A 55,144-nucleotide genomic window follows, 5' to 3' on the forward strand; every position below is an offset into this window, starting at 1 on the left:
CGCGCTCAAGCTCGTGGCCGCGGCGCAGGATCAGCCCGGTGGCCGAGATCACGCTGTACATGCCCTGCTTGCGTGCGAGACGCGGATCCTTCTCGATGCGGTAGATCGGCACCTCGGACGCCCGGCGAAACACGGAGAAGACGGCCCGGTCACGCAGGAAGTCGATCGAATAGTCGCGCCACTCACCGTCGGCGACCATGCGACCGTAGAGGTTCAGGATGCGGTTCAGCTCCAGGCGGTCGAACGTCACCCGGTTCGGCGCTGCGGCCGCACTGCGCGCCGCCGCGCGGTTCTCGCTGGGGTCGGCGTCCTCCGGCGTGAGGTTCATTGGCGTCCTCCTGTCATCTGTGTGACATGATCGCGCCATCCGGCAGAAGCCGCAAGGGGCCGTTTTCGTTGTTGAAGTTCGACCGAGCCTGCGAGGTCATCAGTTCCGCGAACACGCAAGCGTCACGGGATCGTTAGCGGAATCATAATCGCGCCGTCTTTCCGCCCACCGACCGCCCCCGACCTTCGGCATAAGATTCGTGTGCGTTGGCCCGGTCCTTTCGGTTCCGGATTCCTCAGCCCCCAGCCCCCCGGGGTCGTCAGGATCGGGTCTATTCACAAGTAAGGCAAAGGGCCAACGCAAGTTGGTCCTTTTGCTTTTCTGGCGTGAGCTGCCGGAAGATGTCGCGGCGCGCCGTCGCACGGACGTGACGCGCCTCACGCAGGTCAGCGAAAACGAAGATCGGGACGACGGAAAATCAGCGCTCGGGACCACGCGCCGTTGCTGAAGCCCGTCCGCCCAACGGCAACTCGGAAAAGGCGGCGCCGAGCATCGGCCCAGGGCGGTCGCGACTGCCGTCCTGCACATAGACGACGGTGCCATCGACGCCCTCGCGGGCGATCTTCTCCAGCGGCACGCTCCAGCTGACCGGCGACCCGGTCCAGTCACCCAGCTTCTGGAGACCGCGAACGACGTTGTAATAGGTCAGGTCGCGGCCGCTGTTCTCGCCGCGCCCGACCGAGATCGGGACCACACGCGAGATCGAGCAGACCCAGACCTCGCCGTGCCGGCGCGGCGCATGCTCGCTGGCCGCGGCGACCGAGACGGAGAGCTCCTGGCCGTCGACCGACAGCCTCACCGGCACCGACATCACCGCGCCGCCCTGGACGGTTTCCTCGATCGCGCCTTCGATCGCCTCGCGGTCGCTGCCGATCACATGCACAGAGCCGTTGATCACCGCCTGCGGCGTATAGACCTCGCGGTCCCCGCGCGCACGAGAATAGGCCCGCTGCCGGGCCGTGAAGCGGGAGTCGGCCAGCGTGTCCTTCCAGCCGAGATAGTCCCAGTAGTCGATCGGCAGCGACAACGCGATGACCGAAGGATCTCTGGCGAGCTCGCCGAGGATCTTGTCAGCCGGCGGGCAGGACGAACAGCCTTGAGAGGTGAAGAGTTCGATCACCGCACGGGGATCGGATGCGGCTGGCCGGACGAAAGCGATGACCGCACAGACACTCAGCGCTGCGCGCGACCACCACGACATCTGTCCACTCATCGCCACTGTCCCGTCTGGACCACCGTCCGCTGCGCCCTGCGCATCACTGCATCTGCGATGCCGTCCTCGTAGTTAACAAACCGAAAATGCAAAGGAGGCGGCCTTTGTCATAGGCCGCCTCCTTCATCACCCGCTACTCACTTCAGAGTGAGCCAAACTGTCGCATCGCGCTTTGGTTAAGCGGCGAGCTTGCGCAGCACGTAGTGCAGGATGCCGCCGTTGCGGTAGTAGTCGAGCTCGTCGAGCGTATCGATCCGGCAGAGCAGCGGCACCTGCTGCGCCGCACCGTCGGCCGAGACGATCTCGGCGGTCAGGGTTTGGCGCGGCTTCAGGTCGCCCTGCAGGCCCTTGATGGTAACCTTCTCGTCGCCCTTGAGGCCGAGCGAGGACCAGGACGTGCCTTCCTGGAAGGTGAGCGGCAGCACGCCCATACCGACCAGGTTGGAGCGATGGATGCGCTCGAAGCTCTGGCAGATCACGGCGCGGACGCCGAGCAGCCGGGTACCTTTGGCGGCCCAGTCGCGCGATGAGCCGTTGCCGTATTCGGCGCCGGCGAACACCACCAGCGGCACGCCCTCTTCCTGATACTTCATCGCGGCGTCGTAGATCGACATCTGCTCGCCGTCTGGCCAGTGCTTGGTCAGGCCGCCCTCGGGAATGTTGCCGTCGGCACCCTTGAGCATGAAGTTCTTGATGCGGATGTTGGCGAAGGTGCCGCGCATCATGATCTCGTGATTGCCGCGGCGGGTGCCGTACTGGTTGAAGTCGGCCGGGCGGACCTGGTGCTCGCTGAGGAACTTGCCGGCGGGCGAGGTCAGCTTGATCGAACCGGCCGGCGAGATGTGGTCGGTGGTGATCTTGTCGCCGAACAGCGCCAGCACACGGGCCTCGACGATGTCCTTGATCGGCTCCGGCTCCTTCTTCATGCCCTCGAAATACGGCGGGTTCTGCACGTAGGTCGACGACATGTTCCAGCGATAGGTCTCGCTCTCGACGGTCTTGATCTTGCGCCAGTTGGTGTCGCCCTTGAACACGTCGGCGTAGCGCTTCTTGAAGATCGAGGCCTTGACGAACTTCTTGACGAAGTCGTTGACCTCCTTGGTCGTCGGCCAGATGTCCTTCAGGTAGACCGGCTTCTTGTCCTTGCCGATGCCGATCGGCTCGACGGCGAGGTCCTTGGTCACGGTGCCGGCGAGCGCGTAGGCGACGACCAGCGGCGGCGAGGCCAGGTAGTTGGCCTGCACGTCCGGCGAGACGCGGCCTTCGAAGTTGCGGTTGCCCGACAGCACCGCCGCCGCGACGACGCCGTTGTCGTTGATCGACTTCGAGATCTCCTCCGGCAGCGGACCCGAATTGCCGATGCAGGTGGTGCAGCCGAAGCCGACCAGGTTGAAGCCGACCTTGTCGAGGTCCTTCTGCAGGCCCGAATTAGCAAGGTATTCGGCAACCACCTGGCTGCCCGGGGCGAGCGAGGTCTTCACCCACGGCTTGGCCTTGAGGCCCTTGGCGGCGGCGTTGCGGGCCAAGAGGCCGGCGCCGATCAGCACGCTCGGGTTCGAGGTGTTGGTGCAGGAGGTGATGGCGGCGATGACGACGTCGCCATGGCCGATGTCGAAGTCCTTGCCTTCGACCGGGAAGCGCTGCTCGGCGGCATCGGGCTTCTTGTACTCGCCGGCCAGCGCGGTCGCGAAGCCTTCGGCCACTGCGGGGAGCGCGATGCGGCCCTCGGGACGCTTCGGACCGGCCATCGACGGCACGACGTCGGCGAGATCGAGGGTCAGCGTCTGCGTGAACACCGGATCGGGCGACTTGGCGGTGCGGAACAGGCCCTGCGCCTTGGCATAGGCCTCGACCAGCGCAACGCGCGGGGCCTTGCGGCCGGAGGTCTTGAGATAGTCGATGGTGGCGGCGTCGACCGGGAAGAAGCCGCAGGTCGCGCCATACTCAGGAGCCATGTTGGCGATGGTCGACTTGTCGGCGACTGAGAGATGGTCGAGGCCGGGGCCGAAGAACTCGACGAACTTGCCGACAACGCCGAGCTTGCGCAGCATCTGGGTGACGGTCAGCACCAGGTCGGTCGCGGTGACGCCTTCCTTCAGCGCGCCGGTCAGCTTGAAGCCGACGACGTCGGGCAGCAGCATCGACAGCGGCTGGCCCAGCATGCAGGCCTCGGCCTCGATGCCGCCGACGCCCCAGCCGAGCACGGCGAGACCATTGACCATGGTGGTGTGCGAATCGGTGCCGACCAGCGAATCCGGATAGGCGACCTCGAAGGTGCCCTTGGTGCGGCCGATCGTCATCTTCTCCTTCTTGGTCCAGACGGTCTGCGCCAGGTATTCGAGATTGACCTGGTGGCAGATGCCGGTGCCGGGCGGCACCACGGAGAAGTTCGAAAACGCCTTCTGGCCCCACTTCAGGAATTCATAGCGCTCCTGGTTCTGCTTGTACTCCTCGGCGACGTTCTTGCCGAACGCCTTGTTGTCACCGAAGTAGTTCACGATCACCGAATGGTCGATGACGAGATCGACCGGCACCAGCGGGTTGATCTTCTCGGCATCGCCGCCGAGCGCCTGCATCGCGTTGCGCATCGCCGCGAGGTCGACCACGGCCGGAACGCCGGTGAAATCCTGCATCAAGACGCGCGCCGGGCGGAAGGCGATCTCGTGCTCAAGCGACTTCTTGCGCAGCCATTTCGACACCGCGACGATGTCGTCCTTGGTGACGGTGCGGCCATCCTCGTTACGCAGCAGATTCTCGAGCAGCACCTTCATCGAGTACGGCAGCTTCGAGATGTCCTTGAGACCGTTCTTCTCGGCCGTGGGCAAGCTGTAATAAATGTAGCTCTTCGTTCCGACCTTGAGGGTCTTGCGACACTTGAAGCTGTCGAGCGAGGTCATGCGTGGAAATCCCAATTGATCTGTATACCCGGAGGGGGTATTTAAGAACCGTCAGCGCGAGGCGCCGGATGGCTTGCAGCGGGCGATTGTGTGCTGCATCAAGGTCGGGCTTATAGAAGCTTTCCAACTGCGCCGCCACAGAGACAAGCAAGTCCCGACGTGGCATCACCCACAAATTCTCACACGCTAGCCATCAATTTCGTAAGGGCTACGACGGGCCATGCAGGCGACTTCAACACTGCCTCCGAAGCTGTTCGGCCGCGACGTCAGATGCGTGCGTGGCGGCCGCGAGGTGTTCGCAGGACTGGCCTTCGAAGCCGTCGCGGGCGAGGCGCTGGCAGTGACCGGACACAATGGTGCGGGCAAGACATCACTGCTGCGGCTGATTGCCGGCCTGCTGCTGCCGGCGGGCGGCTCCATCGCCATCGAGGGCGGTGAGAGCGAGCTGACGGTGCCCGAGCAGGCGCATTATCTCGGCCACCGCGACGCGCTGAAGCCGGCGCTCAGCGTGCGCGAAAACCTGACCTTCTGGGCCGACTTCCTCGGCGGCGGGGTCACGCGGCCGATCTCCGACTGCCTCGCGGCCGTCGGCATCGCCCACGCCATCGACCTGCCCGCCGCCTATCTGTCGGCCGGCCAGCGCCGCCGTCTGTCGCTGGCCCGCCTGCTCGCGGTGCCCCGCCTGCTGTGGCTGCTCGACGAGCCGACCGCCGCGCTCGACGTCGCCGGACAGGCGATGTTCGCCGGGCTGATGCGGGAGCATCTCGCCGGGGGTGGGCTGATCGTCGCGGCGACGCACGGCCCGCTCGGCATCGACACGCGCGAGTTGCGGATCGGAACGATCGGATGATGCCCCCCTTCTTCACGACGCCCGCCGGCCCCTCCATTCCCTCCCTCCTTGTGGGGGAGGGTCAGGGAGGGCGGTGCCATACGACGTGGCCTATCGAACTGAGCGCAACCCCATCGCTCCACCCATCCTATCGATGCGCGCCCTCCTCCCCCTTGCGGGCAGGGGTCGGGGGTAGGAGTCCCCACCGGCGGTCTCGCCCGGAGCCACCCCCCTCCCCAGCCCTCCCCCACAAGGGGGGAGGGAACGAAGTGTGCCAGCGGTCGGAGCACGGCTCACTCCCGCGCAATGCGCCATCAGCCCAGGCCCTCCCCGCATGACCGCCCTCGGTGCCCTCATCCGCCGCGACATCAAGATCGCGCTGCGCATCGGCGGCGGCGCGTTGATCGGCGTGCTGTTCTTTCTCACCGTCGTGGTGCTGATGCCGTTCGCGGTAGGGCCCGACCTGGCGCTGCTGACCCGGCTCGGCCCCGCCATCCTCTGGCTCGGCGCCCTGCTCTCCAGCCTGCTCACCCTGGACCGGCTGTTCACCGCCGACCACGAGGACGGCTCGCTCGACCTGGTCGTGATGAGCCGGACACCGCTGGAGCTGGCCTGCGCCGCCAAGGCGCTGGCGCACTGGCTCGCCGCCGGCCTGCCGCTGGTGATCGCGACGCCCGTGCTCGGCCTGCTGCTCAACCTCGACGCCACGGCGACTGGCGCCGTCGCGCTGACGTTATTGGCGGGCACGCCTGCCCTGACCTTCATCGGCATGATCGGTGCCGCGCTGGCGGTGACCATGCACCGCGGCGGGCTGCTGCTGGCGGTCTTGGTGCTGCCACTTTCGATCCCCGTGCTGATCTTCGGCGTCGCGGCGTCGCAGGCGGCCATCGTCGGCCCGCTGCCGTTCGGGGCGCCGTTCTCGATCCTGTGCGCATTGTCGCTGGTGAGTTTCGTGATCGGCCCGTTCGCCGCTGCGACAAGCTTGCGGAACGGGCTGGATTGACCCACCGCCCGCCGGGGTTTGACCATGATCAACTCTTACCTAGCGACGCCGTGCTGATTGCCTGCAACCGCGTCCGCCTTTAACAAGGGTCTCATGTCGCTGATCGACCTCGCCAATCCCACTCGGTTCCTTGCGCTGGCGGCGCGGCTGCTGCCGTGGCTGGCGCTGGTCACGGCCGCGCTGCTGGGTGCCGGCCTGTACCTCTCCGCAGTGGCGCCCGACGACTATCAGCAGGGCGCGACCGTCAAGATCATGTTCATCCACGTGCCCAATGCGTGGCTGTCGATGTTCGTCTGGAGCATCATGAGCATCGCCTCGCTCGGCACCCTGGTGTGGCGGCATCCCCTGGCCGACGTCGCCGCCAAGGCCGCCGCCCCGATCGGCGCCAGCTTCACGTTCCTCGCGCTCCTCACCGGGTCGCTGTGGGGCCGGCCGATGTGGGGCACCTATTGGGAATGGGACGCGCGGCTGACCTCGGTGCTGATCCTGTTCTTGATGTATCTCGGCCTGATGGCGCTGTGGCGCGCGGTCGAGGATCCCACGCGCGCGGCACGCGCCGCCGCGGTGCTGACGCTGGTCGGCGCGATCAATCTGCCGATCATCAAGTTCTCGGTCGACTGGTGGAACACGCTGCATCAACCGGCGTCGGTGATGCGGATGGGCGGTCCGGCGCTCGACAAGGCCTTCCTGATCCCGCTGCTGGTGATGGCCGTCGGCTTCACCTTCCTGTTCGTGACGCTGCACGTCGCCGCGATGCGCAACGAGATCCTGCGCCGGCGTGTCCGCAGCCTGCAGATGATGCAGGCCCGCGCCTACACGGCGGCTGCGCCGGCCGCCGATGCCGCAGGCCGGATCGCGGGAGCGGCTTGACATGGACCTTGGCCCCTATACCTCCTTCATCGCCACCTCCTATCTTGCCGCGGCGCTGGTCGTGATGCTGCTGATCGGCTGGATCGTCATCGACTACCGCACCCAGAAGGCGCGCTTGCGCGCGCTCGAGGACAGCGGCATCAGCCGCCGTTCCGGCCGCGCCGCGACGGATATCCAATGACCGAACAGGCTGCGACAGAGCCGGCGCCGCGGCGCCGCTCATTTCTCATGCTGCTGCCGCTGGTGGTGTTCCTCGGGCTGGCGGCGCTGTTCTGGTCGCGCCTCGGCAATGGCGATCCGTCGCAGATTCCCTCCGCGCTGATCGGCCGCCCTGCGCCGGCCACACCGCTGCCGGCGCTGCCAGAGCTGGCGAGGGACGGCACGCCGGTGCCCGGCCTCGACCCGGCTGCGCTCAAGGGCAAGGTCAGCATCGTCAATGTCTGGGCATCGTGGTGCGTGCCCTGCCACGACGAGGCGCCGCTGCTGGTCGAGCTCGGCCGCGACAAGCGCTTCCAGATCATCGGCATCAACTACAAGGACGGCGCCGACAACGCCCGCCGCTTCCTCGGCCGCTACGGAAACCCTTACGACGTCGTCGGCGTCGACGGCAACGGCCGCGCCGGCATCGAATGGGGCGTCTACGGCGTGCCCGAGACCTTTGTCGTCGGCCGCGAAGGCACCATCGTCTACAAGCTGGTCGGCCCGATCACGGCGCAGAACATCGACGCCGTGCTGAAGCCGGAAATCGAGAAGGCGCTGAAGGCAGGGAGTTAGTTCGCGGTCGGCAAGTCGTTAGTTTCTCGTCGTTGCAAGTGGACGTGACTGCCGAGCTCGCGCAACGACCCACGGTGTCGTCCCGGCCTTGAGCCGGGACCCATACTCCGCGGCCGTCGTGGTGGGCAAGATGTTAACGACGCGCCTGCCCCAAACTCAAGCCTGTGGTTCTGGGTCCCGGCTCAAGGCCGGGACGACAGCAGAGTTTGCCGCAACTACCCCTTGCTCACATCCCCTTCCGCGGCGTCGCTGGCTTCCAACGAGGCCGGGTCGAGGTGGTAGCGCTTGATCAGCGGCATCTGGGCGATGGCGAAGATCATGGTCAGCGGCACGACACCGAACGCCTTGAAGCCGACCCAGAAATCGGTGCTCTGCGTGCGCCAGACGATCTCGTTCAGCACCGCCATCGCGGCGAAGAACAGCGCCCAGCGAAACGTCAGGATGCGCCAGCCCGCGGGCGTCAGATTGAACATCTGATCGAACATGATCGCGATGAAGGAGCGATTGAACAAGAGCCCGCCACCGAGCACGGCCGCGAACAGCCCGTAGATGATGGTGGGCTTGACCTTGATGAAGGTCTCGTCGTGCAGCACCAGGGTCAGCGTGCCGAACACGATGACGACGACGGCGGTCACCAGCGCCATCAGCGGGACGTGCCGCGTCACCACGTAGGACGCGATCAGCGCCGCAATGATCGCGACCATGAACGCGCCGGTCGCCGCGAACAGGTTGAACTTGGCATTGACCACGAAGAAGATGATCAGCGGACCGAACTCGGTCGCGAGCTTGAACAGCGGGTGCGGCTGGGTCTTGTCCATTCCATATCCTGTTGGCTGCAGCCACGGCAGCGGTTGATCCGGTCGTCTCGATCTGGCGGTGGGCCGGAGCCCGGGCGTGGCGACGTCAATCCTCGATGCCGGCGATCGCCCGCGCAAAATCTCTCGCGGCGAACGGTGAGAGATCCTCGACCCCCTCGCCGACGCCGATGAAGTGCACCGGCAGCTTGAACTTCTCCGACAGCGCCACGAGGATGCCGCCGCGCGCCGTGCCGTCGAGCTTGGTCATCACGAGGCCGGTGACGCCTGCCGTACGATGAAACGCCTCGACCTGCGACAGCGCATTTTGTCCCACCGTCGCGTCGAGCACGAGCAGCACCGCATGCGGCGCCGAGGTGTCGACCTTGCGAATGACACGCACCACCTTCTCGAGCTCGTTCATCAGCTCGGCCTTGTTCTGCAGCCGGCCGGCGGTGTCGATCAGCAGGATGTCGCGGCCCTGCTCCTTGGCCGCGGTGATGGCGTTGAACGCCAGGCTCGCGGAATCAGAGCCTTGCGCGCCGGCGACGACCGGCGCCCTGGTGCGCTCGCCCCACACCTTGAGCTGCTCGATCGCGGCGGCGCGGAAGGTATCGCCCGCGGCCAGCATCACCTGCTTGCCTTCGGAGGCAAATTTCTGCGCCAGCTTGCCGATCGTGGTCGTCTTGCCGGAGCCGTTGACGCCGACGACGAGAATGACGAACGGCTTGTGGCCAGCGTCGATCGTGAGCGGCTTCGCCACCGGCGACAGCACCTTCTCGACCTCGGTCGCGACCACCGCCTTGACCTCGTCGGCACTGATCGCCTTGTCGTAGCGGCCGGTCCCGACGGCTTCGGCGATCCGCGCCGCCACCTGGGTGCCGAGATCGGCGCGCAGCAGCACGTCCTCGATGTCGTCGAGCATCGCGCGGTCGAGCTTGCGCTTGGTGACGAGATCGGCGACGGCGGTGCCGAGCGCGCCGGAGGTGCGCTTCAGGCCGGCCGACAGACGCCGCCACCACGACAGCTTGGGTGTTTCGGAGGTGGTATCGTTCATGGCGTGGTGTTAGCCCTTTCCATTCGCAAACGAAAGCTCACACCCGCGTTACGGTTTCCATGGACATTAACCAACCCACCGACGAGGAGATGCTCGCCCGCGTGCTCCACCGCGACGGGCTGATGCTGGTGATCGACAAGCCGGCCGGCATTCCCGTGCACAAGGGGCCGAAGGGCGGGCCGAACCTCGAAGCCTCGTTCGACGCGCTGCGCTTCGGCCTGCCGCGCCCGCCGGTGCTCGCGCATCGGCTCGACAAGGAAACCTCCGGATGTCTGGTGCTCGGCCGTCATCGCAAGGCAACGGCGTCGCTCGGGCTTTTGTTCAAGCATGGCAAGATTTCGAAAACCTATTGGGCTGTCGTCGAAGGCGGGCCCGACGCTGACGAGGGCGTGATCGAGCTCCCGCTCGGCAAGCTCAACGCCGAACGCGGCTGGTGGCAGAAACCGGATCCGCAGGGGCAGCCGGCGGTGACGAAATGGCGGGTGTTGGGGAGGTCGTATTCTCTCACTCCCCCACCTCAGATCTCGATCTCGACTTGCGACACCGACTCCCCACCCCCTCGCGGGGAGGGGTCGGGGGCGGGGGTCCCCACGGGCAGTGTCGCCCGGAGCCACCCCCCTCCCCAACCCTCCCCCACAAGGGGGGAGGGAGCGCAGGGTGCCGGGGGAGAGAGCGAACCTCAATCCACCAAGACACCCAAGCTCACTTGGCTCGCCATGGAACCGGTCACCGGCCGCACGCATCAACTGCGCGTGCACTCCGCCGCATCCGGCTGGCCGATCGTCGGCGACAACATCTACGGCAACGGGCCGCGCTTCGGCGAGCCGCGGCTGCATCTGCATGCGCGGGAGATTTCGATCCCGCTGTCGAAGAACAAGCCCCCGGTGCAGGTCGTCGCACCGGCGCCGCTGCACATGCATGAGCGGCTGCGACTGTGCGGGTGGAACGGGGAGTGAGCCCGTCTCTCTCCACTCGTCGTGGCCGGGCTTGTCCCGGCCATCCACGTCTCAGTTGCCCAAGGCGGCGTGGATGTTCGGGCCTTCGCCGCCCCGAAGCGGCTACGGCCGCGCAGGCGGGTCAAGCCCGGGCATGACGGAGTCCTGAACTAACAGCCTCGCGCCATCATGCGCGGCGATCATCAACCGCTGCACCGTCCCCGGCACAGCGCCGCGGACGGCCGCCGGCAGATAGTGCTCCGTCCGCCCCTGCGTCTCGCTCTCGATCAGCACCTCGCGCTCGCTGCCGATCTCGGCATCCAGACGCCGCAGCAACGCCGCCTCTCCCGCGGCCCGCAGCCTCTTGGCGCGATCGCGGATGACGGCGCCATCCACCTGCGGCATGCGCGCCGCCGGCGTGCCCGGGCGCAGCGAATACGGAAACACGTGCAGAAACGTCAGGCCGCATTCCTCGACCAGGTCGATCGAGCGCGAGAACATCTCCTCGGTCTCGGTCGGAAATCCCGCAATCAGATCGGCGCCGAGCGAGATATCCGGACGCAGCCGCCGCACTTGGTCACAGAACGCTATCGCGTCGGCGCGCGAATGTCGCCGCTTCATGCGCTTCAGGAGCAGATCGTCGCCAGCCTGCAGCGACAGATGCAGATGCGGCATCAGCCTGGCATCATCCGCGAGCGCATCGAGCAGGTCGGCATCGGCCTCGATCGAATCGATCGAGGAGATGCGTAGACGCTGCAGCTCGGGCACGTGGCGCAAGATCTGCTTGACCAATCTGCCGAGCTTCGGCGTCGCCGGCAGATCCGCGCCGTAGCTCGTCAGGTCGACGCCGGTGAGCACGATCTCGGCATGGCCGCGCTCGACAAGCGTCCGCACCTGATCCACCACGGCGCCCATCGGCACCGAGCGCGAATTGCCGCGGCCGAACGGGATGATGCAGAAGGTGCAGCGATGGTCGCAGCCGTTCTGCACCTGGACGAACACCCGCGGCAGGCCGCGCTGGAAGCCGTCGACCAGATGCGGCGCCATCTCCGTCACCGCCATGATGTCGGAGACAGCGACCTTCTCGAAAGCCTCGGTGCCGAATCGTGGCGAGGCCAGCGCCTGCGCCGTCGCGCGCCACGCATCGGGCCGCAGCTTGTCGTCATTGCCGATGACGCGGTCGACCTCGGGCATGGCAGCGAACATGCCAGCCTGCGTCTGCGCGGCGCAGCCGGTCACGACGATGCGCGCCGCGGGGCGCTCGCGCTTCAATTTGCGGATCGACTGCCGCGCCTGCGCCACCGCCTCGTTGGTGACGGCGCAGCTGTTGACGACGATGGTGTCGTCGGCGCCGGCCGCTTCGGCATGCTTCGCGATCAGCTCGGATTCGAACGCGTTGAGCCGGCAGCCGAAGGTGACGACATCGACGCTCATGCGACGCTGGCGAACAGCTCTGGCTCGAACCGCCCCTCATATTCGAAGGTCGCGGTCCCGGTCATCAGCACGTGATCGTCGCGCTCGCGCCACTCGATCGTCAGCTCGCCGCCGGGCAGCGTCATCTGCACGATCCGGTTGGCGCGCTTCAGACGGGCCGCCGCGACCGCGGTCGCGCACGCCGCCGAGCCGCAGGCCCTGGTCAGCCCGGCGCCACGCTCCCAGGTCCGCATCGTGATGTGGTCGCGGTCGACGATGTGGGCCAGCGTGATGTTGGCCCGCTCGGGGAAGATCGGGTGGTTTTCCAGCAGCGGCCCGAAGCGCTCCAGATCATAGGCGTTTATGTCCTCGACCCAGAACACCGCGTGCGGGTTGCCCATGTTGACGACCGACGGCGAATGCAGGATCGGGGCGTCGATCGGGCCGATCTGCAGCTCGATGTAGCGGGTGTCGCGGAATTCCTCGGCGAGAGGAATCTCCTGCCAGCCGAACTTCGGCACGCCCATGTCGACGGTGTAGAGGTCGGGCGCCGGGCCCTGCCAGCAGTTCAGCAGTCCGGCGCGGGTCTCGAACGTCGCGCTGGTCTGGCCGGTCTTGCCGAACACCTGGCGCACCACGCAGCGCATGCCGTTGCCGCAGGCGCCAGACTCCGAGCCGTCATTGTTGTAGATGCGGATGAACGCTTCGGTGCCTTCGAGCCGCGGCGGCTGCAGCACCATCAGCTGATCGTACGGCACCCGGGATGCCACCGCCCGCGCCTCGTCCGGCGTGACGACATGCTTCACGTCGCGAAGATCGACCACGACGATCTCGTTGCCGATCCCGTTCATCTTGACGAAGCTGTGGTTGGCCAGCGCGCTCATGAAAATATCCAAATTGTGTCCGCCTTATATGGCGAATGGCGCGGCATTGACCAGCCTGCAGAGCGACATGACGCATCTGTCATGGGACGCCGCGCCGCCGAGCATGTTAGGACCGGTTCATTCGCCGGCACGAACCGGGCAAAGCAGCACGGCCACTGGAGAATAGTCGAATGAATCTCAGCACTTTCCGCCTCGTTCTGGCCGTGAGCTCGGTCGCGCTCCTGCTCGGCGGCACGCCCGCCCGGGCCCAGGCGCCGTCGGCCTCGCCGGCTCCGGCGGCATCGGCCACGCCTGCGCCAGCCCCGAGCGTGCTACCGGCTCCCTCGGCACCGGCCTCTCCTGCACCTGCCGCGTCGGCCAGTCCCGCGCCCGCGACCAGCCCAACGCCGGCCGCCAGCGCGAGCCCCGCGCCGTCGTCATCTCCGACCGCGGCCCAGTCCCCCGCCACGCCGCCGCCGGCCGCGGCGCCGGCCCAGGCGGGCGACGCCTTCGGTGACGAGATCAAGCTCGAGGCGAAGAAGGTTGTCCTCGTCAAGGGCACCGCCAATTGGGACAACGCATTCGATACGCTGATCGACTCCTTCAAGTCGCTGTCGGCCACGCTGGACAAGCAGGGCATCAAGCCCGCCGGCAACGGCATGATCGTCTACACCTCGACCGACGACACCGGCTTCACCTTCCTGGCCGAGATGCCGATCGAGCAGGAGCCGAAGACGCTCGGCAAGGGCATGAGCATCGGCCAGTCGCCCGAGGGCAAGGCGCTGAAGTTCGTCCATCGCGGCTCCTACGACAACATGGACAACACCTACGAGGCGATCACCAACCACCTTGATGAGCGCCGGCTGGAGGCCAAGGACACCTTCATCGAGGAGTATTTGACCGACCCCTTGAAGACGGCCGAGGACAAGCTCGTCATCAACGTCTACGTGCCGCTGAAGTGAGCACCATGATGATCAGATCGATGTTTGTTGCCACACTGGCGGCCGCTACGACACTGCCGGCGCTGGCGGACGACATCGCGCGCCAGGACACCCCGGCAATCACCGTCAGCGGCGAGGCCAGCGTGACGGCGCCGCCGGATCTGGCGCAGATCGACGCCGGGGTGGCGTCGGATGCGAAGACGGCGCGCGAGGCCGCCGAGGCCAACAATGCCGCGATGGCCAAGGTGCTCCAGGCGCTGAAGAGCGCGGGGATCGCCGACAAGGACTATCAGACGTCGCGGCTGTCGATTCAGCCGCAATATGCGCAGAACCGGCCGGGCCAGCCGGCCGTGACCGGCTATCGCGCCTCGAACCGCGTCACCATCAAGGTGCACGATGTCGGCAAGGTCGCCAGCGTCATCGACACGCTGGTCGGCGCCGGCGCCAACGACGTCGGCAACATCTATTTCAGCGTCGCCGAGCCGTCCAAGCTGCTCGACCAGGCGCGCGAGAAGGCCGTCGCCGACGCGCGCCGCAAGGCCGAGATCTACGCCAAGGCCGCTGGCGTGACGCTCGGCCAGCCGCTCAACATCGCCGAGGACGGCGCTCCGGCGCCGGTGTTCCGCGCCAAGACCTTCGCCGCGCCGATGGCCGCGACGCCGACACCGGTGGCACAGGGCGAGGAGACGCTGTCGATCACGGTCAACGTGACCTGGGCGATCAAGCCGGCGCAGTAGGTATAAGTCTGTCTCATACTGTGAGACGCGACGCGGCCACGACAAACTCAGTGTCGTCCCGGCCTTGAGCCGGGACCCATACGCCGCGGCGGATGTTATCGCGCGAGATGGAGCTGCCGGCCTTCGCAAAACTTGATTCGGTGGTTATGGGTCCCGGCTCAAGGCCGGGACGACACCATTGTTGTTGCGGCAGCGGACTAAATCTCCACCACTTGCCCCGGCTTCAACACGCCAAAACGCTCGCGTGGGATGCCGGCCTGGTCGAGCGCCGTGTGCAGCGCGTGCACCGGCGCATCGATCGCCTCATCGGTCAGCTGGAACGTGCCGTGGTGATGCGCCAGCGCGGCTTCCGCGCCGCAATCCTGCAGCGCCTGCACGGCATCCTCCGGGTTCATGTGCTGGTCGCGCATGAACCAGCGCGGCTCGTAGGCGCCGATCGGCAGGATCGCCAGCCTGATCGGCGCGTGCTGCTCCGCAACGCGTCGGAAATGCTTGCCCGTGCCGTAACCGGAATCGCAGACGATGTAGAGCCGGCCGCGCGGCGTCTCCAGCACGAAGCTTGCCCACAATGCCTTGTTGCGGTCGAACAGGCCGCGCGCCGTCCAGTGCCGCGTCGGCACCAGCGTCACCGCGACCTCCTCGTTCAAGGTCACGCGATCGTGCCAGTCATAGGCCTCGGCGCGGATCTTGGAGTCGGCGTCGATCATCGTGAGGTCGTTGCCGAGCGGTGTGACCACCCGCGGCGAAAATCGCGCGGTCAGCTTCGACAAGGTCCGGATATCGAGATGGTCGTAGTGCCCGTGCGAGACCAGCACGACATCGATGTGCGGCAACGCCTCGAAGGCGATGCCGGGATCATTGTGGCGTCGCGGGCCGGCGAAGGACAACGGCGAGACCCGCTCCGACCAGACAGGATCGACCAGGATGTTGAGCCCGCCCGTCTGGACCAGCCAGCTGGCATGGCCGATGAAGGACAGCCGCACCGCCTCGCCGTCGATCCGGTGCGGCGGCGCGTCGGCATGCGGGCTCGGCGCCCAGGCCGGCCAGCGGGAACGCTTGCCGTTGCGGTCGAACTGCCAACGCAGCACCTGGGAGAGGGATTTGGGCGGAACGCCGTCGGGATCGTAGAAGCGCTTGCCGTCGAAATGGTCGGTGACGGGGCCGGAATAGGTCCTGGAACGGCGCAACAAGGTCGTCCTCGCGAAGGCAAAGCTGAACTGGCTGAAGAGGTAAGCGGCCGCACAGGGTCCGGCAACGGGACGGCGCGAAGCAAGTTTCCTTGACTTTTGCGGCTGCGGAGGGTTTAACCCGGCCGAATTTCGGAAAGTTTCGTCTTTTCGAGCCACCGCCCGGCCCTGGAGGCCGGAGGTCACCGCCCGACAGCGCTGTGCGCCCTCGGGCGCAAACGTGTTTGGACTGACGGTTTCGGCCGATCTGCCGAGGCCTATATGGTCGTCATGGGCCGCAGCACGCGGCGATGACGGGCGGCAATGAAGCGAGCGCCCGACAAGGGCAAAGGATACGGCATTGTTCGACAATCTGTCGGAAAGGCTTGGCGGCATTCTCGATCGGCTGACGGGGCGTGGTTCGCTCTCGGAAGCCGATGTCGACGCCGCGATGCGCGAGGTCCGCCGGGCGCTGCTCGAGGCCGACGTCGCACTGGAGGTTGTCCGCAGCTTCACCGAGCGCGTGCGCGAGCAGGCGATCGGCGCCACCGTGGTCAAGTCGGTCACCCCCGGCCAGATGGTCGTGAAGATCGTCCATGACGAGTTGGTCAAGACGCTCGGCGACGACGGCCAGACCATCGACCTCAATGCCGTGCCGCCGGTGCCGATCATGATGGTCGGCCTGCAGGGCTCGGGCAAGACCACCACCACTGCCAAGCTCGCCCGGCGCATGGTTCAGCGCGACAAGCGCAAGGTGCTGATGGCCTCGCTCGACGTCTACCGTCCGGCCGCCATGGAGCAGCTCGCGGTGCTCGGCCGCGACTTGGACATTCCGACCCTGCCGATCGTCGCCGGCCAGATGCCGCCGCAGATCGCACGCCGCGCCATCGAGGCGGCCAAGCTCGGCGGCTATGACGTGGTGCTGCTCGACACCGCCGGCCGCACCACGCTCGACGAGGACATGATGAAGGAGGCCGCCGAGATCAAGGCGGTCGCCAACCCGCACGAGATCCTGCTGGTCGCGGATTCGCTGACCGGCCAGGACGCCGTCAATCTCGCCCGCTCGTTCGACCAGCGCGTCGGCCTCACCGGCATCGCGCTGACCCGTATCGACGGCGACGGCCGCGGCGGCGCCGCGCTGTCGATGCGCGCGGTCACCGGCAAGCCGATCAAGCTGCTCGGCACCGGCGAGAAGACCGACGCGCTGGAGGACTTCTATCCCTCGCGCATCGCCGGCCGCATCCTCGGCATGGGCGACATCGTCTCGCTGGTCGAGAAAGCCGCGGCGAACATCGACGCCGAGAAGGCCGCGCGCGCCGCCGAGAAGATGCGCAAGGGTCAGTTCGACCTCAACGACATGCGCGAGCAGCTCTTGCAGATGTCGCAGATGGGCGGCATCAGCGGGCTCATGGGCATGATGCCCGGCATCTCCAAGATGAAGAACCAGATCGCGGCCGCCGGGATCGACGACAAGATTCTCAAGCGCCAGGTCGCGATCATCGATTCGATGACCCGCGAGGAGCGCAAGCATCCCGACCTGCTGAAGGCGAGCCGCAAGAAGCGCATCGCCGCGGGCTCCGGCCAGAGCGTCGAGCACGTCAACAAGCTCTTGAAGATGCACCGGAACATGGCCGACGTGATGAAGGCTATGGGCTCCGGCAAGCGCGGCCCGCTCGCCGGCATCGCCCAGGCGATGGGTTTTGGCGGCGGTGGCGGCATGCCCTCGCCGGAGCAGCTCAAGGCGATGGCCGAGAAGATGCCGGGCGGCATGCCCGGCGGCTTGCCGAATTTGCCGAAGGATCTTCCCGCTGGCCTGCGCGGCGGCTTGCCCAATCTTCCGGGCCTCACCGGTCTCAGCGGCAAGCCGACCCTGCCGGGTCTCGGCCTGCCTCCGGGGAAGAAGAAATGACCTCACTCCCGTCATTGCGAGGAGCGAAGCGACGAAGCAATACAGAGTCGCGCACGCCGCTCTGGATTGCTTCGCTTCGCTCGCAATGACGACCCATCCAACTTCGTATCAAGACATCGACACCTAAGGAGAACTTTCATGTCCGTCGTCATTCGTCTCGCCCGTGCCGGCACCAAGAAGCGCCCGGTCTATCACGTCGTCGTCGCCGACTCGCGCTTCCCGCGTGACGGCCGTTTCATCGAGCGCCTCGGCTACTTCAATCCGCTGATGCCGAAGGACAACGAGGCGCGCCTCAAGCTCGACATGGAGAAGGTGAAGGGCTGGCTCGCCAAGGGCGCGCAGCCGTCCGACCGCGTCGCCCGCTTCCTCGATGCCGCCGGCGTCAAGAAGCGCGAAGCCCGCCAGAACCCGATCAAGGCCGTGCCGCGCAAGGAGCGCAAGGCCCAGGCCGAAGCCGCCGCAAAGGGCTAAGCCTCTTGCTGCGCGAGGCCTCATGCTTCGAGACGCACGGCTTTCGCCGTGCTCTTCAGCATGAGGTGATCGCTCCTCGTCCTGAGGAGCGCGCCGTTGCGCGCGTCTCGAAGGACGAGGCCCGCTGATGTCCAAGCTCATCTGCGTCGCCAGGATCGGCGCCGCGCACGGCGTGCGCGGCGAGGTCCGCTTATGGACCTTCACCGAGGATCCGCTGGCCGTGCTGCATTTCGGTCCGCTCACGACCAAGGACGGCAGCCGATCGTTCGAGGTCGCGAAGGCGCGCGAGACCAAGGATCATCTGGTCGCCGCGATCAAGGGCGTCACGGACCGCAATGCGGCCGAACGGCTCAACGGGCTCGAGCTCTATGTGCCGCGCGAGCGCCTGCCCGAGACCGATGACGACGAATACTACCACGCCGACCTGATCGGCTTGGCCGCCGAGACCACCTCAGGCGCCCCGCTCGGCCGCGTGCTCGCCATCCATAATTTCGGCGCCGGCGACATCATCGAGATCGCTCCGCCCTCCGGGAGCACGCTGATGCTGCCGTTCACCAATGCTGTGGTGCCGACGGTGGACCTCGCCGGTGGGCGGGTGATCATCGAATTGCCAGGTGAGATTGAGGGCGAGGACAAAGACTCGTCCGATGATTCGGCTTCACAAGAGAGCGACGCTGCCGCCTCAAACTCAGCCCGTCGTCCCCGCGAAAGCGGGGACCCATAGCCACCGCAGCTGATTGGCTTGCGCGGGACTGGCCGCTTGCCTGCTTCGAAAATCACGCGGTATGGGTCCCGGATCGGCGCCGCGACGCGCTGGTGCGCGTCACGGCTTGTCCGGGACGACAGCGGTGTGTGGAGCCGCACCAGCATACATCGCCGATGCAGGGGCTCGATCTCATCGCGCTGGTGCCGTAACAGAACGCCATGACCGCTTCGCCTCCGCCCTCTGCCCCGCTCTGGCAGGCCACCGTGCTGACGCTGTTTCCCGAGATGTTTCCCGGGCCGCTCGGCGTGAGCCTGGCCGGCCGAGCCTTGGCTGGCGGCATTTGGGCGCTGGAGGCGCGCGACATCCGGGCCTCGGCGACCGACAAGCACCGGAGTGTCGATGATACGCCGGCTGGAGGCGGCCCGGGAATGGTGCTGCGCGCGGACGTGCTGGCCGCCGCGATCGATGCCGCCGCCGTTGCACCCGAACGGCCGAAGCTGCTGATGAGCCCGCGCGGTCGGCCCTTGACCCAGGCCTTCGTCCGCGAGCTTGCCGACGGTCCCGGCCCGCTGATCGTTTGCGGCCGTTTCGAAGGCATCGACCAGCGCGTCATCGACGCGCGCGAGCTGATCGAGGTCTCGATCGGAGATTATGTGCTGTCGGGCGGCGAGATCGCCGCGCTGGTGCTGATCGACGCCTGCGTGCGACTGCTGCCCGGTGTGATGGGCAAGCTCGAATCCGGCACTGACGAGAGCTTCTCCGACGGCCTACTGGAGTACCCGCAATACACTCGCCCGCAGCTGTTCGAGGGCCGTCCGATTCCGGATGTGCTCACCTCGGGCGATCACGCCAAGGTCGCGGCGTGGCGCCGCGCGCAGGCCGAGGCGCTCACGCAAGCGCGGCGGCCGGATCTGTGGACCGAATGGCAGGTGCGCCAGACCCTGGAACAAAGCAGGACCAGCCAAAAAGCGCCAAAAAGCACGACAGACGGGTGACAAGCCTCGCGCTTTGGCTTATAGGAGCGCCCAATTCCGCAAGTGACGGCAGGAACAAGCGCAGCCCCCGCGTGACCCGGCTGGGCGCGCCGCCGATGGAGATTTACCCGTGAACCTGATTCAGCAGCTCGAAAAAGAGCAGTTCGACAAGCTGTCCGCCAACAAGACCATTCCGGAGTTCGGCCCGGGCGACACCGTGATCGTCAACGTGAAGGTGGTCGAAGGCGAGCGCACGCGCGTGCAGGCCTATGAAGGCGTCTGCATCGGCCGTTCCGGCGGCGGCATCAACGAGAGCTTCACCGTCCGCAAGATCTCCTACGGCGAAGGCGTGGAGCGCGTGTTCCCGATCCTGTCCCCGATGATCGACTCGATCAAGGTCGTGCGCCGCGGCAAGGTGCGTCGCGCCAAGCTGTATTACCTGCGCCAGCTGCGCGGCAAGTCGGCCCGCATCGTCGAGAAGCAGGACCGCCAGCAGGCCGCGGTGAACGAGTAATCGTTGCTTCCCATGGATTGACGAAAAGCGCGGGCTGGTCCCGCGCTTTTTTGTTTTGGGCACCGTCATTGCGAGGAGCGGAGCGACGAAGCAATCCCGAGTCCTCGCTCAGCCCTGGATTGCTTCGCTTCGCTCGCAATGACGGCGGGCGCAAACGCATCTCGCACTCCCTTGCCCGCGTGCTATATATCGCCCTGAAATGGTTCTAGATCGCACCAGCATGGCCTGCCGCCGCGTCGTCATCGACGATCATAGCCGGCTGCCCGGGCGGTTCTTCGGAAGGTTCGCGACGTCTGCGACGTCCGAGCTTAGGCGCGCGCTGTAAGCCGCAGCGCCTCTTCCTGATTGTTCGCGCGTGCCCGTCACGCGTCGTGTCTCAAACCTTAAATTCCCGGGAGCATTCGCTCATGTCGAAGCCGACCACCCTGTACGACAAGATCTGGAACGACCATCTGGTGCACGAAGCCGAGGACGGTACCTGCCTGCTCTACATCGACCGCCACCTGGTGCACGAGGTGACGTCGCCGCAAGCGTTCGAAGGCCTGCGCGCCACCGGGCGCAAGGTGCATGCGCCGGAGAAGACGCTGGCCGTGGTTGATCACAACGTGCCGACCACCGACCGTTCCAAGCCGAATCCGGATCCGGAGAGCATCGAGCAGATCAAGGCGCTGGCGGAGAACGCCAAGGAATTCGGCATCGAATATTACAACGAATTCGACCGCCGCCAGGGCATCGTCCACGTCATCGGCCCCGAGCAGGGTTTTACGCTGCCCGGCACCACGATCGTCTGCGGTGACAGCCACACCTCGACGCATGGCGCGTTCGGCGCGCTGGCGCACGGCATCGGCACCTCCGAGGTCGAGCACGTGCTGGCGACACAGACGCTGATCCAGAAGAAGGCGAAGAACATGCGCGTCACGGTCGACGGCGTGCTGCCGGACGGCGTGACGGGCAAGGACATCATCCTCGCCATCATCGGCGAGATCGGCACCGCGGGAGGTACCGGCTACGTGCTGGAATACGCTGGCGAGGCGATCCGCGCGCTGTCGATGGAAGGCCGCATGACCGTCTGCAACATGTCGATCGAGGGCGGCGCGCGCGCCGGTCTGGTCGCGCCCGACCAGAAGGCGTTCGACTTCCTGCGCGGCCGTCCCAAGGCGCCGCAGGGCGCCGCCTGGGACGCAGCGATGCGCTACTGGGAGACCCTGCGCTCCGACGACGGCGCGCATTTCGACCACGAGCTCCGGCTCGACGCCGCCAAGCTGCCGCCGATCGTGACCTGGGGCACCTCGCCCGAGGACGTGATCTCGGTGACCGGCGTGGTGCCCGATCCGGACAAGATCGCAGACGAGGCCAAGCGCATCTCCAAGCATCGCGCGCTGAAGTACATGGGCCTGACCGCGGGCACGAAGATCACCGACATCAAGCTCGACCGCGTTTTCATCGGCTCCTGCACCAACGGCCGCATCGAGGATCTCCGCGCCGCAGCCAAGATCGCCGAAGGCAAGACCGTCAGCGGCCACGTCAACGCGATGGTCGTCCCGGGCTCGGGCATCGTCAAGGAGCAGGCCGAGGCCGAGGGTCTCGACAAGATCTTCATCAAGGCGGGCTTCGAATGGCGCGAGCCGGGCTGCTCGATGTGTCTTGCCATGAACCCCGACAAGCTGGCGCCGGAGGAGCGCTGCGCCTCGACCTCGAACCGCAACTTCGAAGGCCGCCAGGGCTTCAAGGGCCGCACCCACCTGGTGTCACCCGCGATGGCCGCGGCGGCTGCGATCGCCGGACACTTCGTCGACGTGCGCGACTGGCGCTGATCAAGCCGCCCGGTCATCGCTTTCTGCGTTGCTCGACTTCAAAAGGCGACGTTCGTGTCAACGAACGTCGCCTTTGTTATGCCTGCCGACGCCTTCAACTTTGCGCCGGAAACGTCGGGATGTCCGGCCATTTATTTCGAACTGATCATCGACCTGCTGCAGTGCGAGCGGTTTACTGACTGCACTCTTCAAGGTTGCAATTCGAAGACAGGTCTCTTATGATTTGATCGGTTAGGCGCCGTCGAGCGGGAGAATCGTATGATTCATCCATTCAATGTCGATCCTCAAAATCCTTACGACGGCCCTGACTTCGACGAGTTCTGCATCGCAGAGAAGAGCTATTTGAGCGCGCGACGGGATCGCAGCGATTGCATCACCTGCGCGCTTTCCAAGCTCTGCCAGGCTGGCTTTGAACATCAAGTCGACCTTGCTGCACAAGGCAAGGACCCCAGCCTTACCAAGGATTGCCAACTCACGGCCGAAGACCTGACCGCCGAACGTCTTTTCGATGGGCTTACGGATGAACAAGTCGACTTCGTAAAAATTCATATCCCCGGACTTGCGAAGGAGCACGACAATGTCTGATCCCGCATCAATGCAACTTGAGGCCAAGAAGCAGCTTGCGAGCAAAGCCGAAGCCGTTGCGAAACATCAGTTGGAAGCCAAGCGCCAACTCAGCGAGAAGGCAGCGCTCGCGAGCAGGACTCAATTGGAAGCCAAGAAGCAGCTGATGGAGAAAGCCGATCTGACCAGCCGGATGCAACTGGCCTCGAAGAAAGCAAAGTCCTGACATTCGCAGTGATCGTGAGGTCGGTTGCTCCTGACGATGCGCTCCGGCGCACGACGTGATGATCGGTACGAATCTTCAGTGAAGTCTTGGCAGTTCGGCAATACTTTCTTAGGACCGCGGGCGCAAAATCCTACCACCGGACGCGCCGCGTCTGCAGAGGAACGTGCCGAGGAGCCTGACATGGCCGACAAGCCGGAATACGTCGACCTCATCCGCGATGCGACGCGCCAGCGCCGCAAGACACCGCCCGCCAAGATCATCGCCCAGCCGGAGGCTCCGAAGGAGGAGCGGCGGTTGTCGAACTGGCCGCCCGGCCGCTTTGCCAAATGGCGCATCGAGACGCTGGTGCCGTGGAAGCTGAGCGTGAAGAACTGGCAGTTCAAGGACTGGCTCTGATTGTCGCGCCTCACTCCATCCCCCTGAAATGAGAGAAGGGCGCCGTTGGGCGCCCTTCCTGTTTTGACGAACTTCAAGCACGATCAGTAGTAGCGCCAATGGTGGCGGTGCCGATGATGCCATCGGTGATGATGGCGCCAATGATGACCCCGCCAATGCCGGTAGTGGCAGATGCGGCGTGGCCCGTAATGGGTCCAGACGACGCGGCAGCGACGGTAGGGATAGTAGTAGCCCGTCGTATAAATCGGCGTGTAGTAGCTGCGGTAGCCGTAGAAATGACGGCGGTGATGGTGGAAGTACGGCCGGTAGGCGTAGTGCGGGCGATAATGATAGCCGCCGCCATGGAACACCGGCCGCGGACCGAATCCGCCGTGGAATGCCGGGCCACCACCGTGGAAGGCCGGACGCGGGCCACCACCGCCGAAGGCATGTCCTCCCCCATGAAACGCGGGACTGCCGCCGCCCCTGAACATGGCGCCGCCGCCATGGAACGCCGGGCCACCGCCTCCGCCGTGGAACGCCGGACCGCCGTGGAAGCCGCCACCGCCCCCACCGTGGAATCCACCACCGCCGGGATGCCCGCCGCCACCGCCACCGGGGCCTCGGACCTGAACGGCCAACACGTCCGAAGGTGTCTGCGTGGCGGAGCCGGCACCGAGACTCACCGGCGACATCGCAAGCGCAGGCCGTCCGGACGCGCCCGCCAAGACAAACAGTGTGGCCGCCGCAAGACTGAGGCGACGAGCAAGACCAGCACGCTGGTCCTTCATCCTCATCATGGTCCCTTCTCCCTGAATGCTGTGCAACGATGGACCCATGCAGCGCCGATGCTGGTCGTCCGATCGGTGGATTCGCGCACCCCCATCATGAACGTAGAGATAGCGACGTGAATGCGGCATGAATGATGCACGTTGCACGCGCATCTGCGGCGTGGCGTCGCGGCGAAGGAGATGCACGGGAGCCTCTACGTCGTCCTGCAACTCAGGATCACGGATGACGGCACAACGGCTCACGTGCTGCTCGTGCGGGGACTTCGCAACTAACCACACGCAGGAAACGCAACGCGCCTTGCGGACACGGCCTCAATCGTAGAACGGCGTGAACAGAACCAAGGGTCCCGGCGGATAGGCTGGCGTGTAGTCCGTGGGACGGTCGAGATAATGCGGCACCTCTGCCGTCGCCACCACAGGCTTCGATCGGCGACCCTGCCGGCGCGGGCCAGCATCCGTGACGGTCTGACGCGCCTGCGTAACGGCGGGAGCTGCGGCGACAGGAGAGGTGGCGGCGGAACTTGCGAGCAGCATCGCCACCGTGACAATGCCGATCCCGAACCAGGTTCTGTCGACTGATGGTTTCACGGCGAATCTCGTTGCCAGCCCCCATCAACATGCAGGCCCGCAAAGCGGGCCTGCATGATTTCGGTCATTGTCTCGATCGGACGGAAAGCGCGACTTACCAGCGGCCGTGATGGCGATGTCCGTAGTGATGCGGCCGCCAGTGATGACGCGGATGGTAGTAATGCCGAGGATAATAGTGGCGCCGGGGATGCCAATGCCGGCGGCCGTGCCAATGCGCCTGAGTGGTCTCCTGCGCCGTGCCCTGCTGCACCGCGGTCGCGGCGCCCGGATTGATCAGCGACAGCGCCTGCGCGCGTTCGGCGGGGGCAGCCATCACGAGAACGGCGCCAACCGCCGCGATGCCCAACAGTTTCATCACAGTCATGAACTTCTCCCTCGATCGCCTGACATCACGTCCGGCTCCGTACATTCCGCCTTGTCAGTTGCCTGAATGGCGGCCGCAGCAGCGCGACGCAGATCAGTCTCGAACGAGCGACGTGAATGGGACATGAAGACCTGCGCAGGAGCAGAATGCCGAATGTCGCGCGTGGTTCCGCCGCAGTGCGCGACATATCGGCACTGTGTCCGGACGGTAACATCAGGGCAACGTCGCGATCGATCGCGACCAGATCATGTGCGCGCCTGCCGAGCCGATCAGTGCGGGGGACCCAGGAGTCAGCCGCGTCGCCAGATGCAACTCATATGCGGGACGATCACGGTGCCGCTCGGCCGATGCTCCGGAACATAGGTGGCATCGCATACCCGAACTGCGTTCGGCCCCGGATTGAAGCGCGGCACCACGTCGGGCTGCCAATGACCCTCGTAGCGCGGATAGATCTGGATTCGTCGTTGCCGGCGCTGCGCGGAGAGATCGGTGCTCACCTCACTCTGCACGGCGCCGCGCGCGCCGGCGGCCTGCTCCGCTTGCGCTGCCGCCGAGATCGAGACCACGACCGCCGCAGCCAGCGCCGCTCCGGCCAGCACCATCGACATCTGCCTCATCTGTCCCCCACCCCCCAGTTCGCGCGTCACGGTCGCCGGTTTCATCCCCTGCGTCAACCAGCTCCGCCACACATGTCATAGAACCAAGATGCAAGATGATCAAAGCCGGGCTAGAAGGCGGCAATGTGGACAGATCTGAAAGCCCCCTCGCTCGCCGACATGGAAGTCATGGCGCACGAGATGTTCGAGCGTCTGCCCGAGCATTTTCGCAGGATGTGCGAGGGCGTCGTCATCCGGGTCGACGACTTTCCGACCGAGGAGGTGCTCGACGAGATGCAGGCCGAAAGCGAGTTCGACCTGCTCGGCCTGTTTCAGGGCACGGGACTGCCGTTTCGCAGCAATGACGACCTGCCGCGCCTGCCCAACATGATCTGGCTCTATCGCCGACCGATCCTCGACTACTGGGCCGAGCACGACGAGAGCCTCGGCCACATCGTCCGCCATGTCCTGATCCACGAGATCGGCCATCATTTCGGAATGTCCGACGACGACATGGAGGCGATCGAGGCGTCCGTCGACTGACGATCCCGCCGATAGCACCGGGATTTTGACTTTATCCGTCCTGCCGTTCGGGCTAAACAGCGGCCTGCCCGTATTCTCGAAGGTGCCCCGATGGACAAGTTCACCACGCTGGAAGGCGTCGCCGCGCCGCTGAAGATCATCAATGTCGACACCGACATGATCATCCCCAAGCAGTACCTGAAGACCATCAAGCGCACCGGCCTCGGCAAGGGCCTGTTCTCGGAGCAGCGCTACAAGGACGACGGCAGCGAGAACCCGGATTTCGTGCTCAACCAGCCGGCGTACCGCAACGCCAAGATCCTGGTCGCCGGCGACAATTTCGGCTGCGGCTCGAGCCGTGAGCACGCCCCCTGGGCGCTGCTCGATTTCGGCATCCGCTGCGTGATCTCGACCTCGTTCGGCGACATCTTCTACAACAACTGCTTCAAGAACGGCATTCTGCCGATCCGCGTGTCGCAGGCCGATCTCGACAAGCTGTTCGACGACGCCGAGCGTGGTGCCAACGCGACCCTGACGGTCGATCTCGCCAAGCAGGAGATCCGCGGCCCCGACGGCGGCACCGTCAAGTTTGACATCGATCCGTTCCGCAAGCATTGCCTGCTCAACGGGCTCGACGACATCGGCCTGACGCTGGAAAAGAAGGCCTCGATCGACAGCTATGAGGCCAAGCTGGCCGAGCGCGCCTGGGCCTGAGCCCCGCCTGACAGCCGAGAGTTCACGGGCCCCGGACCTCGTCCGGGGCCTTGTTTCGAGAGCAGCCCAGCAGGTCCGCCGTTGACGCGTGTAGTGCCCGAGGTCGTGACCTTCTGGCGGGGGCCGCTCGACCGGCTGCGCCAGACCTGCCTGCGGTCGCAGCTCGCGGCCGGCCACAAGGTCACGGTCTACAGCTTCGATCCGCTGCCCGGCCTGCCCGACGGGGTCGGCAATGCCGAGGCCGAGGCGATCCTTCCTTACGCATTCTCCGAACGTCTCAGGCCGCCGCAGCCCGACGGCAGCTGGCGCGATTGGACCACCTTGCAGTTCAGCGACTTCTTCCGGATGCGGCTGATGGCACAACGCGCCGGCCTCTGGCTCGATGCCGACGTGCTGCTGCTCAGGCCGGTCGAGATTGATCCGGCTCTGCCCTACTTCGCCTGGGAGCGGCCGCGGCAGCTCGGCAATTCCGTGCTCTACCTGCCGCCGGAGGATCCGATCGTCGCCGAATTCACCGCGCTGATGGCGCAGGACGAGCTGACGCCGAACTGGCTGTCGCTGCGTCACCGCCTCACCTTTGCGCTGCGCCGCCTGCGCGGCGGCTCCGACCGCCTGTCGGACATCCGCGTCGCCATCTTCGGCCCGGCCGCGCTGACGGCGCTCGGCCGCCGCCATGGCTCGCTGCGCCATGCGCTGCCGAAGCGCAGCTTCTACGCGGTGCATGCCGAGCCGAAGGCGTTCTTCGATCCGTCCGACTTCTCCGGGTTGATCGCTGATCCCCAGATCATCGGCCTGCACATCTCGCCGAAGGGTCGCGGCGGCGAGGCGCCGATCCCCGGCAGCCTCTATGCGTGGGCAGCCGAGCGATTTGCCCCGCGCTGACCGTCGCCGCGCAGCTTTGCGGCCGGCGCAGGGCCGATTTGCTGCTTGATCTACCGCAACGTCCGCGCGTCCACCCGGTGATTGATTGCGGTCAATCATCGGAGACGTGTCATGACCGTAGACGCCAAGCCCTATCCGCGGGTTCAGTTCCTGATCGATACGTTCGCGCAATGGCTCCGGCACCGGCGTGAGCTGAGCGAGCTCCGGCAGCTCGACCGCGACGATTTCGAGCGCATCGCGATGGACCTGCAGGTCACGCCGGCCGATCTCGACGAGCTGGTCCGCCAAGGCGAGCATGCCGCCGACGAGCTGCCGCAGATGCTGAAGGCGCTCGGCATCGACGAGGCCGCGCTGGGGCGCGCCGAGCCGCTGGTGCTGCGCGACATGGAACGCGTCTGCGCCATGTGCAAGGACAAGCCGCGCTGCCATCGCGATCTCGCCGCCGGCACGAGCGCCGAGCACTACGAGGAGTACTGCCTCAACGCCCCGACCATCGACCGTCTGGGCGCCGCCGCGGTCAAGCACTGATCGCCACCTCCCTCCCGCCCAGCGGAGCTACGCGATGAGCCTGCCGAATCTGCACCGCAACACCTGGCTCCATGTCGGCGCGGCGATCCTGCTCGCGCTCGGCGCGATGCTGCTGATCCGGCTGCACAATGCCGGCGGCGTAACGCCGGCCGCCGACAGCGTGCAGGCGGGGCGCAAGCTGGCGGAGGCCTGGTGCAGCACCTGCCACGCCATCGACGCCAGCGGAGCGAGAGCCCAGACCACGACCGCCCCCGATTTCGTGGCGGTCGCCAACATGCCGTCGACGACCGAGCTGTCGCTCAAGGTGTTCCTGCAGAGCAGCCATCCGACGATGCCGAACGTCATCCTGACGGCCGAGCAGCGCGGCGACCTCGTCAACTACATCCTCAGTCTCCGCCGCATCTGACGCCTCACTTCGCCACTGCCGCGATCGCATCGGCGATCGCGATCGTGCGTCGCGCCATCTCGGCATGCAGCCGCTCGACCATACGGCCGTCGATCTGGATGGCGCCGCGCGAGGCATTCTCCGGCAGCGCGAACGCGGCAATGATCTTGCGTGCCGCAGCGACCTCGTCGGCCGGCGGGGTGAAGATCGCGTTGCACGCATCGATCTGGCCGGGATGGATCAGCGTCTTGCCATCGAAGCCGAGATCGCGGGCCTGGATGCATTCCTGCGCGAAGCCGTCGGTGTTGGCGAAATCGCTGTAAGGCCCGTCCAGAATCTCCAGCCCATGGGCGCGCGTCGCCAGGATGCAGTGGCTGATCATCGGCAGCATCGTGGAGCGGCCCGGCAGCATGCGGATGCGGGTCTCGCGCGAGATGTCGTTGGGCCCGAACACGAAGCCAGCGAGCCGCGAGCCGTCCTCGTGCACGGTGGCCGCGAGCAGATCGGCATCGAGCACGGCACGCGCCGTCTCGATCATCGCCCATACCTTCAGCGCCGGATCAGCCCCGACCTCGGCCAGACGATCCGTGACCAGGCGGAGGTCCTGGACGGTCGACACCTTGGGAACCAGGATGCCGTCGGTCGCCGCCTGTCCGGCCATGGCGACGTCGTCGCTCCACCACGCCGTATCCAGGCTGTTGATCCGGATCAGCAGTTCCCGCTTGCCGTAGCCGTCGGCCGCCACCGCTTTGGCGATCTGGTCGCGGGCGGCGGCCTTGGCGTCCGGCGCCACCGAATCCTCGAGATCGAGGATCAGCCCGTCGGCCGGCAGGTTCCGCCCCTTCTCCAGCGCGCGCGCATTGGAGCCGGGCATGAACAAAAGACTGCGGCGCGGGCGGATCATTTCGGCGTTTCCCTTGGTTTATCGGCGCGGCCCGCGATACCATTTCGGGAGCCGGCCCGAAAGGCTTGTTCCCGGAAGCCGCATGTGTTTAGGCAGGATCCATGATCTCGTTTCCGCAACGCCTGCTCGAAGGCTACCGCGCCTTCACCACCCAACGCCTGCCGACCGAACAGAGCCGTTACCTCGAGCTCTCGGAGCGCGGCCAGTCGCCCGAAGTGATGGTGATCGGCTGCTGCGACTCGCGCGTCTCGCCCGAAGTGATTTTCGACGTCGGCCCCGGCGAACTGTTCGTGCTGCGCAACATCGCCAACCTGGTGCCGATCTATCAGCCGGACGCCAACGCGCATGGCGTGTCGGCGGCGCTGGAATATGCCGTCACCGTGCTGAAGGTGAAGCACATCGTCATCCTGGGCCATGCCCAGTGCGGCGGCATCCGCGCCTTCGTCGACAAGGCCGCGCCGCTGTCGCCGGGCGACTTCATCGGCCGCTGGATGTCGATGTTCATCAAGCCCGGCGAGGTCGTCGAGCAGCGCACGCATGAGAGTTTCCAGGACTTCGTCACCCGGATCGAGAAGGCCGCGGTGTTCCGCAGCCTCGAGAACCTGATGACCTTCCCGTTCGTGCGCAGCCGCGTCGAGGCGGGAGACCTTCAGCTCCATGGCGCCTATTTCGGCGTCGCCGAGGGTTCGCTGTTCGTGCTCGACAAGGCCACCAAGGAATTTCGCAGCGCGCGCGCTGGCGAGTAGCGAATAGGGAGTAGCGAATAGATCCGGTCCCAATTCGCTATTCGCCATTCGCTACTCGCCCTTCTCAATGATCGCCCGACCAGCGGTCCGAGAGCGCCAGCATCAGGGTCGACACCACGAAGGTCATGTGCACGCCGACCAGCCAGGCGAGCTTGGTCGAGTCGTAGCCGGCGTCGAGATTCATGAACGCCTTCAACAGCTGGATCGCCGAGATCGCGACGATCGAGGCGAGCAGCTTCTGCTTCAGTGCGGCGAAGTCGACCTTGGTCATCCATTCCGGCCAGTCCGGATGGCCGCCCGGATCGATGCGCGAGACGAAGTTCTCATAGCCGGAGAACACCACGATCAGCACCAGGTTGCCGGTCAGGCAGACGTCGATCAGGCTGAGCACGCCGAGGATGATGTCGCTCTCCTTGGCGGACGGCAGATGAACGATATTCTCCCACAGCAGCAGCACGAACTTGAACAGCAGCACGACGAGGCTGACGACGAGGCCGACATAGAACGGCGCCATCAGCCAGCGGCTCTTGAACAGGAAGCCTTCAAGCCCGCGCTCGAGCGGACCCGGCGCGTGCTTCGCCGTCACGGATGCTTCCGCCGGCTCGGTCTTGCTGCTCTCTGCCAATTACAATCCCCACCCAGAAAGCGCTCGGTCGTCCCACTGGGACTGTCGCAGCGAATGACCCTTCTGATTAGTTATTCCGTCATGCCCGGGCTTGTCCCGGGCATCCACGTCGTTCTCAGTGCGCCGTACCGCGTGGATGGCCGGGACAAGCCCGGCCATGACGACTTGGAGACAGATGATCACAACACTTCGATTGTCATATGCGATGGCCGGACGCTTGCAGGGAAAGGGGGCCCACCGTCAGCCTCTCACGCCGCCTTCTTCTTGGCGGTGATCAGCTTGCGGTTGATCAGCACTTCCGCGATCTGGATCGCGTTCAGCGCCGCGCCCTTGCGCAGATTGTCGGACACGCACCAGAAGGCGAGGCCGTTCTCGACCGTGCCGTCCTCGCGGATGCGGCTGATGTAAGTCGCGTCCTCGCCGGCCGCCTCATAAGGCGTCACGTAGCCGCCCGGCTCGTGCTTGTCGATCACGAGACAGCCCGGCGCGTTGCGCAGGATGTTGCGGGCCTCGTCCGCCGTGATCGGATTCTCGAACTCGACGTTGACGGCTTCGGAGTGGCCGACGAACACCGGCACGCGCACGCAGGTCGCGGTCAGCTTGATCTTCGGATCCAGGATCTTCTTGGTCTCCGCCATCATCTTCCACTCTTCCTTGGTGAAGCCGTCTTCCATGAAGACGTCGATCTGCGGAATGACGTTGAAGGCGATGCGCTTGGGGAACTTGTTGTTGATCAGCTCGTCGTTGGTGTAGACGGCCTTGGTCTGCGAGAACAATTCGTCCATCGCATCCTTGCCGGCGCCGGACACCGACTGATAGGTCGACACCACGACGCGCGTGATCTTCGCCTTGTCATGCAGCGGCTTCAACGCGACCACGAGCTGGGCGGTCGAGCAGTTCGGATTGGCGATGATGTTCTTCTTGTTGAAGCCGGCGGCGGCGTCGGCATTCACCTCCGGCACGATCAGCGGCACGTCGGGATCCATGCGCCAGGCCGACGAGTTGTCGATGACGACCGCGCCGGCGGCGCCGATCTTGGGCGACCACTCCTTCGACACCGAGCCACCGGCCGACATCAGGCAGATGTCGACATCGGCAAAATCGTAGTGCTCGAGCGCTTTGACCTTCAGCGTGCGGTCGCCATAGGACACCTCGACGCCGACGCTGCGGCGTGAGGCCAGCGCCACGACCTCGTCGGCGGGGAATTGGCGCTCGTCGAGAATATTGAGCATTTCCCGTCCGACATTGCCGGTCGCGCCGACCACTGCGACTTTGTAACCCATCGTTCACTCTCCGAAGAAATAAGGCCGGCCGCGTATGTCAGCGGAAACCGAAGCGGCAGCGCTTCTATGCGAGAAACGTCCCTGACACAACGTTACCACGACGTCTCGCATTCGATGCAGTCCAATTCGGCCAGAACAGCCGCAGCGCCCCGATCCGGGTCCGTCCTGCAAGGGCTCAAGAGCTTCGCGGACGAGGTCTGCGGCACGTTTGCGCGCCTGTTCGCCTATGTGGGGGCTCTGGCGCTGATCGCCATGCTCGGCGTGGCCGGCTGGAACCATCTCGACCGCGGCGATGACACGCCCGGCCGCGCCGGCTGGACCTTGGCCGACGCCGCAGTGCCGGCGTTCTCGCTCCGCCTCACCGACCAGCCCGACAGGACCGCCACCTATACCGTGCTCACCCACCCCGAAGGCGGCCGCAAGGACGTGCTGCGCTGGGGCGAGCCCGCCGATCGGCCGACTGCCGAGCTCGAGGTCTACCGGTTCGGATCGGAGCGCGATGCCAGGCGTGATCCGCGGGCCGATCTCGCGGTCCGGATGGGGCGCAGCACCGCCTCCGAACTCGAGACCGCGGGCGTGATCGACAGCCGGTTCGGCCCAGTCGGCCTGGTGCGCCGGGCCGGGGCGCCCGAGGGCGCCGGGGCCTGCCTCGGCTTTCTCAAGACCATCGCCGAGCCGAGCTTGCGGATCTCCGGCTGGTCGTGCCAGGGCGTGACGATGCCGGCGCGCCGCGCCATGGTCGGCTGCATGCTCAACCGGCTGACCCTGCTGGCGCCCGACCGGCACCGGGCCCTGAGCCAGCTGTTCACGGGGTCCGATCAGCGGCGCGGCGGCTGCGACGAACCCGCCGTCGCCACCGGCAGCCCCGATTGGGTGACGTCGACCGCCAATCCGAGGCTGCGCGGCGCGCTGTGAATGTCCGCCTGCGTCCGGATGTTGCTGGGCGTGACCACGCCCCATTCGGGCGTCCGCATCGGCAGCCAAGTGACGGATTTTGATGCAACTTTCCCGCCACAGCGGGAATTTATCTTCGGTGCGGCCGCGGGAATGACCTTGTGATGCCACAGCCGACCCAGATATTGTGCGAGCCAAATCATGCGCATGGCGAGCGCCCGCCCCTTTTGGCGCGAGGAAGAGGACGTGATGATTGAATTTTCTGCTGCGACCCGGGTCAAGGCCTTGGCGGTGATCGCCGCGACCGGTCTTGCCGTCACGTCTCTTGCCGTCACCTCGGCCGATGCCGCTCCCGCCAAGCGCCGCGTCACGACCACCTATAGCAGCGGCAATCCGAACTACTCCTACCAGTCCGGCCCGCGCACCCGCATCTACATCACCCGCCGCTCCTTCCTCGACGGCGGGACCGAGGTTCTCCCCGGCGACCGCAAGTTCTCGGATTACGCCTTCCCACCGGCCGTCGGCTATCCGTCGTTCGCCCGCGAGAACCTGAACCGCCCGATCGACCGCCAGCCGCTGATGGCGCCGTCCGATCTGGGTGGCTACCCGACCCGGATTCCGATCCCCTACTGAGGACGGCAGCATCATCCGATGATCAAGGCCGGGCCCCGCCCGGCCTTTTGCTTGTGAGGAGGTGCCAAGACGCCGGAGCGTGCTGGATGCCCCGGGGCGCGGGACATGGCGATCAGGAAACATGCAGCCACCTTCTCGCGGCGCTGATGCGTCCGAGTGATGCGTCGATGTCCGCCCTCATCGGAAGCGAGGGCGCAGGGAAGGCCGAGCCTCGGCTGAGGCCCGTGGCCCCCGTGCGGAAAGAATGCACGGGGCAGGAACCACAGGTACAGCCGGACCGACCCGGCCTTCCCTGCGCGATGGTTTTCACGTTTACTCTGCGCTCTCCCCGGTGTCCGGCCTGTTAGCCACCGTCGTCGTCGGGATCATCGCCCTTCCGACTTGGCGCCAGCATCGGGGCGCCAGGACCACGCAGCTTCACGTCCGCAAGAGCCTCGTTCGTCCGCATGCCCCAAGGACATGCTGCGGGCCCTCGCGGCCACCGCATCCCCGCCTCACGCCTCGTGACGATCGCGAAACGCCCCTCGCTGGCGAGACGGGATAGGGATGAGAAACCATGGATTCTGGAAAAACGAAAGAAGAATTTTCGGTGCGGTCAGGGCGGCAGAACCCATCGGATTGATTGCGCGGGCGAAATGAGTCTTTCGACGCAGCCGAATCCGGGCTGAAAAATGTGCGCTCAAGCGTGAGAGGCCACGTCGATCGCGCGAACGACAAACTGATTTGCCCGACGAGCAGGCGGGCTACGCCGGGGTGCGACGGCGATTCGAGCCCGCGCTGATGAGTTGATCGAGCTATATCAGCAACGACGGTGCCCTCCCCTCCCCGCGAGGGGGAGGGGAGCAGACTGTCAGCGTGGCGAGAGCCCGGCTGAAATGAGCACTCGCTCCAACTATGCCGCGAGCTTCTCCAGCTCCTTGATGATCGCCTCGCCCATCTGCGTAGTCGAAGCGGGCGTCGAGCCCTCGGCCTTGATGTCGGCGGTGCGCAGACCCGAGGCCAGCACGGCGGCGATGGCGGCGTCGAGCTTGTCGGCGAGCGCGCCCATGTCGAAGGAGTAGCGCAGCGCCATGCCGAACGAGGTCAGCATCGCGATCGGGTTGGCGAGACCCTTGCCGGCGATATCCGGCGCCGAGCCGTGCACCGGCTCGTACAGCGCGCGGCGCTTGTGGGTCTTGGCGTCGACCTCGCCGAGCGAGGCGGACGGCAGCATGCCGAGCGATCCGGTCAGCATCGCCGCGATGTCCGACAGCATGTCGCCGAACAGATTGTCGGTGACGATGACGTCGAACATCTTCGGGTATTTCACCAGGTTCATGCCGCCGGAATCGGCGAGCTGGTGCTCGAGCGTGACGTCCTTGTACTCGCGATTGTGGACCGCGGTGACGACCTCGTTCCAGAGCACGCCCGACTTCATGACGTTGCGCTTCTCCATCGACGTCACCTTGTTCTTGCGCTTGCGCGCGAGGTCGAAGGCGACGCGGGCGATGCGCTCGATTTCATAGGTGTCGTAGACCTGGGTATCGATCGCGCGCTTCTGGCCGTTTCCGAGATCGGTGATGGTCTTTGGCTCGCCGAAATACACGCCGCCGGTGAGCTCGCGCACGATCATGATGTCGAGGCCCTCGACGATCTCGCGCTTCAGGCTGGAGGCATCGGCGAGCGCCGGATAGCACACGGCGGGACGCAGATTGGCGAACAGGCCGAGATCCTTGCGCAGGCGGAGCAGGCCCGCCTCGGGACGCACCTCGTAGGGAACGCCATCCCATTTCGGACCGCCGACGGCGCCGAAGATGATGGCGTCGGCCGCCTTGGCCTTGTCCATGTCGGCTTCGGAGATCGAGGCGCCATGAGCGTCATAGGCGGCGCCGCCGACCAGGCCGTCCTCGGTCTCGAACGAGGCCAGTCCCTTGGCGTTGAGCCAGCCGATCAGGCGCTTCACCTCGGCCATCACTTCGGGGCCGATGCCGTCGCCGGGCAGCAAAAGGAGCTTCTGGGTCGCCATGGTCGTTGTCCTCACGGGGCTTGTCATGCCGGGGCATTGCGCGGGCATCCATCCTTGGGATGGCTGGATTGCCGGTCTGCCTCGAGCGGATCGAAAGCAGGCGCCCGGCAATGACGGGATCTCTCAAAACGGCGGAGTGCTAAAGCCCTCCTGCGCCGTTGGCAAGCCACCATTGCCGGCGCACCACTTCTGTCGCGGCGAGGTGGGCGGTAATGTGCGCGAAAATCGCGGCCGAATAGCATGAATTGCCGGCCGATCGCCGCGCCGGAGCATGTCTTGCCAGCCTCCCCATCCGACCCGACACCGGCCCACCCGGCGTTGACCAACCTCACGCTGTCGCTGGGTCCGATCATCGGTCTCGGCATCGGCCGCTTCGCCTACGCGCTGGTGCTGCCGGACATGCGGGACAGCCTGCATTGGTCATACTCGGCGGCCGGCTTCATGAACACGGTCAACGCCGCCGGCTATCTCATCGGCGCGCTGATCGCCGCGCAGCTGGCCCGGCGCTACGGCGGCCTGGCCGCAGTGCGCGGCGGAACGCTGGCGGCGCTGGCCTCGCTCGTGGTGTGCGCCATGACCGGTGACTTCATCGCGCTCAGCCTGGCGCGGCTCGTGACCGGCATCGGCGCCGGCGTCGCGCTGGTGGCCGGCGGCGCGCTGGCGGCGCGGGTCGCCCTGGCGCGGCCGGCGCAGGCGAGCTTCGTGCTGAGCCTGTTCTATGCCGGGCCGCCGCTCGGCATCGTCATCTCCGGCCTGATCGCGCCTTTCGTGCTGCAGGCCTTCGGGCCCGGCTCATGGTGGATCGTATGGGCCGTGCTCGCCGCGGTCGGCGCGGTGCTGATCGGGCCGCTGCTCGCGATGCGGCTCCCGGCGAACGCCGCCACGGCGGAGACCCGCACCGACCGCGTCTCGCTGCGGCCGATGGCGATCTATCTGTTCGGCTACTTCCTCTACGGCGCCGGCTATATCGCCTATCTCACCTTCATGATCGCGTATGTGCGCGATCTCGGCGGCGGCGCCGCGGCGCAATCAGGCTTCTGGTGTCTCATTGGCCTCGCCGGCTTCACCACGCCCTGGGTGTGGCGGCGCGTGCTGGCGCTCGACCGCGGCGGCTGGCCCACCGCCCTCATCCTCACCATCAACGCGATCGGCGCCGCCCTGCCCTCGCTCAGCCATTCGCCTGTCATGCTGACGCTGTCGGCCGCTGTGTTCGGCATCGCCTTTTCGACCGTGACCACGGCCACCACCGCCTTCGTGCGCTTCAACCTGCCGCAGAGCGCCTGGCCGGGCGCGATCGCCGCGCTGACCATCTCGTTCGGCGTCGGCCAGACGCTCGGACCCTTCGCCGTCGGCGCGATCACCGATGCGATGGGAAGCCTGACCTACGCGTTGAACGTTTCAGCCGCGCTGCTGCTGCTGGGCGCGGTGATGGCGGCGATGCAAGGCAAGCTGAAGCGCTCCGACCGCACCTAGCTCACGGTGTCGTCCCGGCGAACGCCGGGACCCATACCGCGGAAGCTATCGAGGGATGCGGCTGCCAGTTGCCTGCCTCATACCCCCCTGTGGTTATGGGTCCCGGCGTTCGCCGGGACGACAGCGGAGTGTGTCGCGCGCAGCTCGGCCTCAAGCGGACCGACGCTCAGCTCCCGCTGAACGAATTGTACCCCTGGTCCTCCCAATAGCCGCCCTTGTAGTCGTTGGTGATTTCCATCGCGACGACGTATTTCGGGTTCTTGAAGCCGAGCTTGGTGGGCACCCGGATCTTCATCGGGTAGCCGTAGGCGCGCGGCAGGATCTGGTCGGCGAACTTGAAGGTCATCTGGGTCTGCGGATGCAGCGCGGTGCGCATGTCCAAGGGCGAGTTGTAGCCGTCCTTGTCGGCGCAGTTGAACCAGACGTACTTGGCGCGCGTATCGGCGCCGATCAGCTTGAGGAAGTCGCGCAGCGGCGTGCCGGTCCAGGAGCCGATCGCGCTCCAGCCCTCGACGCAGATGTGGCGGGTGATCTGCGTGACCTGCGGCAGCGCATGCAGCTCGTCCAGCGTCCACGACTTCTTGTTGTCGACGAGGCCGCGCACCTCGAGCTTCCAGTCAGCGGCATCGATCTCCGGCGCCTCGTCGAGCGTGTAGTAGGCATTGAACGGGAACGGCTTGGTGATCGCGCTCTCCGGAAAGGTCGGCGCCAGCGCGTCCGGATTGAACATCCAGGCCTGCACGGCGTCGTTGAACTTCGACACCTTCTTGAGCAGCTCCTCGGCCGTGTCGCCGTCGACGACGTCGCAGCCGGTGAGCAGGGTCAGCGCGCCCAGGCTGGCGCCGCCGGTAAGGAAGCGGCGCCGGGTGAGGTCGGGCATCACCTTCAACGAGTCCTTGATCAGGAGCCGCTTGTCGACGCCGGGAATGAGGAACGGACGCTTGGCCATGATACTCTCTCCTCTCAGCGGCCGATGATCATCGCGCGCAGGCTCTTCGGCACCAGCAGCGCGAGCAGGATGTGGATCACCAGGAAGGCGCAGATCAGCGCCATGCAGACGAAATGGACGTAGCGCGCCGCCGGATAGTCGCCGAACAGGCTGACCAGCCAGTGCAGCTGGACCGGCTTCCACATCGACAGGCCGGTGAGCACGACGACGATGCCGACGCCGATGATGCCGAGATAGAGCAGCTTCTGCACCGCGTTGTAGGCGGTGAGGTCGTCATGGGCGAGCTTGAAGGTCAGCGCGGCCTTGAGGTCGGCGATGACGGACGCCGGCGAGACCGGCAGCAGCTTGCGGCGGAACCGGCCGGTGGCGAGACCGGTGACGAGATAAGCGAGCCCGTTCAGCATCAGCAGCCACATCGCCGCGAAGTGCCACAGCAGCGCGCCGCCGAGCCAGCCGCCGAGCGTGAAGCTGCGGTCGAAGCGGAAGTCGAACAGCGGCGAGGCGTTGTAGATCTGCCAGCCCGACATGATCATCATGATCATGGCGGCCGCATTGATCCAGTGCATGACGCGCACCCAGGCCGGCTGAATGACCTTGGCCGCGACTCCAGTTGCAGGTCCCCCGGTCGCCGCGAGGGTCGAGGGGGCGCTGGTGGTGGCGCTCGTCATGGCGGTCGGCTCCGTCGCTTGCATTCGTCACGGTCATTATACGCCGGCTCGGCGGGCCCCGTTACGCTCCGGCGCCGATGAAAACGATACGCAGAAACTATGGCGTTCACAAAAAAGCGAGCCGGGGGTGGGCCCGGCTCGCTCCTGGTCACATCCGCGAGGAGGAGGAAGAAACGGATGTGTCCGGTGTCGCGCCGGGCCTCACGACGCCGGCATCAGCACGGTGTCGACCACGTGGATGACGCCGTTCGACTGGTTGACGTTGGGGATCGTGACCATCGAGGTGCCGCCCTTGGCGTCGACGATCATGACGTTCTTGCCCTCGCGCTTGACCGTGAGCTGCTCGCCCTCGACCGTCTTCAGCATCTGGCCGTCCTTCAGGTCGGACGCCTCGAGCTTGCCGGGCACGACGTGATAGGTGAGGATCTTGGTCAGCGTCGCCTTGTTCTCCGGCTTGACGAGGCTGTCGACGGTGCCGGCCGGCAGCTTGCCGAACGCGGTGTTGGTCGGCGCGAACACCGTGAACGGTCCCTTGCCTTCCAGCGTCTGCACGAGGCCCGCGGCCTTCACCGCGGCGACCAGCGTCGTATGATCCTTCGAGTTGACCGCGTTCTGCACGATGTTCTTCGACGGGTACATCGCCGCGCCTCCGACCATCACGGTCTTCTCTTCGGCGTGCGCGGGTGCGACGACGATCGAGGTCAGCGACAGCGCGCTGAAGGCGGCGGCAGCGAGGAAGGCAATGCGCTTGGACATGGGTAGCTCCCTAATGAAGACGGCGGCAGCGCCGCACGATGAGTTCGACTGCGACATCGATGCGTTGGAGAGCGCTGTTGCTCTCGCGTCGTGTCGGGCCGAGCTACGCCGCGTCCGGAAGCGAGTTTCGGCGCATAATTTAACGTGATCCGTGAAACCTGCGGCGATCGAGATCGTCTCGCCGACTCATTGAACGAGATCTGCGCCGCAATGTCGCAGCCTGCTGCGAACTGATCAGCTCTCTGTCGGTCATTGGCCGAGGCCGATGACCGATCATCGCCGCCATTAACTACAATGCGAGCCGAGCCCGGCCGAACCTGCCGAAAACATTGCGAGTAAGACTTTCTTAAGGTTGATTGGTCGGCACGGCGCCGGCTGCGGGAAGGGGATGTCCCGCACTGTCCGGCGCGATCGGCGGGGGTTTCCTACAGTGAACAGAACGATCTGGATTGCGGGGTTCTGCCTCGTGATAATCTGCTGCTTGCTTGCAACGAAGATGGTGCTCGCCGCGGCGACGCCCGGCGACATGAGCGACACGACCTCGTCGCTGATCCACGAGCCCATTCCGGGCGTTGATACGCTGAGCGAGACGGATCGCAGCTTCGCGACACAGCCGATCGAGTACAACGAGGACGTCTATCTGCCACTGGTCTCGCGGGCCGTGCGGGCGGAAGGGCGTAGCGCGTCGCCGGCGCGCCGGGCGAAGGCCGCCGGCAAAGCCGCTGTGCTGCGGCCGGCCAAGCGCAATCCGCAGCCCGTGAAGACGTCGGCGGCGTCGTGCAAGCAGCTCGACCCGATCGCGCGGTTCCTCGCCTCGGCGAAGATTGGGCCGCGGTGCCAGGCCTGATCGTTTGAAGCGTCAGGCCGAGACCGCTGTCACCACTTGCGCCAGCAATTGCTCGCGCCGCGTCTGCGAGCGCTGGCCCTTCATGGTGGCGGCGAAGCGTTCGAGGATGCCGTCCTCGAACGCCGTGACGATGGTGTCGTGCACGTAGCTCTTGCGGCAGATCGCCGGCGTGTTGGTGAGCTCGTCGGCGGCGGCGCGGATCGCTTCCAGGATCTGCTTCTTGCGGCCGCGCGCGCTCGCCGCGGGCGTGATTCGCGACAAGGTCTCCAGCGCGACGGCCGAGGCCATCAGCGTGCGGAAATCCTTCAGCGAGATCTTGATGCCGGCGATCTCGCGCAAGAAGGCGTTGACCTGCGTGGTCGAGACCGCGCGCACCACGCCCTGGGCGTCGCGGTATTGGAACATGCGGCGGCCAGGCACGCCGCGCAGGATGCCGACGGCCCGCACCAGCTTGGCGGCGTCGCACTCCTTGCGCACCGCCTTGCCGCCCTTGGCCTTGAAGGTCAGCACCAGCGAGTCGTCCTCGAGCGTGACGTTGGATTTCAGCAGCGTGGTGGCGCCACGGGTGCCGTTCAGCCGCGCATAGGATTCGTTGCCGGGACGGATCGCAGTGCGCGCGATCAGCTCGATCACGGCTGACAGCGTGAACTCGCGCGTCGGCTCGTCGCCGGCAAGATGTTTCGACACCGCGCGGCGGATGCGCGGCAGCGCGCCGACCAGCTTGGCGAGACGATGCGCCTTGCGATGCTCGCGCACCTTCTCCCAATCGGCGTGATAGCGGTATTGCAGCCGGCCGGCGGCGTCGACACCCACCGCCTGGAGATGCAGGTTCGGATCGGGGGCGTAGCGCACCTCGCGATAGGCCGGCGGCACCGCCATCGCATGCAGGCGGCGAATGGTGCCGGCGTGGCGGATCGGGGTGCCGTTGGCGCGGATGAAGGTATAGCTCTTGCCCCGCCTGATGCGGCGGATGGTCAGCGCGGTCTGGTCGCCGAGCTTCAGCCCGATACGCTTGGCGAGTTCCTCGACCGAGGTCTTGGCGTTGCCTTGCGCGTCGGCGGTCTTGGCGTGGGCGAGATCCTTCAGGGTCAGCTTGCGGCGCGGCGGCTTGGGCGGCCACTGGCCCAGCGCCTTCGCGAGCGCGACATCGGCATCGGCCGGGCCGACCCGCGGGCTCTCGAAATTCTGCTGGTCCATCATTGCTTTAGACGCCCTGCCGCCGTTTTCATCCGCTCAATGCCCCGGAGTCCGGTTTGGTTCCGGCCGGGTTATCCACAGCTTCAAGGCGATTTAGGGCGTGACGGGCCGGATAGCGAGTCCCTAATTTTGGGCAGAACGGTTGCAAAATACCGGTGCGCGCCCCGATTCCGGGTAACCTTGATGCGGCGGACTGTAATGACCTCCGAGGTGCGACCGGCGCGCGCAACCTCCGCGCACAATTCTTTGATCCTGCGCAGACCGCCTCCCCGCCGAAGGTCCTACTTGTCTTGCCTTGTCGCCGCCGGTTACGCGGACGCATAGTGGGAACAACGATGGCCTGCGCCGGACCACGGCGGGCCGCATGTGGAGGGTGTGAAATGTCCGAGAAGATCTACGACGTTCCGGCCGAATGGGCGAAACGCGCCTTCGTCGACGACGCGAAGTACCAGGAGATGTACGCGCGCTCGATCAAGGACCCCAACGGCTTCTGGGCCGAGCAGGCCAGGCGCGTCGACTGGGTCAAGGCACCGACGAAGATCGAGAACGTCTCCTACGCACCCGGCAACATCTCGATCAAATGGTTCGAGGACGGCGTCCTCAACGCCGCCTATAACTGCGTCGACCGCCATCTCGCCACCCGCGGCGACCAGACCGCGATCATCTGGGAGGGCGACGACCCCTCGCAGTCCAAGCACATCACCTATCGCGAGCTGCACGACGAGGTGTGCAGGATGGCCAACATCCTGCGCAACCGCAACGTCAAGAAGGGCGACCGCGTCACCATCTATCTGCCGATGATCCCGGAGGCGGCCTATGCGATGCTGGCCTGCGCCCGCATCGGCGCCATCCATTCGGTGGTGTTCGCCGGCTTCTCGCCGGACTCGCTCGCCCAGCGCATCAAGGACTGCGATTCCAAGATCATCATCACCGCCGACGAGGGCCTGCGCGGCGGCCGCAAGGTGCCGCTCAAGGCCAATGTCGACGCGGCGCTGAACAAGGTCGACAATGTCGACTGGGTCGTCGTGGTCAAGCGCACCGGCGGCAAGATCGAGATGAATCCGAGCCGCGACCTCTGGTACCACGAGGCTGCGGAGATGGTGACCACCGAATGCCCGTGCGAGCCTGTCAATGCGGAGGATCCGCTGTTCATCCTCTACACCTCGGGCTCGACCGGCCAGCCCAAGGGCGTGCTGCACACCACCGGCGGCTATCTCGTCTACGCCGCGATGACGCATCAATACGTGTTCGACTATCACGAGGGCGACGTCTACTGGTGCACCGCCGACGTCGGCTGGGTCACCGGCCACAGCTACATCCTCTATGGACCGCTGGCCAACGGCGCCATCTCGCTGATGTTCGAAGGCGTGCCGAACTATCCGGACAATTCGCGGTTCTGGAACGTCATCGACAAGCACAAGGTCAACATCTTCTACACCGCGCCGACCGCGATCCGCGCCCTCATGCAGGGCGGCGACGCGCCGGTGAAGAAGACCTCGCGCGCGTCTCTGCGCCTGCTCGGCTCGGTCGGCGAGCCGATCAATCCGGAAGCCTGGGAGTGGTATCACCGCGTCGTCGGCGACGACCGCTGCCCGATCGTCGACACCTGGTGGCAGACCGAGACCGGCGGCATCCTGATCACGCCGCTGCCGGGCGCGACCAAGCTCAAGCCGGGCTCGGCGACGCGGCCGTTCTTCGGCGTCGTGCCCGAGATCGTCGATGCCGATGGCAAGACGCTGGAAGGCGCGACCGAGGGCAATCTCTGCCTCACCCGCTCCTGGCCGGGCCAGATGCGCACCGTGTATGGCGATCACGCCCGGTTCGAGATGACCTACTTCTCGACGTACAAGGGGAAGTACTTCACCGGCGACGGCTGCCGCCGCGACGCCGACGGCTATTACTGGATCACCGGCCGCGTCGACGACGTCATCAACGTTTCCGGCCACCGCATGGGAACGGCCGAGGTGGAGAGCGCGCTGGTGGCCCATCCGAAGGTGTCGGAAGCCGCCGTGGTCGGCTATCCCCACGACATCAAGGGCCAGGGCATCTACGCCTATGTCACCCTGATGGCCGGCGAGACGCCGACCGAGGATCTGCGCAAGGAGCTCGTCGCCTGGGTGCGCAAGGAGATCGGCCCGATCGCCTCGCCCGACCAGATCCAGTTCGCGCCGGGCCTGCCCAAGACCCGCTCCGGCAAGATCATGCGCCGCATCCTGCGCAAGATCGCCGAGGACGAGCCGGGCGCGCTCGGCGACACCTCGACGCTGGCCGATCCCGGCGTGGTCGATGATCTCGTCCAGCACCGGCAGAACCGCAAGGAGAAGCAGGCCTAGCGCATGTCCGCTGGACCTCTCAGGAGACGGTTGGAGAACGCGGCCCGCCTGGGCTGCGTTCTCCTCGCTTTGGCCGGCGGGATCGGTCCTTCGACGGCGCAGCTCATGCCGCAGTCGCCGGAACTGAAGACCTCGGTCGCGTTCTTCTACCGGGATCCGCGCATCGAGGGCCTGGCCCACGTGTTCGCGACCCTGAAGTCGGAAGGTCGGGATTGGACCGCCTACCCGCCGGTGACCGGGCTGTTGGCGCGGTCCTTCGCGCTGCATCCGGACTGGATCGATCGGCTGGCGCCGCCGGAGGGAGACGGCAAGGCGGCTTCGGCCTTCCTGGCCGCGGTCCGGCTCTCGGGACATGTCGCTGAGGCTGGCAGGTTTCGCGGCCGTTTCGGCGCCAGCGCCCTCGACGCCACGCTGGAGGATCAGTTCGGCAGCGCTCCCGCCCGGCTCGAGGACATCACGATCAGGACCCCGACCGACCTGGACCTGCTGTGGGGCGCCTCGTTCGCTGAAGGCGACGGCCGCTATGTGCGCATGATCCTCGACTTCTTCGCCTCCATCACCAATCAGTCCGAGCTCATCGCGCTCGACACCGCCCGTCTCACGGTGGCCATGGTCGGCGGTCCGAAGGACATCTACGACACGCTGGAGCAGCGCTACGACGCGGCCCAGCGCGGCCGGATGGTGGTTGCGGCCGCAGCCCTGTGGGCCATCGGATCGAACGTGCGCCAGCACGACTACGTCCGCCAGGCGACGTCCGACTACATCCACGATCATCCGCGCACATTCGCCGTCCGGGCGCTGTCGGCGATCACCCGCCTCAAATAGATTGCACGTGCCCGGCCGGGTTCGCTCCGCTGGCCCCGCCGGCGAATCCGTGTTGCGGGCCGGATTCCGGCCGAGTGTTGTTTTCAGGTCATTTACTTGCAGAGGAAGTTTTCATTTCCTCCAGCCATCCGAGTGCTCCCGCAAGAGCGGAGGTCGCAGCGATGGGGCGAAGAGGAATGGCAAGGCCGAATGGAGCGATCGGGCCGGCCGTGAAGGCGGCGATGATGGCCGCGTCGGTGGTCGGAGCCACGGTCACGACGGCCGACTCTGCGTCCGCCCGTCCCGAGCTGGTCAGCATCGCCGGCGACTATTCGCCCGGCACGATCGTGGTGAGGACCGGCGAGCGCAAGCTCTACCTCGTGCTCGATGGCAGCCACGCCATGCGCTACACGGTCGGCGTCGGCAAGGCCGGCCGGCAATGGGCCGGCACCACCAAGATCGACGGCAAGTACAAGAATCCGGCCTGGGCGCCGCCGGCCGACGTCAAGCGCGACAAGCCCAACATCCCCGACGTGATCCCCGGCGGCTCGCCGCAGAATCCGATGGGCGTCGCGGCCATGACGCTCGCGGGCGGCGAATATGCCATCCACGGCACCAACGTGCCGAACTCGGTCGGCGGCTACGTCTCCTACGGCTGCATCCGCATGCTCAACAGCGACATCACCGACCTCTACGAGCGCGTGTCGATCGGCACCACGGTGGTCGTGACCCGCTGAAGCCGAAGCGGCCGAACTGATTCTCCGTCACCCGCGCCATCACCATGCCTGACGGCGCGCGCCCGGCGGATGCATCAGAAGTCCGAGATGATTCCCTTTTTCTCCCAGTCGCCGTAACGGGTCGGCTCCGGTCCTTTCGGACCCTGCAGCTCCTTCGGCATCAGCGTCGTCTGCTCCGCCGCGAGACGACGCCGCTCCTCCGCCTCGGCCAGCGCACGCTGCGCGGCCGGAGTGAGCGGCTTGCGCGGATTGTCGTTGCTGGCGACCACCGACAATGCGGGCTTGCGCTCGTTGTTGGGTTCGTTGCTCATCGTACCATTCCACCGTTGCACCGGATCCTTCCCGACATCATCAGATCGTGTGAGCACGCCGGGGAAAACAGGTCTAAAAAAAGCGGAGCCGATTCTTACATTTGGCATATTCCGGTGACAGAGGACCCGCAAGCTGATGGCATGCACCCGATGGTCGCGGAACTGCCTTTCTTCTTTCGCGAGTAATTCCCAGGCATGCCTCCGCCGCGTTTTGCGACCCCTTCCGAAGTCCCAGGCCTGGCGGCACGACGCATCGCCGCCGACGTGGTCGACGGCGTGCTGCACAAGCATCGCACCCTCGACGATCAGCTCGACGGAACCGGCGCGCATCCCGGACTGAAGCATCTCGCCGATCGCGACCGCGCGCTGATGCGCCGGCTGGTCGCCACGACCTTGCGGCGGCTCGGAACGCTCGGCCACGTGCTGTCGCGGCTGCTGGATCGTGGCGTGCCGACCGACGCGCCGCGGGCGCAGAGCGCGCTGCTGATCGGCGCCGCCCAGATCCTCTGGATGGACGTTCCCGACCACGCCGCCGTCGACCTCTCCGTCCGCCTGGTGCAGGCCGACCGTCGCGCCGCGAAATATGCCGGACTCGTCAACGCGGTGCTGCGGCGCTGCGCCCGCGAGGGCGCGAGCCTGCTCGACGATGCCACCGGTCAGCCGCTTGATATCGCGCCCTGGCTGCTCAAGCGCTGGATCGATCATTACGGCGAAGCGACCGCCAGGGACATCGCCGCGGCGCTCGGCCAGGAGCCGTCGCTCGACCTCACGGTGAAGTCGGACCCCGGGCAATGGGCAACGCGACTGCATGGCGAGGTGCTGCCGACCGGCACCGTGCGCACCGTGCTGCATGGCTCGGTGACGGTGCTGCCGGGCTTTGCCGAGGGACAATGGTGGGTCCAGGACGCCGCTGCCGCCCTGCCTGCGCACCTGCTCGGCAACGTCAGCGGCAAGGCCGTCGCCGACCTCTGCGCAGCGCCGGGCGGCAAGACCGCCCAGCTCGCCCATGCCGGCGCCCGCGTCACCGCGGTCGACCGGTCGCCGGCCCGGATGAACCGGCTGAAGGACAACATGACCCGGCTGCAGCTCGCGGCCGAGACGGTCGTGGCCGATGCCGCCGAATGGCAGCCGGCCGAGAGCGGCGGCTTCGACGGCCTGCTGCTCGATGCGCCCTGCACCTCGACCGGCACGATCCGGCGCCATCCCGACGTCGGCTGGTTGCGCAGCGAGGCCGACATCACCGCATTGTCGGGCCTGCAGACGCGGCTGCTGACCAGGGCGGCCAGCCTGCTCAAGCCGGGCGGAACCCTGGTCTACTGCACCTGTTCGCTGGAGCCCGAGGAGGGCGAGCAGGTGGTCGAGCGCGTGCTCGCCGAAACCACCGAGCTGCGCCGCATCCCCGTGACCTCCGGCGAGGTGGCAGGACTGGCCGAGCTGGTCACGCCGGCCGGCGACCTGCGCACCCTGCCCTGTCATTTGCCGCACCAGGACCCCCGGCTTGGCGGTCTCGACGGTTTTTATGCGGCGAGACTGGAGCGGCGGCCGTGAGCGTGTCATCGTGTGCGCTCTGCGCCGGCCCTGCGTCGGCCGCGCTTTGAGGGCGTCGGCGTTGCGTTAGTCCGTTTATATCCTGATTTTGCACCAGATTCTGGTCCCGCGATGGTGCTGCACCGGGGCCAAAAATGGTGTATCGGCGGCAGTTGCGATCTATGAAGGATGCGCAACCGAATCCCCCTCTGAATCCAAGGCTTGGCGTGTCCGCCGCTCAACGCAGACGCATATCGACGCTGGTGATGGGCCGCTTTGCGCGCAGCCTGATGTCCAACGTCAGCGGTGTATCGGTATCCGTGTCCGGGCTGTGGCCAGGACGCGCGGACCGGCTCATCATTGCGCCGCATGACCTGCGCACGTCGGACGCGACGCGGGCGGCCGAGATCTATGCCGGACGCTTCGTCTTCGCCGGCAAGATCGTGACCTGCCACGGCCGTTCGATCTTCGACCTGGAGCCGCCGTCCGAGGACTGGGAGGTGGCCCTGCTCGGCTTCGGCTGGCTGCGACATCTGCGCGCAGCCGATACCGCGCTGACCCGCGCCAACGCCCGCGCTTTGGTCGACGACTGGATCACCAACCAGATCGGCCGCCATCCCTTGAGCCGGCGCGCCGACGTGCTGGCGCGGCGGGTGATCTCGCTGTTGTCGCAGGCCCCGCTGGTGCTGGCCGATTCCGACGGCAAGTTCTACCGCCGCTACCTGCGCGGGCTGACCCGCGAGATCCGCTATCTGCGCTATTCGACCATCGACATTCCCGATGGCGCGCCGCGGCTGCAGGTGCTGATTGCGCTGTGCTACGCGGCGCTATGCCTCGCCAACCAGGCCAAGCACATCCGCAGCGCGACCCGGAAACTCTCGGACGAATTGCAGCGGCAGATCCTGCCCGATGGCGGCCACGTCTCGCGCAATCCGGGCGCGCTGATCGAGCTCTTGATCGACCTGCTGCCGCTGCGGCAGACGTTTGCGGCCCGCAACATCGCCCCGCCGCCGGCGCTGCTCAATGCCATCGACCGCATGATGCCGATGCTGCGCTTCTTCCGGCACGGCGACGGCAACATGGCGCTGTTCAACGGCATGGGCGGCACCCCGTCCGACCTGCTGGCGACCCTGCTCGCCTATGACGACACCCACGGCACGCCGATGGCGAGCATGCCGCATTCCGGCTTCCAGCGGCTCGACGCCGGACCGATGACGGTCATCGTCGACACCGGTCCGCCGCCGCCACCGCATCTGAGCCATGAGGCCCATGCCGGCTGCCTCGCCTTCGAGATGTCCTCCGGACCGTGCCGCATCGTGATCAATTGCGGCATGCCGTCGACTGGCCGCGACAATTGGCGTGCCTTCGCGCGCAGCACGGTGGCGCATTCGACGCTGACCTATCACAACACCTCGTCCTGCACCTTCGTCGAGATGTCGGCGATGAAGCGCCTGCTGCACGGCGCGCCGATCGTGTCGGGTCCGACGCGGGTCGAGAACTTCCGCGAGATCGTGCCCGACGGCACCGTGCTGTCGACCTCGCACAACGGCTACGCGGCGAAATTCGGCCTGATCCATCGCCGCGTGCTGGTGGCGGCCGAGGATGGCTCGCGGCTCGACGGCGAGGACACTGTGACGCCGGCGCAGGGCGCGCGGCTTCGCGGCGGCGGCTCGGACTACGCGCTGCGCTTCCACCTGCACCCGGCCGTCAAGGCCAGCCGGCTCAGCGACGGCCGCGGCGCCATGCTCGTGCTGCCCAATCGCGAGGTCTGGACGTTCGAGACGTTCGACGACCGCGTCGATCTCGAGGACAGCGTGTTTCTCGCCGGCAATGACGGTCCGCGCCGCACCACCCAACTGGTGATCCGGCAGGACGCGCAGCAGGCCCCGTCGATCCGCTGGAGCTTCGTCCGCTCGTCAGTGTCGCCGACCGAGACCAACGGGCGCCGCAACGCGCGGAAAGAGCCGGAACTGCCGCTGTGATCGGTACGGCGCCAAGGAATGAGCCGACGAATCGTGCTGCGAGATGCACGCCATATCTGCACGGACAGTAGGCTCCCTCTCCCCGTTCTTACGGGGAGAGGGTCGGGGTGAGGTGCAGATGCACGGGGAGTGTACGTGGCGAGGCCTGTACCCCCTCACCCGGATTGCATCTGGCGATGCAATCCGACCTCTCCCCGCAAGCGGGGCGAGGTAAGGGCACCGCCTGCGACGCGCGTTCGAGCCAACATGAGCGCTCAATCGAGCCCGAGCACACACACCTCCCCGTTGTCGCCATCGGCAAAAGCTGATATGAGGCCGGCTCTCGCGCGACTGGCGACTTTGGATGGAGCACCATCGGGGAGCGCGGGATCGACCGCCGTGCGCCTGGGCAAATTGAACTCCTGCAACAGGACTCTTTGCCATGACAAACCAGCTTCGTCGCGTTCGCCGTGCTCTGCTCTCTGTTTCCGACAAGACCCGCCTCGCCGACTTCGCGCTGGCGCTCGCCGCGCGCGGCGTCGAACTGATCTCCACCGGCGGCACCGCCAAGGCGATTGCCGAGGCCGGCCTGAAGGTGAAGGACGTCTCCGACCTCACCGGCTTTCCCGAGATGATGGACGGTCGCGTCAAGACGCTGCATCCCAAGGTGCATGGCGGCCTGCTCGCCATCCGCGGCAATGACGAGCACACCGAGGCGATGAAGGCGCACAACATCGCGCCGATCGATCTCCTCGTCGTCAATCTCTATCCGTTCGAGGCCACCGCCGAGCGCGGCGCGTCGTTCAGCGACTGCATCGAGAACATCGATATCGGCGGCCCGGCGATGATCCGCGCGGCCTCGAAGAACCACGAGGATGTCGCGGTCGTCGTCGACGTCAACGACTACGAGGCCGTGCTCGAGGACCTCGCGCGCCACGAGGGCTCGACCACCTTGCTGCTGCGCCGCCGGCTTGCCGCCAAGGCCTATGCGCGCACCGCCGCCTATGATGCTGCGATCTCCAACTGGTTCGCCGCCACCATCCAGAACGACGCGCCCGACTACCGGGCCTTCGGCGGCAAGCTGATCCAGTCGCTGCGCTATGGCGAGAACCCGCACCAGCATGCGGCGTTCTACGCGCTGCCCGGCCGCCGTCCCGGCGTCGCGACCGCGCGCCAGCTCCAAGGCAAGGAGCTGTCCTACAACAACATCAACGACACCGATGCGGCCTATGAGTGCATCGCCGAGTTCGACCCGGCGCGCACCGCGGCCTGCGTCATCGTCAAGCATGCCAATCCCTGCGGCGTCGCCGAAGGCCCCGATCTCGTCACCGCCTATCAGAAGGCGCTGGCCTGCGATTCGACCTCGGCGTTCGGCGGAATCATCGCGATGAACCGCAAGCTCGACGCCGCCACCGCGCGCGCCATCACCGGCATCTTCACCGAGGTGATCATCGCGCCCGACGCCACCGACGAGGCGATCTCGATCATCGCAGCGCGCAAGAACCTGCGGCTGCTGCTCGCCGGCGCCCTGCCCGATCCGCGCGAAGCCGGCCTCACCGCCAAGACCGTGGCCGGCGGCCTGCTGGTGCAGAGCCGCGACAATGCCGTCGTCGATGACATGGAGCTGAAGGTGGTGACCAAGCGCGCCCCCACCGACGCCGAGCTGCGCGACCTGCGCTTCGCCTTCCGCGTCGCCAAGCATGTCAAGTCGAACACGATCGTCTACGCTAAGGATTCGGCGACCGTCGGCATCGGCGCCGGACAGATGAGCCGGGTGGATTCGGCGCGCATCGCCGCACGCAAGGCGCTGGATGCGGCCAGCGCGCTCAAGCTCGCCGAGCCGCTGACCAAGGGCTCGGTGGTCGCCTCCGACGCGTTCTTCCCGTTCGCCGACGGCATGCTCGCCTGCATCGAGGCCGGTGCCACCGCCGTGATCCAGCCGGGCGGATCGGTGCGCGACGACGAGGTCATCAAGGCCGCCGACGAGCACGGCATCGCCATGGTGCTTACTGGCGTCCGGCACTTCCGGCACTGATCGGCCCGACAATCTCCGTCGTCATTCCGGGGCGTCGCGTAGCGACGAGCCCGGAATCCATAACCACGACCGTGAGTATGGATTCCGGGCCTGTGCCTACGCGGCGCATCCCGGAATGACGGCGGAATAAGTTTCAAGCGCCCTGCCCTGCACGACCAACTGCGTCCACTCGCGCCAGCAGCAGCAGCCCCGCCGCGAAGAACAGCACCAGCACCGCCATGCCGGCCTTCTGACTCGCAGTGACCGCGGTGATGGTGCCGATCAGCAATGGCCCGACGAACGACGTCACCTTGCCGGTGAGCGCGAACAGGCCGAAATACTGCGCGACGCGCTCCTTCGGCACCATGCGGATCAGCAGCGAGCGCGAGGCCGCCTGCAGCGGCGCGCCGCAGGCGCCGATGACGCAGCCGAGCAGGAGATAGGCGCGCTCCGGCAGCGAGGCGAACAGCGGGCCGCCCGGCACGGCCGGCGTCACCGGAATGAACAGGACCGAATCACGGCTCACCATGAGAATCGCGACGATCGCGAGCAGCAGCAGCGTCATGCTGCCGGCGATCACACGCTTCGGCCCGAGAAAATCATCCAGCTTGCCGCCGAGCCAGCCACCGAACGTGCCGGCGGCGGCGAGGATGATGCCGAAGGTGCCGATCTGGATCGTGTTCCAGCCGAATGTGCCGGCGGCATAGATGCCGCCGAAAGCGAACAGCGACACCAGCCCATCGGTGTAGATCATGTTGGCGAGGAGAAAGAGCGCAACGTCACGCTGCTGCGGCAGGCTGCGCAGCGTCTGCTTCAGTTGGCCGACGCCCTCGCGCACGGCCGCGCCGAGCCGGTGGCGCGCCGGATAGTCCGGCGTGAACAGGAACATCGGCAGCACGAACACGACGAACCAGAGGCCGGTGAGCGGACCGGAGATGCGGTCGCCTTCATGGCTCACGGGATCGAGCCCGAACAGCGGCTTGAAGCCAAACAGCGTGCGGCCGCTGTCGGGATTGGCGGCGAGAAAGCCGAGCACGATGATGAGCGACAGGATGCCGCCGACATAGCCGGTGGCCCATCCGGTGCCGGACAGCCGGCCGATGCGTTCCGGCGGCACCAGGGTCGGCATCATCGCGTTGTTGAACACGGTGGCGAACTCGACGCCGATGGTGGCGATCACATAGGCCGCGAGCAGCGGCGGGATCAGCTCGGGCGCGCCGGGACGTCCGATCCACATCAGCGCGGCGCCGATCACGAGCAGCGCGCCGAACGCCGCGATCCACGGCTTGCGGCGCCCGGTGGCATCGGCGATGGCGCCGAACACCGGTGACAGCAGCGCGATGACGATGCCGGCCGCGGCGGTCGCAAAGCCCCACAGCGCCTGGCCGCTCGCCGCGTCCGGCGCGACATGCGCCGCGAAATAGGGCGCGAAGACGAAGGTCGTGATCAGCGTGAAATAGGGCTGCGCCGCCCAATCGAACAAGATCCAGCTGACGACGGCCGCGCGCCCGGGATAGATTCGGCCGTCGGCAGAGCCAGAGGTCTCGATCGTGATGACGGCCATTCGAAAATCCTCTGCAATCCCAGCGTCGCGTCTCGCGACGATCACGGCGTTGCGTTTTACGCCGGCGACCCGGCCCTATAACATCTGACGATCCCAGGCGGATGTCAGCAACGGCAGAATTGCGATGACCACGTTCACGATTGATCGACGACGGCTCCTTGCGGGTTTCATGCTGTTGCTGGCCGGCTGCCTGCCCGCACGGGCGCTGGATTCGCAAACCTTCGATATCCCGCAGCCACCCGGTATCACCGCGCCGGCGCAGCCGCCCGCCCACGGCATGGTGGTGGCACAGGAGAGGATCGCAGCCGAAGTCGGCCAGCGCATTCTCGCGCTCGGCGGCAACGCGGTCGATGCCGCCGTTGCCACCGGCTTTGCGATGGCCGTCACCTATCCGGTTGCCGGCAACATCGGCGGCGGCGGCTTCATGGTCATCCACATCGCCAAGTCCAACGAGGATATCGCGATCGACTATCGCGAGACCGGTCCCGCCGCGATCACGCGCGACATCTTCCTCGGCGCCGACGGCAAGCCCGACAACGCCAAGTCGCGCGATTCGGCGCTGTCGATCGGCGTCCCCGGATCGGTGGCGGGTCTCGCGTTGGCGCTGGAGAAATACGGCTCGGGCAAATTCACGCTGGCGCAGGTGCTGCAGCCGGCGATCGTGCTGGCACGCGACGGCATCCCCGTCGCCGACGACGTCGCCGTGACGCTGCCGATGATGGCGCCGCGGCTGGCGAAATGGAAATCGTCGGCCGCGATCTTCATGCGGCCCGATGGCACCGTGCTGAAGGACGGAGACCGGCTGATTCAGCGCGATCTGGCGGCGACGCTCACCGCCGTCGCCGAGCAGGGACCGCGCGGCTTCTATGAAGGCCCCGTTGCCGAGCGACTCGCCAAGGCGATCCAGGATGCCGGCGGCATCATGACGGCGGACGATCTCAAATCCTACCAGCCGGTGCTGCGCACGCCGGTGCGCGGCACCTATCGCGGCTATGATATCGTGTCGATGCCGCTGCCGTCGTCGGGCGGCACCGTGCTGGTCGAGATGCTGAACATCCTCGAGGGCTTTCCGCTCGCTGAGCTGAAGCAGGGCTCGCCCGAATCGCTGCATCTGCTGATCGAGGCGATGAAGCGCGCCTATGCCGACCGTGCGCGCTATCTCGGCGACCCCGCCTTCGTCGACGCGCCGGTGCGCGCGATGCTGTCGAAGGACTATGCCGCGCGCCAGCGCGCCGGCATCGATCCCGCGCACGCCACCAGCGCCGGCGACGTTCTCAACACCAAGCCGCTGCGGGAGGGCAGCAACACCACGCATTTTTCGGTGGTCGACAATGACGGCAATGCCGTCAGCAACACCTACACGCTGAACTTCCCCTATGGCGTCGGCCTCGTCGCCGAGGGCACCGGCGTGCTGCTCAACAACGAGCTCGACGATTTCACCGCCGCGCCCGGCGCCTCCAACGCCTTCGGCCTGGTCGGCTTCGAGGCCAACCTGCCGGGCCCCGGCAAGCGGCCGCTGTCGTCGATGTCGCCGACCATCGTGCTGAAGGATGGCAAGCCCGTGCTCGTCACCGGCTCGCCCGGCGGCAGCCGCATCATCTCGACCGCGCTGCAGGTGATCGTCAACGTGCTCGACTATCGGATGGACGTCCGCCAGGCCGTCACCGCGCCTCGCCTGCATCACCAATGGATGCCCGACGAGGTCCGGATCGAGAAGGGTTTTGCCGATGACGTGCTCGCCGGCCTGCGCGCCCGCGGCCACAAGATCGAGGAGCCGATGGGACGGACCTCGGCCAACTCCATTCTGGTGACGCCGGATGGATTTGTCGGCGCGCCCGATCCGCGCAGCAAGGGCGCCACCGCGGCCGGGCGCTGAGGTGCCCGGTTCCCGGCCGGGAGGAGGAGGTCGTGGCCCGGATGACGATTTGCCGCCGCCCGGCGGGGCCCTGCACCAGCTTCCCTCCGTTGGCGTGGTGACCGAGGCGCGTTAGAAGCATACCAGGGCGCAGCGAGGCTCGCCCGCGAGACGGCGTCGGACGTTCTGGTGCATTTGCGAAGATTCGTGGTCGGTCTGTTGGTGTTTGCGGCCCTGCTGGTGGCGGGGTGGCTCACCTATCGGCCTGACCGGGCGCTGCGCGTCGCGACCACCGTGGTCGCCGAGATGATCTGC

The 55,144-nt window shown here is 66.4% G+C and carries 57 protein-coding genes and 1 riboswitch (2 of these 58 running past the window's edge); of the genes, 35 read left to right on the forward strand and 22 right to left on the reverse strand.

Annotation, left to right across the window (positions count from 1 at the left end; translation table 11 throughout):
* The 3 genes from ACQR1D_RS00505 to acnA form a co-directional block, all read right to left on the reverse strand.
* Positions 1-328: the 5' portion of a DUF2794 domain-containing protein gene (locus ACQR1D_RS00505; RefSeq protein WP_315800711.1), read on the reverse strand. It extends 38 nt beyond the left edge of the window; only the first 328 of its 366 coding nucleotides appear in the window; the start codon lies at positions 326-328; the stop codon falls past the left edge of the window.
* A gap of 418 nt (positions 329-746) precedes the next feature.
* Positions 747-1,529 carry a DUF1223 domain-containing protein gene (locus ACQR1D_RS00510; RefSeq protein ID WP_315800925.1) on the reverse strand — a complete coding sequence of 261 codons (783 nt, stop codon included), beginning with the start codon at positions 1,527-1,529 and terminating at the stop codon, positions 747-749.
* 188 nt (positions 1,530-1,717) lie between these two features.
* Positions 1,718-4,438, reverse strand: a complete 2,721-nt coding sequence (acnA, locus tag ACQR1D_RS00515) for an aconitate hydratase AcnA (protein ID WP_434893701.1) — start codon at positions 4,436-4,438, stop codon at positions 1,718-1,720.
* Positions 4,439-4,658: 220 nt separating this feature from the next.
* On the opposite strand from acnA, the gene ccmA reads away from it, so the two are divergent.
* The 5 genes from ccmA to ACQR1D_RS00540 all read left to right on the forward strand — a co-directional run bounded on the left by ccmA (position 4,659) and on the right by ACQR1D_RS00540 (position 7,914).
* Entirely contained in the window at positions 4,659-5,288 is a 630-nt protein-coding gene (gene ccmA, locus ACQR1D_RS00520; RefSeq protein ID WP_434893700.1) for a heme ABC exporter ATP-binding protein CcmA, read from the forward strand.
* A gap of 313 nt (positions 5,289-5,601) precedes the next feature.
* Positions 5,602-6,270, forward strand: coding sequence for a heme exporter protein CcmB (gene ccmB / locus ACQR1D_RS00525; protein ID WP_315715915.1), 669 nt, complete (start codon positions 5,602-5,604; stop codon positions 6,268-6,270).
* A 93-nt stretch (positions 6,271-6,363) separates the two neighbouring features.
* Positions 6,364-7,140, forward strand: coding sequence for a heme ABC transporter permease (locus ACQR1D_RS00530; protein ID WP_434893699.1), 777 nt, complete (start codon positions 6,364-6,366; stop codon positions 7,138-7,140).
* 1 nt (position 7,141) lies between these two features.
* Positions 7,142-7,321 (forward strand): heme exporter protein CcmD, encoded by a 180-nt coding sequence (gene ccmD, locus ACQR1D_RS00535; protein WP_316215512.1) that lies wholly within the window; start codon positions 7,142-7,144, stop codon positions 7,319-7,321.
* Positions 7,318-7,914, forward strand: coding sequence for a DsbE family thiol:disulfide interchange protein (locus tag ACQR1D_RS00540; RefSeq protein ID WP_434881662.1), 597 nt, complete (start codon positions 7,318-7,320; stop codon positions 7,912-7,914). The genes ccmD and ACQR1D_RS00540 overlap by 4 nt, the downstream gene beginning before the upstream one ends.
* A 215-nt stretch (positions 7,915-8,129) precedes the next feature.
* Here ACQR1D_RS00540 and ACQR1D_RS00545 read toward each other — a convergent pair whose 3' ends face one another.
* Together ACQR1D_RS00545 and ftsY are read right to left on the reverse strand one after the other, a co-directional pair.
* Positions 8,130-8,732, reverse strand: a complete 603-nt coding sequence (locus tag ACQR1D_RS00545) for a septation protein A (protein ID WP_434893698.1) — start codon at positions 8,730-8,732, stop codon at positions 8,130-8,132.
* Positions 8,733-8,817: 85 nt separating this feature from the next.
* The gene (gene ftsY / locus ACQR1D_RS00550) at positions 8,818-9,765 is read right to left on the reverse strand and encodes a signal recognition particle-docking protein FtsY (protein ID WP_434881661.1); all 948 of its coding nucleotides are present in this window, start codon (positions 9,763-9,765) and stop codon (positions 8,818-8,820) included.
* Positions 9,766-9,824: 59 nt separating this feature from the next.
* On the opposite strand from ftsY, the gene ACQR1D_RS00555 reads away from it, so the two are divergent.
* Positions 9,825-10,721 (forward strand): RluA family pseudouridine synthase, encoded by an 897-nt coding sequence (locus ACQR1D_RS00555; RefSeq protein WP_316180306.1) that lies wholly within the window; start codon positions 9,825-9,827, stop codon positions 10,719-10,721.
* Positions 10,722-10,823: 102 nt separating this feature from the next.
* Here the strand turns inward: ACQR1D_RS00555 and mtaB are convergent, their stop codons facing one another.
* Entirely contained in the window at positions 10,824-12,134 is a 1,311-nt protein-coding gene (gene mtaB / locus ACQR1D_RS00560) for a tRNA (N(6)-L-threonylcarbamoyladenosine(37)-C(2))-methylthiotransferase MtaB (protein ID WP_434893697.1), read from the reverse strand.
* Positions 12,131-12,997 (reverse strand): diaminopimelate epimerase, encoded by an 867-nt coding sequence (gene dapF, locus ACQR1D_RS00565; RefSeq protein ID WP_434884117.1) that lies wholly within the window; start codon positions 12,995-12,997, stop codon positions 12,131-12,133. The genes mtaB and dapF overlap by 4 nt, the downstream gene beginning before the upstream one ends.
* A 170-nt stretch (positions 12,998-13,167) precedes the next feature.
* Between dapF and ACQR1D_RS00570 the strand changes: the two genes are divergently transcribed.
* Both ACQR1D_RS00570 and ACQR1D_RS00575 read left to right on the forward strand, forming a co-directional pair.
* Positions 13,168-13,938: a GyrI-like domain-containing protein gene (locus ACQR1D_RS00570; protein ID WP_315800721.1), complete on the forward strand. Its 771-nt coding sequence runs from the start codon at positions 13,168-13,170 to the stop codon at positions 13,936-13,938.
* Positions 13,939-13,943: 5 nt separating this feature from the next.
* Positions 13,944-14,654, forward strand: coding sequence for an SIMPL domain-containing protein (locus ACQR1D_RS00575; protein ID WP_434891438.1), 711 nt, complete (start codon positions 13,944-13,946; stop codon positions 14,652-14,654).
* A 197-nt stretch (positions 14,655-14,851) separates the two neighbouring features.
* On the opposite strand, the gene ACQR1D_RS00580 is transcribed toward ACQR1D_RS00575, so the two are convergent.
* Complete coding sequence (locus tag ACQR1D_RS00580; protein ID WP_315800723.1) at positions 14,852-15,844, reverse strand: MBL fold metallo-hydrolase; 993 nt, start codon at positions 15,842-15,844, stop codon at positions 14,852-14,854.
* A 337-nt stretch (positions 15,845-16,181) separates the two neighbouring features.
* Here ACQR1D_RS00580 and ffh point away from each other — a divergent pair, with 337 nt between their 5' ends.
* The 9 genes from ffh (at position 16,182) to ACQR1D_RS00625 (ending at position 23,394) form a co-directional block, all read left to right on the forward strand.
* Positions 16,182-17,729, forward strand: coding sequence for a signal recognition particle protein (ffh, locus tag ACQR1D_RS00585; protein WP_315800724.1), 1,548 nt, complete (start codon positions 16,182-16,184; stop codon positions 17,727-17,729).
* A gap of 138 nt (positions 17,730-17,867) precedes the next feature.
* Positions 17,868-18,200, forward strand: coding sequence for a 30S ribosomal protein S16 (gene rpsP / locus ACQR1D_RS00590; RefSeq protein WP_008964221.1), 333 nt, complete (start codon positions 17,868-17,870; stop codon positions 18,198-18,200).
* Between the two features lie 127 nt (positions 18,201-18,327).
* Positions 18,328-18,924 carry a ribosome maturation factor RimM gene (gene rimM, locus ACQR1D_RS00595; protein WP_434838836.1) on the forward strand — a complete coding sequence of 199 codons (597 nt, stop codon included), beginning with the start codon at positions 18,328-18,330 and terminating at the stop codon, positions 18,922-18,924.
* Positions 18,925-19,124: 200 nt separating this feature from the next.
* The gene (gene trmD, locus ACQR1D_RS00600; RefSeq protein WP_434838835.1) at positions 19,125-19,901 is read left to right on the forward strand and encodes a tRNA (guanosine(37)-N1)-methyltransferase TrmD; all 777 of its coding nucleotides are present in this window, start codon (positions 19,125-19,127) and stop codon (positions 19,899-19,901) included.
* Positions 19,902-20,010: 109 nt separating this feature from the next.
* A complete protein-coding gene (gene rplS, locus ACQR1D_RS00605) occupies positions 20,011-20,394 on the forward strand; it encodes a 50S ribosomal protein L19 (RefSeq protein ID WP_315800727.1) in 384 nt (127 codons plus the stop codon).
* A 407-nt stretch (positions 20,395-20,801) separates the two neighbouring features.
* Positions 20,802-22,208 carry a 3-isopropylmalate dehydratase large subunit gene (gene leuC / locus ACQR1D_RS00610; RefSeq protein ID WP_315800728.1) on the forward strand — a complete coding sequence of 469 codons (1,407 nt, stop codon included), beginning with the start codon at positions 20,802-20,804 and terminating at the stop codon, positions 22,206-22,208.
* Positions 22,209-22,466: 258 nt separating this feature from the next.
* Positions 22,467-22,793, forward strand: a complete 327-nt coding sequence (locus ACQR1D_RS00615; protein ID WP_315800729.1) for a hypothetical protein — start codon at positions 22,467-22,469, stop codon at positions 22,791-22,793.
* Entirely contained in the window at positions 22,786-22,998 is a 213-nt protein-coding gene (locus tag ACQR1D_RS00620; protein ID WP_315800730.1) for a hypothetical protein, read from the forward strand. Before ACQR1D_RS00615 ends, ACQR1D_RS00620 begins: the two co-directional genes overlap by 8 nt.
* Before the next feature lie 180 nt (positions 22,999-23,178).
* Positions 23,179-23,394, forward strand: a complete 216-nt coding sequence (locus tag ACQR1D_RS00625; protein WP_315800731.1) for a hypothetical protein — start codon at positions 23,179-23,181, stop codon at positions 23,392-23,394.
* A gap of 83 nt (positions 23,395-23,477) precedes the next feature.
* Here the strand turns inward: ACQR1D_RS00625 and ACQR1D_RS00630 are convergent, their stop codons facing one another.
* The 4 genes from ACQR1D_RS00630 to ACQR1D_RS00645 form a co-directional block, all read right to left on the reverse strand.
* Positions 23,478-24,173: a hypothetical protein gene (locus tag ACQR1D_RS00630; RefSeq protein WP_316215505.1), complete on the reverse strand. Its 696-nt coding sequence runs from the start codon at positions 24,171-24,173 to the stop codon at positions 23,478-23,480.
* A gap of 303 nt (positions 24,174-24,476) precedes the next feature.
* A complete protein-coding gene (locus ACQR1D_RS00635) occupies positions 24,477-24,752 on the reverse strand; it encodes a hypothetical protein (RefSeq protein WP_315800733.1) in 276 nt (91 codons plus the stop codon).
* Between the two features lie 94 nt (positions 24,753-24,846).
* Positions 24,847-25,116, reverse strand: coding sequence for a hypothetical protein (locus tag ACQR1D_RS00640; protein WP_315800734.1), 270 nt, complete (start codon positions 25,114-25,116; stop codon positions 24,847-24,849).
* 290 nt (positions 25,117-25,406) lie between these two features.
* Positions 25,407-25,715, reverse strand: coding sequence for a hypothetical protein (locus ACQR1D_RS00645; RefSeq protein ID WP_410051388.1), 309 nt, complete (start codon positions 25,713-25,715; stop codon positions 25,407-25,409).
* A gap of 141 nt (positions 25,716-25,856) precedes the next feature.
* Between ACQR1D_RS00645 and ACQR1D_RS00650 the strand changes: the two genes are divergently transcribed.
* The 5 genes from ACQR1D_RS00650 (at position 25,857) to ACQR1D_RS00670 (ending at position 28,764) form a co-directional block, all read left to right on the forward strand.
* On the forward strand, positions 25,857-26,255 hold the full coding sequence (locus tag ACQR1D_RS00650; protein WP_315800736.1) for a metallopeptidase family protein: 399 nt from the start codon (positions 25,857-25,859) through the stop codon (positions 26,253-26,255).
* A 90-nt stretch (positions 26,256-26,345) separates the two neighbouring features.
* A complete protein-coding gene (gene leuD, locus ACQR1D_RS00655; protein ID WP_315800737.1) occupies positions 26,346-26,948 on the forward strand; it encodes a 3-isopropylmalate dehydratase small subunit in 603 nt (200 codons plus the stop codon).
* Between the two features lie 81 nt (positions 26,949-27,029).
* Positions 27,030-27,830 carry a hypothetical protein gene (locus ACQR1D_RS00660; RefSeq protein ID WP_434838834.1) on the forward strand — a complete coding sequence of 267 codons (801 nt, stop codon included), beginning with the start codon at positions 27,030-27,032 and terminating at the stop codon, positions 27,828-27,830.
* A 111-nt stretch (positions 27,831-27,941) separates the two neighbouring features.
* Entirely contained in the window at positions 27,942-28,358 is a 417-nt protein-coding gene (locus ACQR1D_RS00665) for a DUF6455 family protein (RefSeq protein WP_315800739.1), read from the forward strand.
* Between the two features lie 34 nt (positions 28,359-28,392).
* Complete coding sequence (locus tag ACQR1D_RS00670) at positions 28,393-28,764, forward strand: c-type cytochrome (RefSeq protein ID WP_315800740.1); 372 nt, start codon at positions 28,393-28,395, stop codon at positions 28,762-28,764.
* Between the two features lie 4 nt (positions 28,765-28,768).
* Here the strand turns inward: ACQR1D_RS00670 and ACQR1D_RS00675 are convergent, their stop codons facing one another.
* Positions 28,769-29,647 (reverse strand): HpcH/HpaI aldolase/citrate lyase family protein, encoded by an 879-nt coding sequence (locus ACQR1D_RS00675; RefSeq protein ID WP_315800741.1) that lies wholly within the window; start codon positions 29,645-29,647, stop codon positions 28,769-28,771.
* Positions 29,648-29,748: 101 nt separating this feature from the next.
* Here ACQR1D_RS00675 and ACQR1D_RS00680 point away from each other — a divergent pair, with 101 nt between their 5' ends.
* Positions 29,749-30,393, forward strand: coding sequence for a carbonic anhydrase (locus ACQR1D_RS00680; RefSeq protein WP_434838833.1), 645 nt, complete (start codon positions 29,749-29,751; stop codon positions 30,391-30,393).
* A 64-nt stretch (positions 30,394-30,457) separates the two neighbouring features.
* On the opposite strand, the gene ACQR1D_RS00685 is transcribed toward ACQR1D_RS00680, so the two are convergent.
* Both ACQR1D_RS00685 and ACQR1D_RS00690 read right to left on the reverse strand, forming a co-directional pair.
* Entirely contained in the window at positions 30,458-31,018 is a 561-nt protein-coding gene (locus tag ACQR1D_RS00685; RefSeq protein WP_434838832.1) for a TIGR00645 family protein, read from the reverse strand.
* Positions 31,019-31,266: 248 nt separating this feature from the next.
* Positions 31,267-32,301 (reverse strand): aspartate-semialdehyde dehydrogenase, encoded by a 1,035-nt coding sequence (locus ACQR1D_RS00690; RefSeq protein ID WP_316238545.1) that lies wholly within the window; start codon positions 32,299-32,301, stop codon positions 31,267-31,269.
* A gap of 114 nt (positions 32,302-32,415) precedes the next feature.
* Between ACQR1D_RS00690 and ACQR1D_RS00695 the strand changes: the two genes are divergently transcribed.
* Both ACQR1D_RS00695 and ACQR1D_RS00700 read left to right on the forward strand, forming a co-directional pair.
* Positions 32,416-33,216: a hypothetical protein gene (locus ACQR1D_RS00695; protein WP_315800745.1), complete on the forward strand. Its 801-nt coding sequence runs from the start codon at positions 32,416-32,418 to the stop codon at positions 33,214-33,216.
* A gap of 228 nt (positions 33,217-33,444) precedes the next feature.
* A complete protein-coding gene (locus tag ACQR1D_RS00700) occupies positions 33,445-33,828 on the forward strand; it encodes a hypothetical protein (RefSeq protein ID WP_434838831.1) in 384 nt (127 codons plus the stop codon).
* A gap of 892 nt (positions 33,829-34,720) precedes the next feature.
* Here the strand turns inward: ACQR1D_RS00700 and leuB are convergent.
* On the reverse strand, positions 34,721-35,833 hold the full coding sequence (leuB, locus tag ACQR1D_RS00705; protein ID WP_315800747.1) for a 3-isopropylmalate dehydrogenase: 1,113 nt from the start codon (positions 35,831-35,833) through the stop codon (positions 34,721-34,723).
* Between the two features lie 276 nt (positions 35,834-36,109).
* On the opposite strand from leuB, the gene ACQR1D_RS00710 reads away from it, so the two are divergent.
* Positions 36,110-37,306: a YbfB/YjiJ family MFS transporter gene (locus ACQR1D_RS00710; RefSeq protein ID WP_315800748.1), complete on the forward strand. Its 1,197-nt coding sequence runs from the start codon at positions 36,110-36,112 to the stop codon at positions 37,304-37,306.
* Between the two features lie 166 nt (positions 37,307-37,472).
* Here ACQR1D_RS00710 and ACQR1D_RS00715 read toward each other — a convergent pair whose 3' ends face one another.
* From ACQR1D_RS00715 to ACQR1D_RS00725, 3 genes are all read right to left on the reverse strand, one after another.
* Positions 37,473-38,255 (reverse strand): molybdopterin-dependent oxidoreductase, encoded by a 783-nt coding sequence (locus ACQR1D_RS00715; RefSeq protein WP_434838830.1) that lies wholly within the window; start codon positions 38,253-38,255, stop codon positions 37,473-37,475.
* A 14-nt stretch (positions 38,256-38,269) separates the two neighbouring features.
* Positions 38,270-38,923 carry a cytochrome b/b6 domain-containing protein gene (locus tag ACQR1D_RS00720; RefSeq protein WP_434838829.1) on the reverse strand — a complete coding sequence of 218 codons (654 nt, stop codon included), beginning with the start codon at positions 38,921-38,923 and terminating at the stop codon, positions 38,270-38,272.
* A gap of 201 nt (positions 38,924-39,124) precedes the next feature.
* Entirely contained in the window at positions 39,125-39,679 is a 555-nt protein-coding gene (locus ACQR1D_RS00725) for a fasciclin domain-containing protein (protein ID WP_316180273.1), read from the reverse strand.
* Positions 39,680-40,160: 481 nt separating this feature from the next.
* On the opposite strand from ACQR1D_RS00725, the gene ACQR1D_RS00730 reads away from it, so the two are divergent.
* The gene (locus ACQR1D_RS00730; RefSeq protein WP_434838828.1) at positions 40,161-40,526 is read left to right on the forward strand and encodes a hypothetical protein; all 366 of its coding nucleotides are present in this window, start codon (positions 40,161-40,163) and stop codon (positions 40,524-40,526) included.
* Positions 40,527-40,538: 12 nt separating this feature from the next.
* Here the strand turns inward: ACQR1D_RS00730 and ACQR1D_RS00735 are convergent, their stop codons facing one another.
* Entirely contained in the window at positions 40,539-41,726 is a 1,188-nt protein-coding gene (locus ACQR1D_RS00735; RefSeq protein WP_434838827.1) for a DNA topoisomerase IB, read from the reverse strand.
* Positions 41,727-42,103: 377 nt separating this feature from the next.
* Between ACQR1D_RS00735 and acs the strand changes: the two genes are divergently transcribed.
* From acs to ACQR1D_RS00750, 3 genes are all read left to right on the forward strand, one after another.
* Entirely contained in the window at positions 42,104-44,056 is a 1,953-nt protein-coding gene (acs, locus tag ACQR1D_RS00740) for an acetate--CoA ligase (protein WP_434838826.1), read from the forward strand.
* A gap of 105 nt (positions 44,057-44,161) precedes the next feature.
* Complete coding sequence (locus ACQR1D_RS00745) at positions 44,162-44,881, forward strand: hypothetical protein (RefSeq protein WP_434838825.1); 720 nt, start codon at positions 44,162-44,164, stop codon at positions 44,879-44,881.
* 221 nt (positions 44,882-45,102) lie between these two features.
* Complete coding sequence (locus ACQR1D_RS00750; RefSeq protein WP_434838894.1) at positions 45,103-45,597, forward strand: L,D-transpeptidase; 495 nt, start codon at positions 45,103-45,105, stop codon at positions 45,595-45,597.
* 74 nt (positions 45,598-45,671) lie between these two features.
* Here ACQR1D_RS00750 and ACQR1D_RS00755 read toward each other — a convergent pair whose 3' ends face one another.
* Positions 45,672-45,908 (reverse strand): DUF1674 domain-containing protein, encoded by a 237-nt coding sequence (locus ACQR1D_RS00755; RefSeq protein WP_434838824.1) that lies wholly within the window; start codon positions 45,906-45,908, stop codon positions 45,672-45,674.
* A gap of 195 nt (positions 45,909-46,103) precedes the next feature.
* On the opposite strand from ACQR1D_RS00755, the gene ACQR1D_RS00760 reads away from it, so the two are divergent.
* The 3 genes from ACQR1D_RS00760 to purH all read left to right on the forward strand — a co-directional run bounded on the left by ACQR1D_RS00760 (position 46,104) and on the right by purH (position 51,431).
* Positions 46,104-47,456: an RsmB/NOP family class I SAM-dependent RNA methyltransferase gene (locus tag ACQR1D_RS00760; protein ID WP_434838823.1), complete on the forward strand. Its 1,353-nt coding sequence runs from the start codon at positions 46,104-46,106 to the stop codon at positions 47,454-47,456.
* A 245-nt stretch (positions 47,457-47,701) separates the two neighbouring features.
* The gene (locus tag ACQR1D_RS00765; protein WP_434838822.1) at positions 47,702-49,417 is read left to right on the forward strand and encodes a heparinase II/III family protein; all 1,716 of its coding nucleotides are present in this window, start codon (positions 47,702-47,704) and stop codon (positions 49,415-49,417) included.
* 316 nt (positions 49,418-49,733) lie between these two features.
* Positions 49,734-49,814, forward strand: a riboswitch (ZMP/ZTP riboswitch).
* A gap of 24 nt (positions 49,815-49,838) precedes the next feature.
* On the forward strand, positions 49,839-51,431 hold the full coding sequence (gene purH / locus ACQR1D_RS00770; protein WP_315800759.1) for a bifunctional phosphoribosylaminoimidazolecarboxamide formyltransferase/IMP cyclohydrolase: 1,593 nt from the start codon (positions 49,839-49,841) through the stop codon (positions 51,429-51,431).
* A 133-nt stretch (positions 51,432-51,564) separates the two neighbouring features.
* Here purH and ACQR1D_RS00775 read toward each other — a convergent pair whose 3' ends face one another.
* On the reverse strand, positions 51,565-52,974 hold the full coding sequence (locus ACQR1D_RS00775; protein ID WP_434838821.1) for an MFS transporter: 1,410 nt from the start codon (positions 52,972-52,974) through the stop codon (positions 51,565-51,567).
* A gap of 169 nt (positions 52,975-53,143) precedes the next feature.
* On the opposite strand from ACQR1D_RS00775, the gene ggt reads away from it, so the two are divergent.
* Complete coding sequence (gene ggt / locus ACQR1D_RS00780; RefSeq protein ID WP_434838820.1) at positions 53,144-54,850, forward strand: gamma-glutamyltransferase; 1,707 nt, start codon at positions 53,144-53,146, stop codon at positions 54,848-54,850.
* 168 nt (positions 54,851-55,018) lie between these two features.
* Positions 55,019-55,144 carry the 5' portion of a serine hydrolase domain-containing protein gene (locus ACQR1D_RS00785; protein ID WP_434838819.1) on the forward strand. 1,281 nt of this gene lie beyond the right edge of the window, so 126 of the gene's 1,407 nt are visible here — the first part of the coding sequence; it begins with the start codon at positions 55,019-55,021; the stop codon falls past the right edge of the window.

Source organism: Bradyrhizobium sp. HKCCYLRH2047, from assembly GCF_051168175.1.
In the GTDB taxonomy this organism is placed as follows: Bacteria; Pseudomonadota; Alphaproteobacteria; order Rhizobiales; family Xanthobacteraceae; genus Bradyrhizobium.

Bases quoted from the DNA above. Each gene is read 5' to 3' on its own strand.
- ACQR1D_RS00510 (WP_315800925.1), bottom strand. From the start codon at position 1,529: ATGTCGTGGTGGTCGCGCGCAGCGCTGAGTGTCTGTGCGGTCATCGCT.
- acnA (WP_434893701.1), bottom strand. From the start codon at position 4,438: ATGACCTCGCTCGACAGCTTCAAGTGTCGCAAGACCCTCAAGGTCGGA.
- ccmA (WP_434893700.1), top strand. From the start codon at position 4,659: ATGCAGGCGACTTCAACACTGCCTCCGAAGCTGTTCGGCCGCGACGTC.
- ccmB (WP_315715915.1), top strand. From the start codon at position 5,602: ATGACCGCCCTCGGTGCCCTCATCCGCCGCGACATCAAGATCGCGCTG.
- ACQR1D_RS00530 (WP_434893699.1), top strand. From the start codon at position 6,364: ATGTCGCTGATCGACCTCGCCAATCCCACTCGGTTCCTTGCGCTGGCG.
- ccmD (WP_316215512.1), top strand. From the start codon at position 7,142: ATGGACCTTGGCCCCTATACCTCCTTCATCGCCACCTCCTATCTTGCC.
- ACQR1D_RS00540 (WP_434881662.1), top strand. From the start codon at position 7,318: ATGACCGAACAGGCTGCGACAGAGCCGGCGCCGCGGCGCCGCTCATTT.
- ACQR1D_RS00545 (WP_434893698.1), bottom strand. From the start codon at position 8,732: ATGGACAAGACCCAGCCGCACCCGCTGTTCAAGCTCGCGACCGAGTTC.
- ftsY (WP_434881661.1), bottom strand. From the start codon at position 9,765: ATGAACGATACCACCTCCGAAACACCCAAGCTGTCGTGGTGGCGGCGT.
- ACQR1D_RS00555 (WP_316180306.1), top strand. From the start codon at position 9,825: ATGGACATTAACCAACCCACCGACGAGGAGATGCTCGCCCGCGTGCTC.
- mtaB (WP_434893697.1), bottom strand. From the start codon at position 12,134: ATGAGCGTCGATGTCGTCACCTTCGGCTGCCGGCTCAACGCGTTCGAA.
- dapF (WP_434884117.1), bottom strand. From the start codon at position 12,997: ATGAGCGCGCTGGCCAACCACAGCTTCGTCAAGATGAACGGGATCGGC.
- ACQR1D_RS00570 (WP_315800721.1), top strand. From the start codon at position 13,168: ATGAATCTCAGCACTTTCCGCCTCGTTCTGGCCGTGAGCTCGGTCGCG.
- ACQR1D_RS00575 (WP_434891438.1), top strand. From the start codon at position 13,944: ATGATGATCAGATCGATGTTTGTTGCCACACTGGCGGCCGCTACGACA.
- rpsP (WP_008964221.1), top strand. From the start codon at position 17,868: ATGTCCGTCGTCATTCGTCTCGCCCGTGCCGGCACCAAGAAGCGCCCG.
- rimM (WP_434838836.1), top strand. From the start codon at position 18,328: ATGTCCAAGCTCATCTGCGTCGCCAGGATCGGCGCCGCGCACGGCGTG.
- trmD (WP_434838835.1), top strand. From the start codon at position 19,125: ATGACCGCTTCGCCTCCGCCCTCTGCCCCGCTCTGGCAGGCCACCGTG.
- leuC (WP_315800728.1), top strand. From the start codon at position 20,802: ATGTCGAAGCCGACCACCCTGTACGACAAGATCTGGAACGACCATCTG.
- ACQR1D_RS00615 (WP_315800729.1), top strand. From the start codon at position 22,467: ATGATTCATCCATTCAATGTCGATCCTCAAAATCCTTACGACGGCCCT.
- ACQR1D_RS00620 (WP_315800730.1), top strand. From the start codon at position 22,786: ATGTCTGATCCCGCATCAATGCAACTTGAGGCCAAGAAGCAGCTTGCG.
- ACQR1D_RS00625 (WP_315800731.1), top strand. From the start codon at position 23,179: ATGGCCGACAAGCCGGAATACGTCGACCTCATCCGCGATGCGACGCGC.
- ACQR1D_RS00630 (WP_316215505.1), bottom strand. From the start codon at position 24,173: ATGATGAGGATGAAGGACCAGCGTGCTGGTCTTGCTCGTCGCCTCAGT.
- ACQR1D_RS00640 (WP_315800734.1), bottom strand. From the start codon at position 25,116: ATGACTGTGATGAAACTGTTGGGCATCGCGGCGGTTGGCGCCGTTCTC.
- ACQR1D_RS00650 (WP_315800736.1), top strand. From the start codon at position 25,857: ATGTGGACAGATCTGAAAGCCCCCTCGCTCGCCGACATGGAAGTCATG.
- leuD (WP_315800737.1), top strand. From the start codon at position 26,346: ATGGACAAGTTCACCACGCTGGAAGGCGTCGCCGCGCCGCTGAAGATC.
- ACQR1D_RS00665 (WP_315800739.1), top strand. From the start codon at position 27,942: ATGACCGTAGACGCCAAGCCCTATCCGCGGGTTCAGTTCCTGATCGAT.
- ACQR1D_RS00670 (WP_315800740.1), top strand. From the start codon at position 28,393: ATGAGCCTGCCGAATCTGCACCGCAACACCTGGCTCCATGTCGGCGCG.
- ACQR1D_RS00675 (WP_315800741.1), bottom strand. From the start codon at position 29,647: ATGATCCGCCCGCGCCGCAGTCTTTTGTTCATGCCCGGCTCCAATGCG.
- ACQR1D_RS00680 (WP_434838833.1), top strand. From the start codon at position 29,749: ATGATCTCGTTTCCGCAACGCCTGCTCGAAGGCTACCGCGCCTTCACC.
- ACQR1D_RS00690 (WP_316238545.1), bottom strand. From the start codon at position 32,301: ATGGGTTACAAAGTCGCAGTGGTCGGCGCGACCGGCAATGTCGGACGG.
- ACQR1D_RS00695 (WP_315800745.1), top strand. From the start codon at position 32,416: ATGCAGTCCAATTCGGCCAGAACAGCCGCAGCGCCCCGATCCGGGTCC.
- ACQR1D_RS00700 (WP_434838831.1), top strand. From the start codon at position 33,445: ATGATTGAATTTTCTGCTGCGACCCGGGTCAAGGCCTTGGCGGTGATC.
- leuB (WP_315800747.1), bottom strand. From the start codon at position 35,833: ATGGCGACCCAGAAGCTCCTTTTGCTGCCCGGCGACGGCATCGGCCCC.
- ACQR1D_RS00715 (WP_434838830.1), bottom strand. From the start codon at position 38,255: ATGGCCAAGCGTCCGTTCCTCATTCCCGGCGTCGACAAGCGGCTCCTG.
- ACQR1D_RS00720 (WP_434838829.1), bottom strand. From the start codon at position 38,923: ATGACGAGCGCCACCACCAGCGCCCCCTCGACCCTCGCGGCGACCGGG.
- ACQR1D_RS00725 (WP_316180273.1), bottom strand. From the start codon at position 39,679: ATGTCCAAGCGCATTGCCTTCCTCGCTGCCGCCGCCTTCAGCGCGCTG.
- ACQR1D_RS00735 (WP_434838827.1), bottom strand. From the start codon at position 41,726: ATGATGGACCAGCAGAATTTCGAGAGCCCGCGGGTCGGCCCGGCCGAT.
- acs (WP_434838826.1), top strand. From the start codon at position 42,104: ATGTCCGAGAAGATCTACGACGTTCCGGCCGAATGGGCGAAACGCGCC.
- ACQR1D_RS00745 (WP_434838825.1), top strand. From the start codon at position 44,162: ATGCCGCAGTCGCCGGAACTGAAGACCTCGGTCGCGTTCTTCTACCGG.
- ACQR1D_RS00750 (WP_434838894.1), top strand. From the start codon at position 45,103: ATGATGGCCGCGTCGGTGGTCGGAGCCACGGTCACGACGGCCGACTCT.
- ACQR1D_RS00755 (WP_434838824.1), bottom strand. From the start codon at position 45,908: ATGAGCAACGAACCCAACAACGAGCGCAAGCCCGCATTGTCGGTGGTC.
- ACQR1D_RS00760 (WP_434838823.1), top strand. From the start codon at position 46,104: ATGCCTCCGCCGCGTTTTGCGACCCCTTCCGAAGTCCCAGGCCTGGCG.
- ACQR1D_RS00765 (WP_434838822.1), top strand. From the start codon at position 47,702: ATGGGCCGCTTTGCGCGCAGCCTGATGTCCAACGTCAGCGGTGTATCG.
- purH (WP_315800759.1), top strand. From the start codon at position 49,839: ATGACAAACCAGCTTCGTCGCGTTCGCCGTGCTCTGCTCTCTGTTTCC.
- ACQR1D_RS00775 (WP_434838821.1), bottom strand. From the start codon at position 52,974: ATGGCCGTCATCACGATCGAGACCTCTGGCTCTGCCGACGGCCGAATC.
- ggt (WP_434838820.1), top strand. From the start codon at position 53,144: ATGCTGTTGCTGGCCGGCTGCCTGCCCGCACGGGCGCTGGATTCGCAA.